This window comes from Rhizobium sp. 2MFCol3.1, assembly GCF_000377565.1.
Taxonomy (GTDB): Bacteria; Pseudomonadota; Alphaproteobacteria; order Rhizobiales; family Rhizobiaceae; genus Rhizobium.
Genome location: NZ_KB898356.1, coordinates 224,367 through 279,137, shown reverse-complemented (window position 1 = coordinate 279,137; position 54,771 = coordinate 224,367). Strand labels below are relative to the sequence as shown.

Below are 54,771 nucleotides of genomic sequence, written 5' to 3'. Positions count from 1 at the left end.
AAGAAATCGAAGTCGCCGGCAGCCTTGTTGATCGGCTGGGAATGACCATGCCGCATGCCGCCGCCGCCCAGCGCGCGCTGCATTTCGCTGAGCTTCACGAGGCTGAGCGCGGTTGCGACATCGACCATCCACTCATTGGAGATCTCGCCGGTGATCGTGTCGATGAATTCGGCGATGCCGCGCGCCTTCTGCACGGCAAGATCGATGCCCTGCAGCACCTTCATGCTCTCGGGCGCGTTCAGCAGATTTTCGCCGCCGATCTCCAGAAGCTGCGGTTCGATCCGCTCGATCAGATAGGCGACGTCGTGCAGTTCGGACACGACACGCATCAGGATATCGGGCAGAGCTTCGACCGGCGACGGCTGCTCCGCCTGTGCATTCACGTTCATTAGGACCTCGGCTCAGAAGAATTCGATACTGGTTTCAACTGGCTTCTGCGGGGCAACCGGACGCTGTTCGAGCGCGACGGTCTTCTGGGTTTCGGCACCTGTGAGCGGGTACTGTCGAGCGCGACCGGAGACCGGCCAGAACTCGAGCTTGCGCCCGTGATCGCCGCCGGTGCTGGAACCGACGATGGGGATGCCTTCATCCTTCAGAAACTGCATGGCAAAAGCGGCATTCTGTTCCCCGACATTCGAGAATGTCGAGATCGTCTTCGCTCCTCCGAAGATCTTGGCTTCCAGGCGGTCGCGACGCGCGCCCTGCTTCAAGAGACCGTTGATCAGCAGTTCCATGAGATGCACGCCATAACGCGTGGCATCTCCCCCCGTCATGGGCGTCGTGGCGTTGCCCGGCAGAAGGAAGTGGTTCATCCCCCCCACGCCGGCCACGGGATCCCGTAGGCATGCAGCCACGCACGAGCCAAGAATGGTCGTCAAGACCGCGTTCGGATCATTCAGGACCTTCCATTCGCCCTGAATGATGTGAACACGGCGGGCCGCAACCTCGATCGTCATTTCAATGCTCCAAATACGGCCTCGATGGCCGCCTTCATCTTTTCGATGGTGAAGGGCTTTGCCAGAACGTTGTTGGCGCCGAGGGCCGCCGCCTTGGTGACCAGCGCGCGGTCGCCCTGCGCGGTCAGGATGATGAAGGCTGCCTTCTTGGTGGTCGGATTGCTGCGGACGGCCTGCAAGAAGCCGAGACCGTCCATGTTCGGCATGTTGAAGTCCGAGATGACCAGGTGATGCGGCTGCTGGGCCATGATCTTCATGCCCTGCACGCCATCGCCGGCGGCGGTGATCTGCTTGAAGCCGAGCTGGGTGAGCGCGTCGCTGAGCAGCAGGCGGCTGGTGACCTGATCGTCGACGATCAGAACTTTGATTTTCTCTGCGAGTGACATTAGTCAGTTCCTTCCTTACGGGCGGTCATCTTCAAGATTTCCTCGCCAATGGCATTAAGCGGCAGCTGCTGTTCGACAGCGCCGAGTTCGAAAGCTACCCGCGGCATCCCGTAGACCACCGAGGTCTTTTCGTTCTGTCCGAGGGTACGGGCGCCTGCATGGCGCATTTTCAGGAGACCGGCGGCGCCGTCGCGACCCATTCCGGTCAGGATCACGCCGACAGCATTGCGACCCGCAAGCTCGGCGACGGAATCAAAGAGAACATCGACCGAGGGACGGTGACCATTGACCGGCTCGCGCTCGAGAAGGCGGCAGCAGGGTGCGGATGGATTGACCACCTGCAGGTGCCGCTCGCCGCCGGGGGCCAGATAGATCTTGCCGATTTCAAGCCGCGCGCCATCCGTCGCTTCCTGCACGACAGGTGCACAGAGGCGGTTCAGCCGCTCCGCGAAGCTCTTGGTGAAGGTCGACGGCATGTGCTGCGTGATCACGGTCGGCGGGCAGTTGGCCGGGAATTTCTGCAGCACGGCGATCAAAGCTTCCACGCCACCGGTCGACGAGCCGATCGCGACCACCTTGCGGCCGACGCGATAATCGGCAACCGCGGGCGGCGGCGCGACAGGCTGCGGGGCCATGACGGGACGGCGCTGCGAACGGGCGGCGGCCTTTACCTTTTCAGCGAGGTCGGCGAAGGGGCGCATATCGCCCGGCTGCGGCTTGCTCACGCAATCGAACGCGCCGATCTCCAATGCCGCGAGCGTCGCGTTGGTGCCGCGATGCGTCAGCGTCGACACCATGATGACGGGCATCGGGCGCAGACGCATGATCTTCTCGAGAAAATCGAGGCCGTTCATGTTCGGCATCTCGATATCGAGCGTCACGACATCCGGATTGAGCTTCTTGATCGCTTCGCGCGCTTCCATTGCATCGCCGGCCTGGCCGATGACATCGACGTCAGGGTCGGACTGCAGCACGGCGGTGATGAGACCGCGCATGGTGGGAGAATCGTCAACAACGAGAACACGTGCCGCCATGCTCATCCCTTCCTCCCAAAGCCCTTGGTCGTATAGCGGTACGTGGTGATACCGATATTGTCGAAGACATGCTTGGAATCACCGGACACCCGCTCGGAATGGCCGATATAGAGATGACCGCCCTCGGGCATGAGCTCGGCGAAGCGCGACCAGATCTTCATCTGGGTCGGTTCGTCGAAATAGATCACGACGTTGCGGCAGAAGATGATGTCGAACTTGCCCTTGAAAGGCCACTGGGCCATCAGGTTGAGCTCGTTATAGGTGATCAGCCGCTTGACGCGGTCATCGACCTGGAACTTGCGGCGCCCGTCGATATTGACCTCGCTGAACCACTGCTTGCGCATGGCAGGCGAAACGGTTTCGAGCGCGTTTTCGTCGTAGGCGCCGGCGCGGGCGATGGCGAGGATCTTCGGATCGATGTCGGTCGCGAGGATCTTGAAATCGTAGTCGGCGATATTCGGCATCATCGACAGCACGGTGAGTGCGATCGAATAGGGCTCCTGGCCATCCGACGACGCGGCCGACCAGATGCGGACGCGACCGCCCGACTTGGCACGCTGCAACAGCTCCGGCAGCACGTGGTCGCGCATATGCTCGAAGTGATGGTTTTCACGGAAGAAGCGCGTGAAATTGGTCGTCAGATGCGACAGCATTTCGCGGCGCGGCCCAGCACCCGCCTGCGACGACACCAGCGAACAGTATTCGCGGAAGCCGGACAGGCCGAGATTGCGAATGTGCTTGGAAAGACGCGAATAGACCAGCGATGCCTTGGTCTCGTTGAGGAAGATACCCGCATCCGAGTAGATCATCGCGGCGATTTCCGTGAGGTCGCGGCGCGTCAGCGGGTATTCGCCGCTCGCCAGAACCTCGTCGGGGCTCCCCGGTCTTACATCTTTTGCACTCAAGACACTCATGCAGCTTCGCTTTCCGCGTCAGGGAATATGGCTTCCAGTTCCAACAGGCAGATCAGACGTTTCTCGATCGCCATGATCCCGCGGGCGAACTGACGCTGCAGTTCGGACGCGATCTCGGGCGTTGGCTGTACGTTGTCTTCACTAACAGTCAGTATATCCGACACCGCATCTACAAGCAGACCAACTACTTTTCGGTGAACTTGGGCCACAATAATGACATGGCGCTGCGTCGGCTCGGTCGGCTTCATGCCGAGACGGGCCGAGAGATCGATGATCGGCAGCACGGCGCCACGCAGATTGATGACCCCCTTCATGTAGGAAGGCGAGTGCGGCATGGCCGTCGCCGGCGTCCAGCCGCGGATCTCGCGAACCGACATGACATTGACGCAAAACTCCTGATCGCCGACGCGGAACGCGATCAGCTCGCGGTGCCCTTCGCTCAGATTTTTCACGATGTAAGACATAACTTAACCCGCCGCCGCCAAGGATACTTCCTGTCTCAGCGCCTGGCCGCGGGAAGCGCCCACGACTGCATCGACATCGAGAATGAGCGCGACGCGACCGTCGCCCAGGATGGTTGCCGCGGCAATGCCCGGAACGTGGGTGTAGTTCGCCTCGAGGCTCTTGATGACGACCTGACGCTGGCCCTGGATCGCATCGACCATCAGCGCGCGCTGACCGCCGCCTTCGGATTCGACGAGCAGGGCGACACCTTCGACCGGATTGGCCTGAGTGGCGCGGAAGTTCAGGATGCGACCGACATCGACCAGCGGGCAGAAGGAGTTGCGGATCGAGATCAGGCGATGGCTGGCGCCGAAGGAGTGGATGGCCGAAGCCTCCGGCTGCAGCGTTTCGACGATCGCCGTCAACGGGACGACGAGCGTCTGGCCGGCGACCGTGACGACCATGCCGTCGAGGACGGCGAGCGTCAACGGCAGGCTCATGGTGAAGACGGAACCCTGGCCCGGCTTCGAGGTGATGCTGATGCGACCACCGAGCGCCTGGATCGAACGCTTGACGACGTCCATGCCGACGCCGCGACCGGAGATGTCCGAGATCTGGTCTGCGGTCGAGAAGCCCGGCGCGAAGATCAGGTTGTCGATCTCCTCGTCGGACAGGTTGGCGTCCGGCGAGATCAGATCATTGTCGATTGCCTTCTGCTTGACGCGTTCGCGGTTGATGCCGCCGCCGTCGTCCTGCAGTTCGATCAGGATGCGGCCCGAACGATGCTTCGCGGTGAGCTTGATCGTACCCTCGGGATCCTTACCGGCGGCAGTGCGCTTTTCAGGGCTTTCGATGCCATGGTCGACGGCATTGCGGATCATGTGCGTCAGCGGCTCGGCAATCTTGTCGATGACCGTCTTGTCGACTTCGGTGTTTTCACCTTCGGTGACGAGGCGGATCGACTTGCCGACCATGTCGGCGACTTCGCGGACGATACGCGACATGCGCTGGAAGACCGGCTTGACCGGCTGCGCGCGGATCGCCATGACCGAATCCTGGATCTCGCGGGTGAGCTGCTGAAGCTCCTCGAGGCCCATGTTGATCGAGGACGTGCCGGTCGTGTCGTTTTCGATGACGCTCTGGGAGAGCATCGCCTGGTTGATGACGAGCTCGCCGACGAGGTTGATCAGGCGGTCGACGCGATCGAGATCGACGCGGATGGTCTGGCCGGCGCTATTGGCGGCGGCATTGTTCTGGGCGGCGGCGGCAGCGGCTGCATTGGCGGCAGCAGCCGATTCCTTCTTTTCGACGCGGGCTGCGGCGGACGCGATCTGCGTCACGTTCGAAGCCGTTTCGACAGCGGCTACAGCAGCAACTGCATCGTTCTTTTCAGCGGCCGGAGCTTCCGGGCCGTCATCCAGCGCCGAGAGGTCGAAGGGCACGGGCACCATCGGCAATTCCTCGGCCGGAGCGGCTTCGGTTTCAGCGGCGACGGTCGTGATGGTCAGCTCGCAATCCCACTCGGCAAATTCGAAGACCGCACGGATCGCATCTTCGCCCTTGTCGGTCTTGAGCGTGATGTTCCAGTAGAAATAGGCGGCTTCGGGATCGAGCTCGTCGAGGCCCGGCAGCGCATCCATGTTGCAATAGATGCTCATCTCGCCGAGGCGGCTGAGGTCGCGCAGGAGGAGCGTCGCGTCGTTGCCCTTGGAATAGAGCTCGAAGCGCGGCTTGAAGGTGATCTCGAAGGTCTCGTCGTCACTGAATTCATCGAACGAGAACGGGATCGGCTCGAAGCCACTGTCGTCGGTCGGCTTGACCGGTGCTGCGGCGACCGGTGCCGGAGCGGCTGGCGCTTCGGAAGCGGCTGACGGCGATGGGAGTTCGCCGTTGGCAAGCGCTTCCAGCTCCTTGACGAGGCCGCGGCTGCGGCTTTCGTCGACGGTGCCGCCGTCACGGGCGGCATTGGTCAGGTCCGCGAGCACGTCGGCCGACTTGAGCATGACCTTCAGGACATCCTGGGTCGGCTCTAGCTTGTTGGAACGAACGCAATCAAGTGTGGTCTCGAACACATGGGCGAAGGCGACGAGATCGTCCAGACCGAAGGCGCCAGCGCCGCCCTTGATCGAGTGAACGGCGCGAAATACCGCGTTGACGGTTTCCGGATCACGATCGCCATCATTCATTTTCAGAAGACCGGATTCCAGTTCCGCGAGCTGTTCCTCGCATTCCTGGAAAAAGATCTCTTTGATTTCGTTCATATCCATAAAAGAAATTCCTGATTTTAAGCGGTTACGCGCTCAATGGCATCGATCAGCTTGGCAGGGTCGAAAGGCTTGACGATCCAGCCGGTGGCGCCGGCCTGGCGTGCGCGATTCTTCTTCTCGGCATCGCTTTCGGTCGTCAGGACCAGGATCGGAATGGCGCGGTACTTGTCGTTGCGACGAACGCCTTCGATGAAGCCGAAGCCATCGAGACGCGGCATGTTGATGTCGGTGACGATGACGTCGGGGTGGGATGTCTCCAGAACCTCGAGACCTTCGACGCCGTCTTCAGCCTGGATCGTCTCGAAGCCCGCATTGTTGAGCGTCACGAGAAGCATGTTACGGATCGTCCGTGAATCATCCACGGTCAGCACTCTTTTCTTCATTCCTAAATCTCCTTGGCGAGCAGCGGGTGAACATCCACACCGATCAGCTGCATGGTTTTCTGAAACGCGTCCGAAACCTTGGTGAAGGTGAACGCATGCTTGTCTTGATCCCAGGTCTTGGCGGCCGACATCAGCACCTGCGCGCCGAGGGCGCCGACGCGCTCGACGGCCGATGCATCGATCGACACGGCGCTGCCGCGCATCGACAGAAACTTGTCGCGCAGGGCGGCGGCTTCGTTGAGGTCAATGGTCGCCGCCAGGTTCAGCGTCTTCCCACTCTTTTTTGCTGCCATCAGACTTTCCCTATCTGCTGATTGGCGCCCAACGAATGTGAGCCGCCGTCATAAATCAGTGCTTTAGTAAGCATTTCGTCCGCCTCCGAGACTTGCGAGCGGAGGGTTGAAATCGAATGCCGCGTCGACTTCCTCGACAACCCGGCGGGCGGGCTGGACATCGACGGCGCGAACGGGGCGACGCTCGGCTGCCTCGGCGCGATTGCGGGCAATGCGAAACTCGCGAACCGTGCGGCCAAGCTCGACGATGACAGTGTGGAGATCGTCGGCGCCATCGGCTGCATGCGATGCGGCGTCGGCGCTTTCAGCCACGCGTGCGCCAAGGCCCTTGACGTCGGTGGTGACCGCGTCGAGCACGGAGGCATTGTCGCTGGTCTGGCTGGCGACCGAGGCGATGGCGGCGTTGATATCGGTGACCTGGCGCACGATGCTGCCGATCGAATCCTGCGTGCGGCCAACCATCTGCACGCCGGCATCCACCTGCGACTTGGTGGTGGTGACCAGCGTCTTGATTTCACGGGCAGCATCGGCCGAGCGCTGCGCCAGCGCGCGGACTTCCTGCGCGACGACGGCGAAGCCACGGCCGGAATCACCGGCGCGGGCGGCTTCGATGCCGGCGTTGAGCGCCAGAAGGTTGGTCTGGAAGGCGATTTCGTCGATGGCGCCGATGATCTGGCCGATGCGCTCGGCAGACTGCTCGATATCGGCCATGGCGGAGATGGCGCGGCCGACAACCTCGCCGCTTGCTTCGGCCGCCGCGCGCGTGGATGCGGCTGCTTCCTCAGCCGCACGACTGCCGGCGGCACTGCGGCGCACGTTTTCGGAGAGATCGGCGAGTGTCGCGGCCGACGCCAGAAGCTGCTCGGCGTGGCCCGACGCGTGGCCGGAGAGATTGCGGGCGGACTGGCCAAGCACCTGAACCGATGCCTCGGCCTTCAAGGTACGCTCGCTGATCGCGCCGAATTCGGTCTGCAATGCTTGGAGCGCGCCGTTCAGCGCCAGGGCGACATCATTGTGCGGACCGTCTTCCGTGACGATGGCGCGGGCGGTCAGGTCGCGGGCGGCCAGACCTTCGATGACGTCGGAGAATACGCGGGCGACCTCGGCCCTGTCGCTGTTTCGCTGGTCGGCGATCTGGCGCTGTTGCGAGGCGCGCAGGGAATTGAAACGCAGCGACACGGCGATCTCGACATCGACCATGACGAGGCGGATGAGCGCGGTCATGAGGTCGGCGATTTCGCGCTTGCGGCGCTTGACGCTTGGAAGGAAGGAGGACCCGGCAAGCTCATCGGCGAGTCCGGCAATGACATGCTCGAGGACGACGCCGTGGCCGGCGACATGCCAGCGAGGGTCCAGCCCCATCTTGCTTTCGGAATCCGACAGGACCTTGACGCGCTCGGCGTAGAGGCTATCGAAGCGCGCATCGGTCAGCACGTCCCAGTGCGACGTCTGCAGATCATGGAGCCGATCGACCTGACGCTCGCTCTCGAAATTGCGGGCGGCATCGGGAAACGACTGAAAACGCTGAAAGAGATCGCGAAGGCCTGAGGTCAGGTGCTGCTGGAGCGCCGGGCGATAGCGCCGCACCATCTCGCATTGCTCGGCATCGAGGCCGGCAAAGCGCAGGCGGTCACGCAGGCTGCCCGCCTGTGCTCCACGATCCTGATCCGATGGCATATTCTGCCCCACGCCTGTCCCCAAACCAATGCCCGGGCATATCGCCCGAAGAGAAATCAAGCCTCCTGATACCAACACGGATGCGTGCGGACCTGACGCGGGCTAACGCCGGCGGTCGGACCTGTCGCGATCAGTGCGGACTATCTTAGAGCTACTTGAGAGATCGATACCGGATTAAGCCGGTACGGCGGTTCGGCGTCATGCCTGCTAGGAACGCTAAAATTTTCCCATTCCGACGTGTATTGCAATGTTTATGGTTAATTCCTTGCCTGAAGGTTAATACCCATTTTATGAATGTGGGCTTTCGGAGCAACGCGAATAACCATCTATGAAATACTGGCGTAGCGTTGCGCGGCTGCTACAAGTTCGAAGCAAGCTTCGTGTTATATCCCCGGCAAATCACGACATGACGTCATAGGGATTGAGCAATGATTGTTCTGGGTTTGGGTGCATGTTTTCTTGCCGTGTCTGTTCTCACGGCCGTCGCACTTCTCGACCGTATTGAAGCGGGCCGCGTCGCCTTGTCTTTGCGGGTGCTTTGAATTCCCGTCATAAAACAACAGTAATGGACGTGTTTAACCACTGAGCCGGCGAAGCGTTGTGCATCGGCCAGCGGTGGTTTGTTCAGTTTACGGAAATCAGACGCATGTCCCCACGCCTCGGTATCCTCATCATTATCGGCGTGACGCTTTGGCGCATCGTCACCTTGCACTTCGACACAACGGATCTGTTCGTGGACGAGGCGCAATACTGGTTCTGGTCGCAGAATTTCGACTTCGGCTATTACTCCAAGCCGCCGATGATCGCCTGGGTGATCCGCGCGATGACCGAGCTTTCGGGATCAACCGCGATCTTCTGGATCCGGCTCTGCGGTCCTCTTGTTCACATGGCGAGCGCTTTCGTGCTGATGAAGCTCGCCAAGCGCTTCGTCAGCCCCGAGATCGAGGGCTGGACGGGGGTCACCTACATCACGCTGCCCGGCGTGGCACTGTCTTCAGTCTTCTTCTCGACCGACGTCATCCTGCTCTTCTTCCTGGCAGTCGCGCTGTTTGCCTATTTCGGCCTGACGCGCCAGCGCTCGATCGCGCTGGCGCTATTGATGGGCGTAGCGTTCGGCTGTGCGTTTCTATCGAAATACGCCATCCTGTTCGTCGTGCCCGGCGGCCTGATCGCCTTGCTGCTTCTGCCGATGGCGCGGATCAGCTGGCGCGACTTCTTCATTTCGGCCGCAACTGCGATCGTGGTGGCGGCGCCGAACCTCTGGTGGAACGCGACCCATGACGCCACGACGATCAAGCACACGACCAGCATCGCCCACTGGAGCGGGCTGAGCCTCAATGTCGGGCACGGGATCGAGTTCTTCGCCGCGCAGTTCGGCGTCGTCGGCCCGATCGTGTTCTTCGCGATCCTCTGGGCGGTGTACCGGGCTTTGAGAGGGCAAGGCGGCCCGATCGAGAAGTTGCTGATCTGGCTTTCCGTGCCTGTCGTGCTCCTGATCACCTTTCAGGCGCTGATCGCCAAGGCTTATGCCAACTGGGCGGTGACGGCCTATGTCGCCGGCACGATCCTCGCCGTCTGGCTGCTTCATCGCGTCTGGCCCAAGGGGCTGCGCGTGTCGTTTGCCATCAACGGCACGGCCAGCGTGCTCTTTCCGCTCGCCGCCATCTTCGCGCACCAGCTGGTGCTGCCGAATGGGAACGAGGTGATGAAGCGTTATCTCGGCCGCAGCGCCGTCAGCCGCGAAGCCGGCGATCTGGCGCGGCAGGCGGGTACCGCGATCATCGTTAGCGACAGCCGCGACATCCTGGCGGACATGTACCATACGCTGAGAAACGAACCCTTGAAGATCTATGCACGGCCGCCGGCGGAAGCGCCCGACAACTATTATGAGCAGACCTTCGCGCTGCCCAATACCGTCAGCGACGACGTGCTATTCGTCACCACGCAGCCCTTCGAGTGCGCGGAGCCGCCGCAGACCATCAAGTCATGGCAGCCGAGCGAAGGCTATTATCGCGGAAATATGATCTACGCCTACAAGGTGAAGGCCAGCTGCCTGGCAGCGAGCAAATAGCGTATCATTCGCTTACGGGTCGCAGGCAGATGCAGGTGCCCTTGCCTTCGACCTCGATGAAGGCAACGCCGCCGTTTTCGAAGGCCAGCCGCAGTTGCGCTTCGGTGGCGCGGTGCAGCTCGTGGTGCTTGCCTTCATAGTCGCGGATCGTGCTGCGGGAGACGGCGGCATGGTCGGCGAGGTCGACCTGCGTCCAGTCCAGCAGCCCCCTCGCAGCGCGGCACAAAGCGGGGGTGAGAATTGTTTCCTTCGCGCCTTGACCCATAGTGTCAAACCACCCATATTGGTTGATATTAGCCATATATGTCATAATTTAATTAGGATTTCCAGTCGGGGAGACCGCTTATGCCGCACGATACACCTTTGATTTCGACAATCGTCGGGGGTCTTGTGCTTGCGTTCATCCTCGGCGCCTTCGCCAACCGGCTGAAACTGCCGCCACTGGTCGGCTATCTCATCGCCGGCATTCTGGTGGGGCCGCATACGCCGGGTTACGTCGCGGACCAGAACCTCGCACCCGAACTTGCCGAGATCGGTGTCATCCTGCTGATGTTCGGCGTCGGCCTGCACTTTTCGCTGAAGGACCTTCTCTCTGTTCGCGGGATCGCGGTGCCGGGCGCCATCGTTCAGATCGGTTTCGCCACCCTGCTCGGCTGGGGATTGGGCGCGTTGATGGGGTGGCCGACGGGCGGGAGCCTCGTCTTCGGGCTCGCTCTTTCCGTCGCGTCGACCGTCGTGCTCCTGAAGGCTTTGCAGGAGCGGCGGCTCGTCGAGACGGAACGCGGCAAGATCGCGGTCGGCTGGCTGATCGTCGAGGACCTTGCCATGGTGCTGGCGCTCGTCCTCATTCCGGCGGCCGCCAGCATCGGCAGCGGCCACGGGACGATCGAGCCGCTTTCGGCGGCGGTGAACCGCATATTCGGCCTCGATATGGGCATCGGCGGCATCATCGGCATGACGCTGGTCAAGGTGGCGCTGTTCGTCGGCGTGATGCTGGTTTTCGGCCGGCGCGTCATTCCCTGGACGATGCACCGCATCGCCCACACCGGGTCTCGCGAACTCTTCCGCCTCGGCGTTCTGGCGATCGCGCTCGGCGTCGCCTTCGGCGCATCGAAGCTCTTCGGCGTCTCGCTGGCGCTCGGCGCCTTTTTCGCCGGCATGGTTCTCGCCGAAAGCGAACTCAGCCATCGGGCGGCGCAGGAAAGCCTGCCGCTTCGCGACGCTTTCGCGGTGCTGTTCTTCGTTTCCGTCGGCATGCTGTTTGATCCGAACATCCTGGTCGAAAAGCCGATCCCGCTGATCGCCACCATCTTCATCATCGTCATCGGCAAGTCGGTCGCCGCCTTCCTCATCGTGCAGCTGTTCCGCAAGCCCGTGGTAACGGCATTGACCATTTCGGCGAGCCTCGGCCAGATCGGTGAATTCTCCTTTATTCTCGCAGCGCTTGGCGTCGATCTCGGACTGCTGCCGGAAGAAGGCCGCGACCTGATCCTCGCCGGCGCCATCATATCGATCATCCTCAACCCGCTCCTCTTCTATGCCTGCGACAAACTGCGGCCACTGCTGGAGCCGAAACGCGAGGAGCCTCAACCCGAGCCGGCCGCCGAGACCACGACCGAAGTGGTGGAAGAGCCGCCGGTCGTGGCGGACGAAGTGCATGCGACCAAGCTCTCGGGCCACGCCATTCTCGTCGGCTACGGCCGGGTCGGCAGTGTTGTCGGGCAGAACCTGAAATCCTCGGGCACGCCCTTCCTCGTCATCGAGGATTCCGACCACCGGATCGCGGCGCTTCGCGACCAGGGCATCGAAGTGATCGGTGGCAACGCGGTCACGCGCGAAGCGCTCGATCTCGCCAATCTCAAGGGTGCGCGAAGCCTTGTCATCGCCATTCCCAACGCATTCGAGGCTTGCCGCGTGGCCGAACAGGGGCGCGAGGTCAATCCCGGCGTGCTGATCGTGGCGCGCGCGCATTCGGATGCAGAGGTCGAGGAACTCAGGCAATATGGTGCTGATACCGTCATCATGGGCGAGCGCGAAATCGCCATGGGCATGCTTGACCGTCTCTCTCAAGTACATCATGACAGTTCACCCTATGAAGTCGAGACCGAGGCTGGTATAAGCGCGGCCGAGGAAACGCCTTCTCCCGAGAAGCAATGAGAGAACTTTGCGCCGTTGAGCCGGTTCGAGATTGAAAATCCGCAGGACGACCAGATGAGGTTCGATACGCGCCGCATGACCGGTCGCGTTGCCGTCTCGCTGGCCGTCGCGATCTTCGCCTATCTCGGCCTGTTGTTCGGCGGCAATCTCGTGCTCGGCCCCACGCGCGGCCCCAACAACGCATTTTCTTCTTCGAGCAAGGATAGCCAGCCGCTGCAGCTGAGCGCACGCGATGTCGTGCGCGGCGTGCTGGCAGCCGACCGGAAGGTCGCGCAGAAATACGCGACCTATGCTTCCGGCGACGCGGCTACCGCTGACCAGCCTCTCGTCGAGCGCTCGTCGCTTGGCTTCATCAAGCTTTCGCAATCGGCTTCGCCTGCCTTCTACGCGGCTGACGCGAAGCCCTACGATTCGCATGGACCGCCCGCTTTCGCGGCCTGACGACACGCGCCTCGGCGCCTCTCATTGCATTTACGACACGCCTGCCTGCGCCTGAAGCGCAGGTTCAAGCGTTATCAAGGATAGACAACACAATGCGCACCTCACCATGGCTGGTGGCCACCTATACGGTGATCATTCTCCTCGGCATTCTGATCGCACTGCCGAATGCCCTGCCGCAATCCACACTGCAGCGCCTTCCCTCGTGGCTTCCGCACCAGCAAGTCTCGCTCGGCCTCGACCTTCGCGGCGGCTCGCACCTCGTTCTCGAAGTTGATGAAGCCGACCTGACGCGCGAGCGTCTGCAGTCGCTTCTGCAGGACGCACGCCGCGTGCTGCGCGAAAAGAACATCCAGCCTAAGTCGGTGGTTCGCAACCAGAACCAGATCGTCGTAACGCTGATCGACCAGGCGCAGACCGACGAAGCCGTGACGCAGCTGCGCACGCTGGGCAACACGATCGCGACCGGCATTTCCGCCGGCCAGTCGGACCTTTCGGTCACGACCAGCGGCGGCAACATCATCGTTGCCTTCTCGGCCGCCGGCATCTCCAGCAACGTCGACAGCGCCGTCCAGCAGAGCCTTGAAGTCATTCGCCAGCGCGTCGACCAGGTCGGCGTCGCCGAACCGACGATCCAGCGTATCGGCGGCAACCGCGTTCTCGTGCAGCTTCCGGGCGCGCAGGATCCGACCCGCCTTCGCCAGCTTCTCGGCTCGACCGCCAAGATGTCCTTCCACATGCTCGCGCCGAACAACGCTCCCGGCCCCGGCGTGACGATGCTGAAGGATGATGAGGGCAACACCTATCCGGTTCTCGACCGCGTCGAAATCTCTGGTGACCGTCTTTCCGACGCCCGCGTCAGCTTCGACCAGAGCCAGCAGCCCGTCGTCAGCTTCCGCTTCGACAGCGCCGGCGCGACCCGCTTCGCAGACATCACCCGCCAGAACGTCGGCAATCCCTTCGCCATCGTTCTCGACGACAAGGTGCTGAGCGCGCCCGTCATCCGCGAGCCGATCACCGGCGGTTCCGGCCAGATCTCCGGCAACTTCTCGACCGATACGGCCAACACGCTTGCCGCCATGCTGCGCGCCGGCGCCCTGCCCGCCAAGCTCACCGTCATCGAAGAACGCACGGTTGGTGCCGACCTCGGCGCCGATGCGATCCAGATGGGTATCTATTCCGGTCTCGTCGGTTTTGTCCTCGTCGCAGCCTTCATCTTCCTGCTCTACGGAACCTGGGGCATTCTCGCCAACGTCGCGCTGCTCATCCACACGATCCTGACCTTCTCGGCCCTGACGCTTGTCGGCGCCACGCTGACGCTGCCCGGCATCGCCGGCGTCGTGCTCGGCATTGGTCTCGCGGTTGACGCCAACGTTCTGATCAATGAGCGTATCCGTGAAGAAACCCGCAAGGGCAAGGGCTCGTTCGCAGCCATCGACACCGGCTTCCGCCGTGCCTACTCGACCATTATCGACGGCAACATGACGGCGCTGATCGCCGCCGCCATCCTGTTCTGGTTCGGCACCGGCCCGGTTCGCGGCTTCGCCGTCACCATGGCGCTCGGTCTGATCATCTCGATGTTCACCTCGGTCGCCTTCGTTCGCGTCTCGATGATCGAGATCACCCGTCGCTTCAAGCTGAAGACCATCAACATCAAGCCGCTGCTGCCGGTCTTCTACCCCTACGACAAGCACATCCAGTTCATGAAGGCGCGCTTCTTCGGCGTGACCGTCTCCGCGCTGCTGTCGGCCGCATCGGTCGTGCTCTTCTTCCATCCCGGCCTCAACTACGGCGTCGACTTCCGTGGCGGTATCCAGATGTCGGTGAAGACGCAGGAAGCAGCCGATCTCGCCAAGTTCCGTGAAGGCCTGAACAGCCTCGGCCTCGGCGAAGTCTCGCTGCAGTCCTATGGTGACAACAACACCATGGCCGTTCGCGCTCAGCGCCAGGACGGCGGTGAAGAGGCGCAGACGGCTGCCGTCACCAAGCTGAAGGACGAGATCGTCAAGATCGACCCGTCGGCAACCGTGACCGGCACCGATGTCATCGGCCCGAAGGTCAGCGGCGAGCTTGCATGGGCGGGTATCCTGTCCGTCGTGATCGCCAGCCTCGCGATGCTGCTCTACATCTGGTACCGCTTCGAATGGCCGTTCGCGGTCGGCGCCATCGTCACGCTCATTCTCGACGTGACCAAGTGCATCGGCTTCTTTGCTCTCACCGGGCTCGACTTCAACCTGACAGCCATCGCGGCGATCCTGACGCTGGTCGGCTACTCGGTGAACGACAAGGTCGTGGTTTACGACCGCATGCGTGAAAACATGCGCCTCTACAAGTCGATGCCGCTGCGCGAACTGATCGACAAGTCGATCAATGAGACGCTGGCCCGAAGCATCTACACCAACGTCACCGCCTTCCTCGCCCTGCTGCCGATGGCAATCTGGGGCGGCAGCGCGGTCGAGAGCTTCGCGATCCCGATGGTGTTCGGCATTGTTGTCGCCGCCGCATCGTCGGTCTTCATCGCGGCGCCGATCCTGCTCTTCCTCGGCGACTGGCGTACGCGCCACCGCGCGGCGGTTTCGAGCAACGACGACAAGGTCGACATCATTCCGCCGAGCTCGCGCAAGTCGGCAGGCTGATAAAGGATCGACCTTTTCAGGTTGCTTTCGTGAAATTGATGCGGGCGCCGGTTGCAGAACCGGCGCCCGCTTTCTATTCTCCGCCCGGGCTGAAGCTGGCGAGACGAGACATGTCACCATCGACGACAGAGACCGACGAAACGCGCATCAAGCGCTTTCTCGCCATTGCCTCGCACGACCTGCAATCGCCGCTCAGGCACATCGCGATGTATGCGGAGATCCTGATCGACGAGATCGGCGACAGGATCGATACCGAGCATCTGGAATACCTCAACACCATTCTTGCCAAGACGCAGGCCGCGCAGGAGCTGACGAAGGGGCTGATCAGCTTCGCCTCCGGCGCGCCGAGGCTTGTGATCAGCGATGTCGACACGAAGCTTCTGGTGACGCAGATCTGGGCGGAGCTGCGCTTCGAGGTCGATGCGCCGAAGGCCACGATCGAACTCGGCGACCTGCCCGGCGTCCGGACCGATGCGGGGATCCTGGGGCTGGTGCTGAAGAACGTGATGGCGAACGGGCTGATGCATCGCACGGATGCCGACGAGGCATGCCGCCTGACGGTCGAGGCGGAGGTCGATGCCACGCATTGGACGATCCATATTTCAGACAACGGCCCGGGCATCGCGCCGGAACATCAGGAGAGCGTGTTCACCGCCTTCTGGAGCCTGCTACCGGAAGGTGCCGCGAAAAGGCCGGGCCTCGGGTTGGCGGCCGCGCGCGAGCTGGTGACTGCGCTTGGCGGCACGATCTCACTCACATCACCGACTGAGACGGGAAGCAGGTTCACGATCCGGCTGCCGGTCTGATGGCACGTCAGATGTTGTAATCGTCCTTCCAGACGTCGGGCATGTCATAGCGAACATATTCGCGGATGATGTGCTGCAGCGTCTCGACGTCGATCTCGTCCTTGCCGATCCTGAAATCGACACCATAGTCCTGGAACTGCTGGAAGTAGCTGTCCGACACATCCATCGATATGACGCCGATCGGGCCGGTGTAGCTTGCGGCGCGCAGCTTCGGCACGGTCTCGCGAAAATCGGCGTTCGGCAACAGGCGATTGTCGAGCAGGATCAGATCGAACCTGTCGCTATTGAGCTTTGCCAGCGCATCGCTGACCGATTGCGCGTAGTCCATCTCGACCTTCGGCTCGGTGAGTGCCGCGACGGTCTTCTTCAGGGAGCGGAATTCGATGAATTCGTCATCGACGAACAGGATCTTGACGGCCTCGCCGCGAGCCGTCTCTGGTTTCACTTCAGCGTTTTCGGTCACGAAACAAGTCCCATGCGCAACGCCATCGCCACCATGTGCACGCGATTAACCGCGCCGAGCTTCCTGACCGACGCCGCAATGTGCGAATTGACGGTGTGTTCCGACAGGCCGAGGATGATGGCGATTTCCGCCGATGTCTTGCCTTCACTGGTCCAGCGAACCACTTCATTCTCCCGTTGGGTCAAACGGCCTGACATTTCGTTGACCAGGATTTCCTCGTAGAACTTGTCGAATATCCGCATCGTGTCGAGCAGGATATCGGCGACCTCGCCCTGGTCCGGCTGCTGTCGCTTGCCGCTGAAGGCGACACAGTAGCGGCGACCCTCGGGCGTGAAAAGCGGGATGAGCAGAAAGCCGTTTGTGTCGAACTCGTTGAGGACGAGATCGGGAGGATAGCCCTCCAGATTGTTGGCCTTGCCGCTCATGGGGGTCGCCAAAAACTGCGCGGCCTTCGATTTGATGAAGCCGAGCGCGCGGCCCATGGCGTAGACAAAGAAGCCGGTCTGGCGCTCGGCGACATTGGTGATGATGATATCGCGCGCGCCGAAGGGCTGCGACGCCTCGGAGATGCGAGCGAGCGCGAAGCTGTCAAAGGCATAGTGATGCGCGGCCGCCTTCAGAAGTCGAAAGAAATCCGTGCGGTTGATCGCCCGCCCCAATTCCGGGCCGGCGTGAAATGGAAGTGCCATCGCGCTACTCATTCCGCATTCCTGCTACTTGGCTCCTACGTGCCTGTGGTTACCGGTTGAGCGGCATCCCCGAACTCTGGAGACACGCGCCAGACTGATACAGTTAATGACCGAGTGCGGAGTTTCGAGGGAAACCGCCGCGACACGCCGATCACAAAATCGGCATGCGGCCTCCGCTTCCGCCCCCTACCCTCGGCATTCGCCTGTCCTACGCCGCCGGCAACGCGCTTCGCGCACCAGCGGGACGACAGACTTCATTCACGGATTTTGCCGGGGTTGTTTCGTCAACAAAGTCAAACGGCTCTCCCCAGCATCGTCTCACACTGCTTCATGCGTATAGTGTGAAATGTAGCCAAAGTCGTGTCAATGAGACTTGCAACCATTGCGTCATAAATACCTAAGAAAGTCGATTGTCTTTGATGGACTATTGGCCGAGACCCACGAGTGCACTGAGGTCGATCGGTTTTTCGACGTATAAATCCGCCCCGCAGGCCAAGGCCCGCTCCCGATCCGCCGTCGCGTCCGAGCCCGAACAGACAGCGATTCGCAGCGATGCGAAGCGGTGATCGGCGCGCAGGCGCGTGACGAGGCCGACGCCGCTATCGACAGGCATATAGAGATCGACGATCAGCAGAGCGGGCAGCGCGAGGCCTTCGGCCGCGGAGACGCAAAGCGCCTCAAAGGCGGCATCGGCGGACTGGAAGCAGTAAAGAGCGATGTCGGGGCGTTCTCTGCGGGAGACATACTGCGCGTAGAACAGGTCGTCGCGGCTGTCGTCCACATAAAATACCGCCGGCATTGCCACCCTCCCGTGCTCGCGCCAGCGCTCGATTCGACCGCAGGGCATAGCATCCATCTCAGGCATATTGCCGGTCGGCGCCGAAGCCGCAACTATCGCGACAGATGTATATTGAATAATTTTCAATTCTGGAAATAGTAACCGCCGGACGGGAGAGCAACGCGTGGTGAAGCCGATCATTGGTCGAAGGACGAGTGCGCCCTGGCGCCAGGAACGACACCGTTTGACCACGATCGTGCTCGGCGTACTGCTGCTCATGCTGGGCGCCGTGATTCTTCTCGCCTGGGTGCGGCAGATCGAACCTCTTCTTTTCCTGATCCCGGATTCGCCGGCGATGGCGATCAACACGGCGATCTGCTTCTGCCTTACCGGGATCGCGCTCGTGATCTCGGTCTACACCGGCGCCAATGCGCGGCTCGCGGCTTTCCTGCTGTTTTCGCTCGCCGCCGCGATGAGCGGGGTCCGGCTGATCGAGCTGACATTTGTCGGACGGCAGCCGCAGATCATGGAGCGCTTTCTGGCCGGCATTTTCGTCGATCCGGCATTCTTTGGCCGCATCGGCGGCGGCATGGCACTGAACACCGCCGTGATCATGTTCTTCTCCAACCTCTCGTTGGCGCTGACGCCCCCAGACCGGGCCGGCAAGGCGCGGCTGTTCGAGGAGCTTGTCGGCTATGTGGTGATCGGCCTCGGCATCGCTGCCCTTGCCGGATACGCGATGCATACCGAGCACATCTATCGCTGGGGATCGAATATCGGCATGGCGGTGCATACCGCCGCCGGTGTGACGCTGCTCGGCTCGGCGATGCTGGTGCGATCCTGGTGGCTGCAGCCGGACCAGCATGGCGGCATGCCCGTCTGGATGCCCGGCGCGCTGTGCTTCATCGGACTGATGATCGATCTCTACACCCCGCTCGGGGTGGTGAACGGCATGATCTATGTGCCGCTGATCCTGACCTCGCTTTGGTTCAACAGCCGCACGGCGCCGTTCAACCTGGCCTTCGTCTGCTCGATCCTGATCCTGCTCGGCTTTCTCGCAGTCGACCGGCATGGCGAAGGCTATGGCTACGAAGCGACGAACCGCGCCATCACCGTCGGCATGCTCTGGCTGGTGGCGACCTTCGTGTTCTTCTTCCAGCGCAAGAGCGACAGCCTGGATGCCGAGCGCATCCGCTTCGACACGGTGACGCGCAACACACCGAACGCGATCGTCGCCATGGACCCGCAGGGCAAGATTTCGCTGTTCAATCCGGCGGCGGAAGAGATGTTCGGCCGGACGTCGAGGGAGGCGATCGGAGAGAGCGTCCATATACTGCTGCCGGAGACCTTTCATGCGGGGCTCGACGACTATTTCCGGCGATCGCTGCTCTTGAGCGAGGAAGGTGGGACCGGGACGACGGGTACGATCTCGGGTGTCAGGCGCAACGGCGAAACATTCCCGCTCGATGTGTCGCTCAGCGCCTTCCGGACCGGGACAACGGTCACCTTCGTCGCCATTCTGCGCGACATCAGCCTGCGGGTGCAGCAGGAGGAACAACTGCGGACGATGTTCCGCCAGCTTCAGGCCTACACCGCCGATCTGGAGCGCAGCAATTCCGATCTCGACGAGTTCGCCTATATCGCCTCGCATGACCTCAAGGAACCGCTGCGCGGGATGCACAACCATTCCCGCTTTCTGCTCGAGGATTACGAGACGGTGCTCGACGAGGACGGCGTGCGCCGCATCAACCGCATCGTGCGGCTCAGCCAGCGCATGGAGAAGCTGGTCAACGACCTGCTCTACTTCTCGCGCATCGGGCGGCAGCAGCTGGCGGTGAAGCGCACCGACGTCCATGCGATCGTCAAGGACGTGGTCTCGACCATGGAGCTCTATCTGGAAGAGCGGCGGGCGAAGGTGCTGGTCGAGGGCCAGCTTCCCGATGTCGTCTGCGATTCGCTGCGGCTGACCGAGGTCTACCGCAACCTGATCACCAACGCGGTGAAATACAACGACAAGCCCGAGCCGGTCGTCACCGTCGGCCACGTCGCCGAGGTTTTGGGCGATGACGGGCGCCGGACGAGCGACGTCTATTTCGTGCGCGACAACGGCAAGGGCATTCCTCGCGAGTTTCACGAGGATATCTTCCGCATCTTCAAGCGGCTGGAAAAGACGCAAGAATCGGACGACGGCACCGGCGCCGGGCTGACCTTCGTGCGCAAGATCATCGGCCGTCACGAGGGCGACGTCTGGCTGGAGTCAGAGGTTGGCCAGGGCACAACCTTCTATTTTACACTGGGTCACAAGCGCGAGGGGCAGCATGCAGCACCGTGAATCACAGCCGATCCTGATCGTCGAAGACAGCGAGGACGATTACGAAGCAACGATCCGCGCGTTCAAGCGCGCCAAGCTCAAGAACCCGGTGCAATGGGCGCCATCGGGCCAGCAGGCGCTGGATCTGCTGGCGACGATGGAAACGCGGCCGGGCCTCATCCTGCTCGACCTCAACATGCCGGGGCTCGATGGCCGCAAGACGCTGGAGGCGATCAAGTCCAACCCGGCCTGGCGGAAAATTCCGGTGGTCATCCTGACCACATCGGACGACGAGCGCGATATCGAGGGCTGCTACGCGCTCGGCGCCAACACCTACGTCCAGAAGCCAGTCGATCTCGACGGTCTGTTCGCGGCCATCCAGAGGCTGAAGGAATATTGGTTCGAGATCGCCATATTGCCGCTGGAGGGGTGACCTCATGGCCGAGGGCAGCGCGGTACTTGTTATCGACGACAATATCGACGACCGCGAGGTTTACCGGCGGATGCTGGCGCGCGTGCCGGGCGCGAACTACGTGGTCTACGAGGCCGAGAACGGCGACGAGGGCATAGCGCTCAACGCGCAGAAGCGGCCGGATTGCGTGTTGCTCGACTACTCGCTGCCGGGCCGCGACGGCGTTGGCGTACTTGAGGAGATATTGAAGCTCGATCCCTCCGCCAACGTGATCATGCTGACGGGCCAGGGAAGCGAGACGATCGCCGTCGAGGTGATGAAGGGCGGCGCGCGGGATTATCTCACCAAGGACACGCTTTCGCCGGAGACGCTGCACCGCTGCATCCAGAGCGCCATCATGCATGGCGATCTCGCGGCCAAGCTGGAGCAGAAGCAGCAATCGCTAGAGATTTTCACCCGCGCCATGGCTCATGACCTGAAGGAGCCGCTGCGGACGATCAAGTCTTTCAGCAGGCTGCTGCAGGCATCGCCCTCGCTCGCACATGACGATCACGACCTGCTCGGCTACGTGCTCAGCGCGGCCGACCATATGGAGGAGTTGATCGTCAAGGTGTCGGGCTTCTCGAAGCTCGAGGCCTCCGGCGATCTCGAGGCCAAGCCGGTGTCGCTGTCGGCGATCGTCGATCAGGTGGAGCGCAACCTGCGCGAACAGATCAGCAGCCGCGGCGCCGAAATCGAGCGCGGCCCCTTGCCCCTCGTGATGGGCGATGGGACGCTTCTGGTGCAGATGCTGCAGAACATCATTTCCAACGCCATCAAATATTGCGAGGCCGAGGTGCCGCGCGTGCAGATCTCGGCACAAGGCGAAGGCACGCTCTGCCGGATCGCCGTCAGCGACAATGGGCCCGGCATCGCGCGCGATCATCGCGAACTGATCTTCCAGCCCTTCAGGCGGCTGGTCGGGCGCGGCATCGAGGGGACGGGGCTCGGCCTGGCGATCTGCCGGCGGATCGCGCAGTTGCATGGCGGCGCCATCTGGTGCGAGGATGCCGATGGCGGCGGCACCACCTTCATCATGGAGCTGCCGCTCGCCTTGAGTGAGACGGACAGGGCGCCCAAGGGGGCGGCAAGCCCACGGCAAGAAGAGCAGCGCACGGATAGAATCGGCAGGGTGGCCGAGGTGCTTTTGGTCGAGGACAGCCCGGCCGACGTGCAGCTTTTGAAGATCAAGCTGATGAAGCGCGAGAAGGTGACGTTCAACCTGCATCTCGCTTCGAACGGCCGCGAGGCGATGCGGCTTCTTCAAGAGCGGGCAACCGGTGCTCACGATCCTTTGATCGACCTCATCCTGCTCGACATCAACATGCCGATCATGGATGGGTTCGAGGTTCTCGAGGCACTTTCGCGTGACGCGCGGCTGAAGACTATACCGGCCTTTATCCTAAGCACATCAAGCGATGAGGACGACATGGAGCGTGCCAGAAGGCTTGGCGCGCGGGCCTACATGATCAAGCCGCCGACGCGGCAGCAGCTGGAACTTGCGCTGCGGGATGTTCAGACTTTGGATTTGCAGCCTTGCGGAGATGCCCTAATTCTTTATGGAGAGCAAACAAGGCACCAAGCAAACGCAACGATATGACTGTTATCCTCACCTTCATCTCCGCGCTCCTTCTGTACCCAATGCAATCCGGGCTCCCCTCTATGGCTTCAGGCATACACCACATCACGCTGCTGACCCGAAAGGTGCAGGCGAACGTCGACTTCTACGCCGGCTTCCTCGGCATGCGGCTGGTCAAGCAGACGGCCGGCTTCGAAGACGCGACGCAGTTGCACCTCTTCTATGGTGACGCCGAAGCCACGCCCGGCTCGCTCGTGACATTTCTTGTCTGGGAAGATGGCGCGCCTGGTCGTGCCGGCTTCGGGCAATTGAGCGAACTGGCGCTTGCGATCGACCCTTCCAGCATCGGCTACTGGCTGACGCGGGCGATGAGCTTCGGCGTGCGCACGGAAGGTCCGGCCGACGAATTCGGCGAGCCGGTGCTGCGGCTCAAGGATCCCGACAACATCATCGTCAAGCTTGCCGGCACGCCTGCGCTGAAATCGCCTGCTCCCTGGCATGGCGCTGGCATTCCGGTCGAGCACGCCGTGCAGCGCGTGCGCGGGACGACGATGCTGACCGAGGAGCCGGAAAAGAGCCGCGCCTTCGTCGAGAGCCACTTCGGATACCGCTTCCAGGAGAACCGCGGCAATATCGACCGGCTGGTTTCACAGTCCGGCGATATCGTCGACATCAGGAACGCCAAGGGGTTCTGGTCGAGCGCGCCGGGAACGGGCACCTTTGACCACGTCGCCTTCCGCGCGAAGGACGACGCAGCGCTGTCGAAGGTTCATGATGCGCTGAAGAGCGAGGGCGCGAGCGCGTCTGATATCAACGTGCACGACCGCAAGTATTTCCGCTCGCTCTATGTGCGCGAGCCGGGCGGCACGCTGATCGAGCTTGCGACCGACAAGCCGGGCATGACCGTGGACGAACCCGCTGCGACGCTGGGCGAAAAGCTGTTCGTGCCGAAGGACCCGATCACCGATCTGAAGGACCTGAAGGTGGTTCTGCCGCAGTTTTCGATGCCGGGTGAGCCCCGGATCAATTATCGCGAACTGCCCTTCGTGCACCGTTTCTATACGCCGCCCAACCCTGACGGCACCGTTTTGGTGCTGCTGCACGGCTCTGGCGGGAACGAGACGACGCTGATGCCGCTGCTGCACAAGGTGGCGCCGCGCGCGACGCTGCTCGGCGTGCGCGGACGCGCGACGGAAGAAGGCATTCCGCGCTGGTACAAGCGCATCACGCCGTTCTCCTTCGACCAGCAGGACATCAAGAACGAGGCCGAGGCCTTCGCCGCCTTCATCGACGGCGCGGTCAAATCCTATGGGCTCGATCCGAAAAAGCTCGTCTATGTCGGCTATTCCAACGGCGCCAATCTCCTGAACTCGCTTCTCTACCTGCACCCGAACCTCGTTCACAAAGCGGTTCTGCTGCGCTCCATGCCTGTGCTCAGCGAGTTTCCGCATGCGGACCTGAAGGGCACCGATCTACTTGTCATCAGCGGCAAGACGGACGCCTATGGGAAATACGCAAGCGACCTCGAAACACGGCTGAAGACCTCGGGCGCAACCGTCGATTCGACCGTCATTCCGACGGGGCACCTGCTCGGCGATGACGATGTTCCGGTCATTCAGAAGTGGCTGACGCACGAGGAGTAGCGCGTCGGCGGGTTGGCCAGCGGAGCTTCATCCACTGCCGCCAGGACACACCCGCTGGTCGTATTCTGCAATTTCTACTCGGACCCGTCGCATTCTTCTAAGTCATGCGACGGGTTTTTCTCTGGCAAAAACGTCCGATCCGGCCGGTCTTCTTGATCGATATTGATCCAGCGAGAACAGCTGTCTTTTACCTATCAGCCATTTCGCCACTGCGAAGAAGCGCAATGCGGCCATGAGAAAACGACGCAAGCAACTTTATTGCAATTCTATATATTTTTATATTCACAATGCTTAAATCTGATTTATTTTGATAATAACCAGAAGCAAACAAACAGAATTGAGACTTTGTGAATATTAAATAAACACGAATTATTACAATTACTTTTCTTCATTTCAGAAATAATATCGCATTAATATCACCCTCCTGCGATTAATAATATACCAGCAAGAAATCACCACATTGTTTTGGTTTTTCAGCAAACTGTATTGGTTTGCTGCAACGCAAAATGTTTCTTGCCGAGGTTGGGGGAGCGCCCTACCCTTCCCCCGACATCGACTGCAGAAGGGAACCCGAATGCCTCCTCAGCCCGTGGACATCAGCCTGATCATCTCATCGAGAAATCGGGCTTATGGACTGACGAACTGCCTGGATGCCGTATCGAATGCCGCGCGCCAGGCCGGCGATCTGAGCCTGGAACTCGTCTTCGTCGACAATGGTTCCACCGACAACACGTCCGAGATCGTCAGCGAATGGGCTAAGACCGCGCCGATCAGCACCAATCTCGTTTACGAAGCGAAACCTGGTCTTTCGGTTGCGCGCAATAGCGGACTGGCTGCCGCCAAGGGCCGGATCATCGCCTTCACGGATGATGATTGCGAAGTGTTTCCCGATTATTTCACGGTGATTGCAGCGCTCTTTGCCGCCGACATCGACATCGTCATGCGTGGTGGCCGCATCGAGCTTGGCGACGCACGCGATCTACCGGTCACGATCAAGCCCGAGCTTGAGCCTGCCGTGCTGACGAGCGAGCTGCATGCCGGCGGGTTCATCCATGGCGCCAACATGGCGTTTCCGCGCGCGCTGATCGAGAAGGTCGGTCTGTTTGACACGCGCTTTGGCGCCGGCTCGCCCTTCCGCTCCGGTGAGGACACAGACTACGTGCACCGCGCCTTCAACTCCGGCATCCGTGTCGAATACATTCCGGATTTCGCCGTGAAGCATTTCCATGGGCGCCGGGAACTCGGCGACGTGAAGAAGCTGCAGAGCGGCTATGCCTTCGGCAACGGCGCGCTCTACGCCAAATACCTCTTCGACCGCCGCTCCAACATGCGCGGCATGCTGCGCTGGGACATTCGCCAGGCGGTGCTGGAGGCAATGGGCCGCCGCAAGCTCAGCGATGAGCTGGGGCTGACCTATCGCAGCCAGCTCAGAGACAATTTCACCGGCATGGTCGCCTATTGGCGCGGCCAGAAGACGGGCCGGGCCGCTTGAGCGGTCCCGAGCCCCGGAAGCATTGCGCCTCAGCGCCCAATCGATTGGATACTGAATGACAGATACGGCAATTGGCCACGCCGAGCTGAAGAAGAAGACCGCGCTTTCCGTCCTCTGGTCGGTCATCCGCGTGGCGTGGAGCACGGTTGCGACCTTCGTGATCTTCGTCATTCTCGCGCGTATTCTCGGCCCCGGCGACTTCGGCACCTTCGCGCTCGCGAGCCTGTTCGTCGAGATCGGCAGGGTGCTTGCCTATGCCGGCCTCGGTGACGCGGTGACGCGCCAGCTCGACCTGGACGAGGAACTGGCCGATACCGCCTTCTGGGCGACCATTGCCTTCAGCGCCATCGTCGCCGCTGTCGTCTTCGTCTTCGCGCCCTATTACGGCGACCTCGTCCGCGACCCCAAAGTCGCCGAGATCCTGCGCTGGCTGGCGCCGCTGCTGCCGGTGTCGTCGCTTGCGGTCATCCACAATGCGCGGCTGGCACGCGAGTTCGGCCACAAGAACCTCGCCGCCCAGGCGATCGCCGCCAGCCTGCTTTCCGGCATCACCGCCGTTGCCTGCGCCTTCATGGGCTGGGGCGTGTGGGCGCTGGTCGCCCAGACCGCCGTCAACGCCGTCGTCACGGTGCTGCTCGGCTGGGTCGCCTATCCCTGGATGCCGAAGTTCCGCTTCAACGTGCCGCTGTTCCGCTCTGTCTTCCTGTTCAGCATCAGCCTTGTCGTCACGCAGCTGATGTGGATGCTGCTTGCCCGCGTGCAGGACATCTTCATTTCACGCTGGTACGGCCCGGTCGAAGTCGGCCGCTACCGTATTGCGTGGCGGCTGATCGAGCTGATCGGGCAGGCCGTGCTGGCGCCGATCGGCAGTGTCGCGCTGGTGACGCTGTCGCGACTGCAGAACGACCGCGTCGCCTTCCGCAATGCCTACAACAAGATCGTCGGCGCCGCCGCACTCGGCACCATTCCGCTGCTGCTCGGCTTCGGCGCTCTGTCCAACGACATGATCGCCATGCTGTTTGGCGACAAGTGGGGCAATGCCGGCGATATCGCCACGGTGCTCGTGCTGATGGCCGTGCCCTTCGTGATGAACTTCTTCGCCTCGTCGGCGCTCTCCGCCGTCAACCGTGCGGAATCGATCCTCTCGGTGGCTGCTCTGCAGCTTGCGGCCACGCTGGTGCTGACCTGGCTGCTGGTTCCCTACGGCGTGGTTGCCGTCGCAGCCGGCTATACGCTGCGCGCCTGGCTGACGCTGCCCTACCAGCAGTACGTGCTGGCGCGCTTCGCCAACATCGATGCGATGAGCACGCTGAAGGCCGTGGCGCTGCCGCTCTGCGGTTCGCTGCTAATGGCCGCCGGCGTCTGGCTCGCACATCCTGTTATCGTCGAGCATGTCCAGAACCGCTGGCTGTCGCTCGGCCTCAGCATCGGTCTTGGCGCGGTGATCTATCTCGCCTTCCTGCCGATCTTCGGCCGGTCGGTCATCCGCCCCTACATCGCGCTTGCAATGTCGCTCAATCCGTTTCGCAAACACGCGCAGGCCTGAGCCCGCGCATCACTTTCGGACCTCTTGTCCCTAAAACAAGGAGCCTTCAATGGAATCTAACCTGACGATCATCAACCGCCTGCAGGGCGTGATCGAGAAGAACCTGTCTGACGTTTTCGACCCGTCGGAGCGTTATGCGCTGCTCGACTTTCCGAACCACTACAATATCGGCGACAGCGCGATCTGGCTGGGCGAGCTTGCATACTTCGACAAGAAGCGCTCGCGCCCGTCCTACGTCACCGAAATCCCGACCTTCGACGAGGACCGCATGCTCGGCGCCATTGGCGACGGCCGGATCTTCCTGCATGGCGGCGGCAATTTCGGGGACATCTGGGCCGGCTACCGCCAGTTCCGCGAAAACATGCTGGAGCGGCACAAGGGACGGCCGATCGTGCAGCTGCCGCAGACCATCCATTTCAAGGATCAGGCGAACGTCGACAGCACGGCGCGCGCCATCGAGAAGCATGGCCAGTTCACGCTTCTGGTGCGCGACAAGAAGAGCCTTGCCTTTGCGCAGCGCTGGTTCCAGTGCGAGACGCGCCTGTGCCCCGACATGGCCTTCTGCATCGGCCCGGTCGCAAAGCCGGTGCCGCAGCATGAGCTGCTCTTGAACCTGCGCGAGGACCAGGAAGTCGGCACGCCACAGGACCTGACGGCGGCAACACAGCGCCCGGGCACGGTGAAGTCGGATTGGCCGGATGAGCCTGCCGACTTCCAGAAGCAGACCAAGCATGCGGCAATCCTGAAGGGGTTGCTCTCAGGCAAGATCGGCGGCCGCGCGCGGATGACGGAACTCGCCTATCGCGAGCGCGCGCAGCAGCGTTTCGACCGCGGCGTGGTGCTGCTTGGTTCGGCACGGCAGGTCATCACCGACCGCATGCACGGGCACATCATGTGCGTGCTGATCGGCGCCGACCATTGCGTGCTCGACAACAGCTACGGCAAGACCAGCAGCTTCATCGAAGCCTGGAACACCTGCAACACGGAAAAGGCGGAACTGGCGGCGACCGTCGACGAGGCGCTTGATATTCTCGACGCACGGCGCATGCAGAAACAGGCCGCCGTCGCCTAAGGCAGTTACCCTCGCCGGGCGATCATGATCCCGGCGAGGACCACGAGACCACCGATCGCCTGCATCGGGCCGATCGGCTCGCTGAGCAATATCCATGCGAGAATCGCGGCGACGACCGGCTGCAGGAGCAGCGTCAGCGACGAGAAGGCGGCCGGCAGATAGGCCAGCGCATAGGTGATCGCCACCTGCCCGCTGGCATGGCTGATGAAGGCGAGGCCGAAGACCATGGCCCAGCCATAGGCCGTGGTGGGCATGAGATGGCCTTCAACGAAGAAGCCGAACGGAAACAGGCAGACGGCGGCCGACGCTGTGCTCCAGAGCATGATACGAACCGTATCGAAGCGCGTGCGCAGCCTGCCGATGGCGAGGATGTAGAGCGCATAAGCGACTGCCGCCAGAACGGCGCCGCCATCGCCCAGCAGATCGCCCTGACCGAGTGCAGCCGGACCACCCTTGAGGATGACGACGCCGACGATCGCCAGCAGCAACCCCGCCACGAAAACGCGCGTGACGGCAGCTCCCATGAAGAGCACGCCGATGATGGTGACGAAGACCGGCGCCAGGTTGGCGAGCAGCGTCGCATTGGCGACGGAGGTGATCGTGATCGACAGGTGCCAGGTGATGAGGTCGATGGCAAGAATGACGCCGGGCAGGATGAGCATGCCGCGGTCCGCCCAGGTCTCGGGCTTAGGGCCGGTTGCGCCGCCCTTGAGCAGCGAGAAGATGTAGATCGGGAAGAAAGCCAGCGCCACGCGCCAGAAGCCGGTTGCCATTGGCCCCACTTCCGACAGCCGCACGAAGATCGGCGAGCCGCCGATCGCGGCACCGCCGAGGATCAATGCGGCAAGCGCGAAACGTTGCGAGGGAGCGGACTGTGGGAGAGCGGAGGAGACTTGCGACATGGCGTACCGTGCTTGCGGCGTCGGGTGCGATCGAGCGGCGCCATCATGCACCGCAAGTAGCAGAAGCAGCGGCCTGAGAATAGCCCGGGAACGACAGGCGCGGTCGATATCGACGCCGGCGTCGCTCGCGCGACGCCGGCGCCAGCATAGAGGGTCAGCCGGAGATGACCGTCGAGAATTCCGGATTGCCGCGGATCGTGTTGCTGACCGTGCAGATCTCGTCTTCGGCGGCGTGGGCGATCTTCTGCCGGGTTTCCTCGTCGATGTCGCCCTTGATCGAGAAGACGATGTTGAAGGTCTTCACCCGCGACAGGCCTTCGGTGGCCTTCTCGCCGGTGACGTCAGCCTTGAGCTCGGTGATGCGATCGAGAACGCCGAGCTGGCTCGCCGCCATGCGGGCGCTCAGGACCAGGCAGGCCGAGAGGGAGGAATAGAGAAGGTCCAGCGGGTTGAAACCCGGTTGCGACGGGCTGGTGACGATGTCGATCTCACCGCCGGTGGCGGAGGTGACATGCGGGAAGCCGGTGCGGCCGAGAACGGCGCTGGCGCCAACGGGACGAGTGCGAACCTTTAGGTCGGCCATGAGTTATTCCTCGGAGATGATTCGTGCCTGTAGATAGGAGCTTCGATTGGTCGGCGCAACGCGCTTTTCGCCGCTGATGCAATCGCAATCCACAAAGGCACGACCCGCTGCAACCAAGGAAGGAAATCGGCATGAAATACCGATTCGGCACACCCTGAGAGGCGAAAGGTCAAGCTGAGTTAGACATCCCCATTTCTAGGGATAGCCCGGCATCCGCCTCGCAATGCAATATGATGTCGCACTAAAACAGAAATGACTATCGGAGTGATCCATGCGAGAACTTGAGACAGTTGCTGTTGCACCCAACGTCGTCTTAGAAAGCGCGCCGTTTGGTTACGTCCGCAAGGTCTATGTCGATGACGAAGCCTGTTGGGGCCTGTTCGACCAGGACGGCGATGTGATCTTCGTCGGCGATGCGCCGATCGACTGCCATTCCTATGCAGCCAAGGAGCATATCCGCGTTCAGGTCGTTCACTGATCTACCTTCCACGGCGCCCATCCCCAAGAACGAGCGCCGCAGGGGCAAGAGAAGACTTCAGCGATAGGACGGCGTCGATGGTGTCATGGCCACCTGTTCGCCGGAGAAGATGACGAAGGCGAACAGCAGGACGCCGATGAATGTGATGATCGAGGCGATTGCCACGACGGGTTCCATCGCCATGTTGCCCAGCAACATCAGATAGAGGCTCGGGACCATCAGCGTGACGCCCGCGGTATAGATGCCATACTGAATCATCGCGATGCGACGTTCGGCCTTGCGCGGGTTGAGTGCGTAATAGCCTCCGAAGAGCGCCATCGTGACCCAACCCAAGAGATTACAGTGTGCATGAGCGCCGATCACGCTGTGATCCTGCGAGATTGCCATGTTCAGGCCCATTCCGATACCAAGGATCAGGAACAGAACGGCCGTCTTGAAATATAGATGCGAGATGCGTGGCATGTGAATCTCCCCTCTTTTCGGCAAGGGTAATATTACCACTCCAGGGGCGAGTTGAGAACGACGCCATTATCATTAGGTTGCGATATGCGCGGCGAGACAACTTTCAGCGTTTCTCAGAGAATTCAAAGTCGTCACGAATTTCCGCCCAGATTGCTCGATATCGTCATGAATACTTCGTTAAAGCCTGTGGTCTAGCATGGCGCGTGCGAATGAGTTGCGGAGAACTGAGATGCGGGAGATCTACAGGCCGTTTGTCACCAGTGACGATCCCGATCGGGATGTGCGCTGCCAGGATGCGATGCAGTTCGCGTTCGAGGATCTGACGCGCGCCTGTGTCGCTTCCGGCTGGAGCGAGCGCGAAAGCATGGAGGCGATCATCAGCCTCGCTGAAGAGCGCCTGCGCGTGCTCGGCGCCAATGACGACGCCAAACAGCTTCTCGATGTTTTGAAAAAGATGATCCAGCAGCCGGCGGCCTGAGGGCTTTCGCCACATCCCCAGTTGTAGGGCCCAGTTATCAGGCGGATTTTGCCAGTGGCACGTCGACGCTGTCGGCAAGGATCTGCGCCTGCGCGACCGACAGGTTATGCGACGCCATCAGAAGCAGGCAGAGCGCCACGGCGCGCGGCACATCCTGCTCTCCCGTCGCCCAGAGGCGGCTGGTGATCTGATCGACACCAAAGAGATTTTCCACTCCAGCAGTGGTCAATCCCAGGACCGCCAAAGCGGCTCTGTATTCCAAAGCTTTCATGTTTGCTGTTCCCGGCGCGTTTTATGCGCACTTATCTTTCGGAGTGGCCCACTTTAGTTTCGGTTTATTTTAAAGGGTCTCCGCAAGCGACATTTTCCAGTCTGAAAGCGACAGTCACAGCAGTGTCACGGCGTCAAAGTCTGCCCGGCCGGCGTCTAGTGAACCGATGGTTCGTCGGCATCATCAAGGAAAGTGCGGATGCCGTCGCGCTCGACAGTTGCCAGAAACTCGTCGAAAGCGTCGCGATCAGTCTCGAAGCTCTCTTCCCATTCGATCAGGTCGTCGTCCTGCGTCACGACTTCCATCTTCCAGTCGGCATTGGTGCCGGCCGGGCGGAAGATATCGACCAGAACGGTCACGCCATCATCGGTAAACTCGCCGGCGAGTTCGGAATGCTCGAGCTTCGGTTCTTTCGTCTTGGCCATGTCACTCTCTGCTGGTCCTGCGGGATGGACCGCTGTAGCAGCCTGATCGTTTGCCGCCAAATCAAAAAGATGGATTGCGCCGAGCGCGGCAACGATCGCCGCCGATGGATGCCGCCTCGTCGCGCTTGAGCCGTTTCTCTATCGTTGCTCGGATTTTTACATGCGCCCGGCGGGACCGGATCAATGTCAGCGGCACAAAACTGGATAAAATCCACCAGAGCCAATAGGCACTTTATTAACCAGAACAGCTATACTTTGGCACCTATAAGATGCGTAATATCACATTACACAAATCAATATAAATCTAAAGTTTCATTTCTGAGTTTCTCATGACGTCTATTGTCACGAATATATCCGCGAATAATGCGCTCCAGACGCTTCGTTCGATAAACTCCAACCTTGGCGAGACCCAGAAGCAAATCTCGACGGGCCTGCGGGTCGAAAAGGCCGCCGATAACGCCGCCTATTGGTCGATCGCCACGACGATGCGCTCGGACAACAAGTCCATTTCGGCAGTACAGGACGCGCTGGGAATGAGCGGCGCCATTCTGGACACGACCTACGAGGCAATCGCCTCCTCGATCGATGTGATGTCGGAGATGAAGGCGAAGCTGGTTACGGCTTTCGAGGCTGGCGTCGACAAGACGAAGGTCAACGAAGAGATCACGCAGCTGAAGGGTCAGTTGACCACGACGCTCGGCGCCGCATCGTTCAACGGCCAGAACTGGCTCTCCTGGAACAGCGGCGTCGATTCCGCCGACAAGCAGATCGTCACTTCCTTCATCAGAAACAACGACGGCACGGTCAAGCTTGGTACAGTGACCTACGAGATCAACACGCCGCCGCCCCAGACCGATACCGACGTCCAGTACTTCGTGGACAATGGCGGATCCGGCGAATACGGGATTCTGTCGACCGAAGCTTTCGCCATACAGGCGGGCTCGGCCAAGAACTACGTGGTCCTCAAGGGCGCCACCGCGCCGCCGACAGCGACCGAGCTCACGATCGACAACTCGACGACCTCGGCGGAACTCGATGACATGCTTTCGACGCTCGAAGGCATGACCAAGCAGATGACGAAGGTCGCCTCCGACATCGGCTCGCTCAGCCGGACCGTGGACCAGCAGAACGACTTCGCCTCGAAGCTCAGCGATTCGATCGACAGCGGCATTGGCCGCCTCGTGGACGCCGACATGGAAGAGCAATCCTCAAGGCTCTCGGCGCTGCAGACACAGCAGCAGCTGGCCATTCAATCGCTCTCGATCGCCAACTCCTCGCCACGCAACATCCTCAGCCTGTTCCAAGGCTAAAAAGCCACGCCGCAGCCCGTTTGAACTTGCAACGGCACTCGCTCACACGCGGGTGCTGTTCGACGCATTTCGCACGTCTGGTATGGGCTGAGGCAGAGACTTGATCGAGGGGAGAAAGAGTGGTGCCCAGACGCGGATTTGAACCACGGACACGCGGATTTTCAATCCGCTGCTCTACCAACTGAGCTATCTGGGCATTCCTGCTTCGGCGCATCTCTCGTTTCCGAGAGCTGCAGGGGCTTGGTTTTCCCCGGAAGCGAGCGGGGTTATAACATCTTGTTCGGCCATGGCAAGCGCCAAATGAGAGTTTTTTGACAGGCCTGTGAATTTTCCGAATTATTGAACAAATTGAACGGCTTCCCGAGCGGGAAACGCGATCAGTTCTCGTCGGGGTACTCAGCCTTCGTCTCATCTTCGGCAACGGGAATGGCGTAGGAGCCGGTCAGCCAGCGCGAAAGATCGACTTCGCGGCAACGGTTCGAGCAGAAAGGATAGTGCTCGCGCTGCGAGGGCGTGCCGCACTCCGGGCACGAATGCGCCTTGCGCAGCGGTTCGATCTTGGCGCTCTGTCTGGTTTCATCGGGCATGGTAATTCCTTCGGGTTTTCGGCCCGCCGGCTTCAAGCCTCGGGCCACCGGCTATGGACGTCGAAGCCCTCGCCGGTCAGAAGCAAAATGGTCTCGTACAGCGGCAAGCCGACGACGTTGGTGTAGGAGCCGACCATCTTCTGCACGAAGGTGCCGGCCAGCCCCTGGATGCCGTAGGCACCCGCCTTGCCGCGCCACTGGCCTGAGGCCAGATAGTTTTCGACCTCGAAACCGGACAAACGCTTGAAGCGCACCTTGGTTTCCACGATCTTCTGGCGGATCTTGCGATCGGGCGTCACCAGGCAGACGCCGGTATAGACCCAGTGGCTGCGGCCGGAGAGCAGGTAGAGCGAGGCCGAGGCCTCGTCTGCGAACTCGGCCTTGCCGAGAATGCGGCGGCCGACGGCGACGACGGTATCGGCGGCCAGGATGTAGCTGCCCTTCCAGGTCATGTCGCCCTTGATGGCGGCGAGCGCTGCTTCGGCCTTTTCGGTCGACAGGCGACGCGCCAGCGAGCGCGGATGCTCCGACTTCTTCGGCGTCTCGTCGATATCCATCGGCATCAGGCGCGAGGGCTCGATCCCTGCCTGGTTGAGCAGGTCAACGCGGCGGGGGGAACCCGAAGCCAGAATGAGCTTGTATTTGAGCGCCATGGAACCTCGACTACCGGGCAGACGGAAGCGAAAGCCCTAGGGCTTTCGGATCAAGCTTACTTGAAGCGGTAGGTGATACGGCCCTTGGTCAGGTCGTATGGCGTCATTTCCACAAGAACCTTGTCGCCGGCGAGAACGCGGATACGGTTCTTGCGCATGCGGCCGGCCGTGTGGGCGATGATCTCGTGCTCGTTTTCGAGCTTCACGCGGAACGTCGCATTCGGCAGAAGTTCGGTGACGATACCCGGGAACTCGAGGACTTCTTCTTTAGGCATATAGGTGTTTTCTTCCTGTCGGTTGAGATGGCGGCATTGGCCAAGATTGGGGCCGCCTCAAAATTTGGGCGGAAACTACACAATCAACGGGGGTTTGTGAACCAAATTGATCGCGTTTCCTTTATTTGTTTCATGCGGACTGCGCGGCGATACCACTTCGGTCTAATAGACGGTTCTGGATAAGCTCGGCGAGATGATTGCGCACCTCGCGATAGCTCTCCAGAATCTGCTCCCGCGTGCCTTGCGCAACTGTTGGATCCATGGTCGGCCAGTAGACCACCTCGACGGCGCTCGCACGTGTCAGTTCCAGCGCTGCATGGTGGGCTTGCGGCGAGAGCGTGATGATCACATCGAAATAATCGTCTTCGAGATCTTCCAGCGTGTGCGGCAGATGCCGACCAAGCGACAGGCCGATTTCATCAAGCACCACATCGACAAAGGAATCGCGTTCGCCGGCGCGAACGCCGGCAGATCTTATATAGGTATTTGATGGCAGCAAACTACGGGCAATCGCCTCGGCGATCGGCGAGCGGATGGCGTTCATGCCGCACATGAACAAGATCGCGCCCGGCCTGATGCTTGCGCTTGTCGGTTCGAGCTCGCTCATCCCGGTCATCCGCGCCAGTAGAGAACGCAGACCAGCGTGAACAGGCGACGCGCGGTGTCGAAATCCACCTCGATCTTGCCGTCCAACCGGTTCTGCAGCGTCTGCGAACCTTCGTTATGGATACCGCGCCGCCCCATGTCGATTGCCTCGATGCGGCTTGGAGAGGCGGAACGGATCGCCTCGTAATAGCTCTCGCAGATCATGAAGTAGTCCTTCACGATGCGGCGGAACGGGGTCAGCGACAGGATGTGCGTGGCGACCGCCTCGCCGCCTTCCGTCGTGATGGCAAAGACCAGCTTGGTATCAACAAGCGAGATATTCAGCCGGTACGGGCCGCCGGCGTGGCCGACGGGCGTAAATGTGTTTTCCTCGATGAGATCGAAGATGGCGACGGCGCGCTCGTGCTCGACATCGGGCGTCGATCGGCCGATGGTGTCGTCCAGGACGACGTCGCAAAGCCGGAAGTCGCCCGCAGCCATCGCTTACCGTTCCAGGTTGAGGCGGATCGCAACCGACCGCGCGTGGGCGTCGAGGCCTTCCGATACGGCAAGCGCGATAGCAGCAGGACCCAGCGTGCGCAGCTGTTCCGACCCGAGGCGCAGGATCGATGTGCGCTTGACGAAATCCAGAACCGAGAGACCGGACGAGAAGCGCGCGGAGCGGGCGGTCGGCAGCACGTGGTTGGAGCCGCCGACATAATCGCCGATCACTTCTGGCGTATGCGCACCGATGAAAATGGCGCCGGCATTGCGGATCTTGTCGACCAGCGCATCGGGATCGGCGACGGCGATTTCCAGATGTTCGGCGGCGATGCGGTTTGCGAGCGGAATGGCGTCGTTGATCTCCTTGACCAGGATGACGGCACCGAAATCGCGCCAGCTGGCTGCCGCCGTCTCCGCGCGGTTCAGCGTCTTCAGCTGGCGTTCGACGGCTGCCTCTACCGCCTTGCCGAAGGCCGCGTCGTCGGTGATCAGGATCGACTGGGCGCTGACATCATGCTCGGCCTGGGCGAGCAGATCGGCTGCGATCCAATCCGGATTGTTGTCCTTGTCGGCGATGACGAGGACTTCCGACGGACCGGCAATCATGTCGATGCCGACAGTGCCGAAGACGTGGCGCTTGGCGGCGGCGACATAGGCATTGCCGGGGCCGGTAATCTTGTCGACCGGCGCGATGGTTTCAGTGCCATAGGCGAGCGCCGCTACGGCCTGGGCGCCGCCGATCCGATAGATCTCGGTCACGCCGGCAAGCTTGGCGGCGGCGAGCACGGCGGGGTTGACCTGGCCGCCCGTTGCAGGAACGACGATGACGACGCGATCGACCCCGGCGACCTTGGCCGGAATAGCGTTCATCAGCACCGAGCTCGGATAGCTCGCCGTGCCGCCCGGAACATAAAGGCCGACTGCCTCGATCGCCGTCCAGCGCGAGCCGAGCGTCACGCCCATGGCGTCTTCGTAGATATCGTCCTTGGGGAGCTGGCGGGCGTGGTGGGATTCGATGCGGACGGCGGCGACTTTGAGCGCGCCCAGCACTTCGGCGGGAACGGCCTCGACGGCCGCGTCGATTTCCGCTTCGGTGACGCGCATCGGCGTCTCTGCGAAATCGATGCCCTCGAACTTCCGCGAATATTCCGCCAGAGCCGCATCACCGCGGGCGCGGACATCATCGATGATGGCGCGAACGGTGGTGTTCACGTCCTCGGACATTTCGCGCTTGGTCGTCAGAAACGCCGCGAAACGCTGCCCGAAATCGTCCGATGCCTGATCCAACCAGATTGCCACGCGTCAATTCCTCTCGGTATGCTTCGATAAATGCGTATTCAGGCGCCGGGATGGCGCGGCTTGGAAGCGGTTTCCCATGCGCCGCCAATATCCGCAAGCTGAACCTCGATGCATTCGACATCGAGCGCGATGGTGGCGCCAGCGGCCAGATCGATCTGCACGGTGCCCTCAGGCCCCTCGCCTTTCTGCTCGAAGCGGATGGCGAGCAACGACAGGACGTCCTCGCGGTTCTTCTGGTTGATGCCGACGGAGCGGACGGCCAGCACGCGCTTGAAGACGATGGCCGCGCGGCGGCGCTCGAAGCCCTTGCGCTTGGCGCCGGCTTCTTCCCAGACGAAACGATTGGCGGCAATGGAAAACTGCTGATCGCGCGGCGACCAGGAAAGATCGGCGACCTTGAAGACGCTATCCTGCGTATGCGCGGAGACGACGGCAAGGTCTTCGCTATCCAGCGCAACAAGCTTCAGGTCGGTCATTCAGGCAGCACCCCATTGTTCCTGATATCACCGGGATGGCGATACCCGGCGCCGCGGAATGGCGGTGCCGTAGGACAAGGGACATAAGGCGCTATGGCCCATTGCGCAACGGGGACAAAGGGCGAATGACCGCCCTTTGTCTCGTTACGTCTACAGTTGCGCTTATTCGCTGACGCGTTCGACGATCGCACCGCAGCGCGTGAGCTTTTCTTCCAGGCGCTCGAAGCCGCGATCGAGGTGATAGACGCGCGACACCATGGTCTCGCCTTCAGCCGCAAGACCGGCGATGACGAGGGACACGGAAGCGCGCAGATCGGTCGCCATGACAGGCGCACCCTTCAGGCGCGGCACGCCTTCGATCTTCGCCGTCTGGCCCGACAGCGAGATCTTGGCGCCGAGGCGGGCAAGTTCCTGCACGTGCATGAAGCGGTTTTCGAAGATGGTCTCGGTGACATGCGACACGCCGGTCGAGCGGGTCATCAGCGCCATGAACTGCGCCTGCAGGTCGGTCGGGAAGCCCGGGAACGGATCGGTGACGATATCGACCGGGCGGATGCCGGCGCCATTGCGGCGGATGCGCATGCCGTTGTTGGTGGCGGAGATCTCAGCGCCGGCGCGGCGCAGCGTCTCGAGCGCGGTGTCGAGCAGCGCCACATCGGTGTTTTCAAGCACGACATCGCCGCCTGCCATGGCAACCGCCATGGCGTAGGTGCCGGTCTCGATACGATCCGGCAGAACGCGGTGGCGGGCGCCCGACAGCGAGGTGACGCCTTCGATGGTGATGGTCGAGGTGCCGGCGCCAGTGATCTTGGCGCCCATGGCGATCAGGCAGTTGGCGAGGTCGACGACCTCAGGTTCGCGGGCGGCGTTACCGATGACGGTGGTGCCGCGGGCAAGCGTGGCCGCCATCATCATGACGTGGGTCGCGCCGACGGAGACCTTCGGGAAGGTGTACTTGGCACCGATCAGGCCACCCTTGGGGGCGGTGGCGTTGACATAGCCGCTGTCGATATCGAGCGTCGCGCCGAGCGCCGTCAGGCCGTCGAGGAAGAGATCGACCGGGCGCGTGCCGATGGCGCAACCGCCGGGCAGCGAAACACGGCACTGGCCTTCACGCGCCAGAAGCGGGCCGATGACCCAGAAGGAGGCGCGCATCTTCGAGACCAGCTCGTAAGGCGCGGTCGTGTCAACGATGGTGCGGCAGGTGAAGTGGATCGTGCGCGAGTAGCTGTCTTCCTGGCGCTCGCGGCGGCCATTGACCGAAACGTCGACGCCGTGGTTGCCGAGGATGCGCAGCAGCTGCTCGACATCGGCCAGGTGCGGCACGTTTTCGAGCGTCAGCGTATCGCTGGTCAAAAGCGAGGCGATCATCAGCGGCAGGGCGGCATTCTTGGCGCCGGAAATGGGAATGATGCCGTTAAGCTCATTACCGCCGACAATTCTGATACGATCCATAAGCGCTTACGGGCCACGCCCGCCTTTCTGAAACTCTGTCTTTTAAAAGGATGCGGGTCTTTAGACGAAATCCGCGAAGGCTTCAATTCGAAGCGGACGGAACATTACGATTCGTCCATTTTTGCGGCAGGCAGTCCATTTGTCTCGTCGGCCTGGCCGGAACGGCGCGCACGCGTCTGCTGTTTGCGGCGGGAAAGATTTTCCCGCAATTTTTCCGCGGCCCGATCGCGGCGCAATTTCGCCTGCTGTTCGATCGCGTCTTTGCGGCCCTTGCGGGCATTTTCAGTGTCTTCGGTCATGTTTCATGGCTTACCCGAATTCGCGGCAATCCAAAAGTGGCGACGTGAAACTGACATAAGTTTGAAATTGCGTCTTGCGCTCGTCCCGAAGCTGTGGCAATAGCCGCCCCGTTCACGCAACGCAGCCGCTTCGGTTGCCAGCGTCTGGTCCTCGCTGCCGTAGCTCAGTGGTAGAGCACACCCTTGGTAAGGGTGAGGTCGGTGGTTCAATCCCACTCGGCAGCACCAGTTTTCTTAAATAAAATCAAACAGAAAACTGCGGATCGCAAGACAGCATCGCTGCGAGAAACCGCTTCAAACACCAGAACATACCGCGAATTGCACAGATAATCCGTGCAGTACATCCTCTTATCGTTCCTTAGATCTCTGGGAGTTGACGAACGGAAGTGAAGTTCTGCACTCGGAAGACAGAGCTTAGCCCCGGGATGAGTATCAACTCAAGGCGACAAGGTGGCGACCGCAGTCGATGCGTGGCTCGTTGAGCACGCTGTCGACGTGAGAAATGTGATAATAGTCGCTCTATCATTTCAATTTGATCTGGCGGTTCATGACTACGAACGAAATCATCACCTTATGTCTTTCGGGCGCGTCCTTTATCGTATCAGCATTTGTTGCTGGATGGGCCGTATACCGCGATGTGATTCAGAAGCCAAAGTTTCGCGTTTATATTTCGGTAAAAAACATCTTCATGCCAGACGGGAAAACAATCATCGGGCCCGACATTTTCGTTGAGGCAACTAACCTCGGACCCATTCCCAACCGGGTAATAGGCACCTATGCACGACCCGGCTGGTTTGCCCGGAAGCGTGGAAAGCTGTCCGCGTACATCCACCCCGACTATGCACATCTCGCCCACAATGTGCCCAAAGATCGCATTGAGGTCGGAAACGGAGCAACGTTTGTCTTCCCACTCACGTCGACGTTCCTTGATGGGGACTTCAGACAAGTCGGCGTATCGGATGGATTTGGGCGCACTCACTGGGCCAGTCGTAAGATCCTGGCCGAAGCTGCAAAGCAGGTGAAGGAATCTAGATCCAAGAGGGAGGTTGAGTAACGATCGCCTACAGGGTAGCGGCGTCTTCGTTAAAACAGATCGGCATCGTACGTTTGACTAACGCATGCTTACGTGTGCTCAGCAAAAAGGGCCGAACAAGCCGGCCCCTTTTTGATTGCGGATGTTTATCCACCTTAGTTGTCGTACTCGCGGCAGGCATCGCTGATCGAGGCGCCGCTTTCGCCGCCGCGGGTGTCTACGCCCGAGTTGGCGCGGGGCATGGATGGGCAGTCGAGCGTCTTCGGCTGAGCCGTGATCGACTGGGTGGTCGTCGGGTCGACGGGCGTGACTGTTACGGGATGGGTGCCGTTGTCGCTGCTCGTGTAATCGCTGGAAAATGTTCCGGCGCTTGAGCCGGTCGAGCCGCCATTGGTGGGGCCGATCGAATCGGGGTTGGATTGCGCGAAGGCCGATGTGGCCAGGCCCGCGGCAAAAATGGCCGCCGTGATGACAGACGTTCGCATGGGAATTTCCTCTTCCTCGTCGGTTTTCACTATCGGGTTACGTGTGGACAACCCGGCCACAACGGGTTTGTTCCGCGATTTGCCGCAATCGTGAATTGTGGCCACGCTTTCCGCTGCGACATTCGGCATCAGATATCCCGGTTTGCGAAAAAGCGGCCGACTGGTTAAGACGTGGCGCTAACGGCTTCGCCGGCCGAGACCACCAGTGAGCCGGGCGACCCGCAGGAGACGACCATGAGCACCGACGACAACGAACAGCAGAACGGCAAGGGCACGAAGGCGATCATTTTGATCGCCATGGTTCTGGCTGCCATCACCGCCGTTTTCGGTGCGCTCGCCGTCTATAAAGCCGTGTTCGTCTACACCATCGCACCATAAGGCTCGGCCCTCCTCCGGGATGACCCGGACATGAACACGCCTCTCAGCTCACATTCATGCTGCGCTTATTATTCGTATTGAACAAATTCTCGATACGAACGTTTCGTCAACGCTGTTATGAATGGAGACTAGCATGAAGAAGCTTATTATCGCTGCCGCCGTGGCCATCGCATCGCTCAGCGCAACCGCAATGCCATCCTTTGCCGATAGCGTGACGGTGAGAATCGGTCAGCCCGGCTATCACGGGTATCACGATCGCTACCAGCCCCGCCCCTATTACGGCCATTCCAACCGCCATCATCCGGTGCGCTACAATTGCCGCATGAAGACCGTGAAGTATCACAGCCACGGCCGGATCGTGACCAAGACCACCCGCGTCTGCAGCTAAACGCCCACGTTTGCTGATTGTTTCAAGCACTCGGTCACATGGCCGGGTGCTTGTCTTTCATACGTCTTTGGTTCGTTACGCCGAACGCGTATGTCTTTTCCCATTTGCGGGTTTGTGAATTATCGCTAAAATGCTTCCGCACACTGCTTTGCGGGAGGAGCAGGCAGAACGCTGCAGAGTACCTGGCGTGAGCAATGGAGGAGTGCGCAAATGGCAAGCGAAAAGTGGAATGATCCTATCCAGGTCGGCTTCGAAACCACCGGTGCGCGGACGATATCCGGCCCGTTCGACGCGCTGACATGCCTGACCGAACTCTGGCCCAATGTTCGCGGCCTGCGCTACCTGAAGGCACGCAGCACGTGCCGAGCCGCCCTTGACGGCCGCAAGAGCGTGGAAGAAGCGCGCGCGGAGTTCGTCGCAGCGGCCGAAGAAGCAAGGCTTCACGTCCACTAGAAGCACCTGGCGGGCCAGAACGGTCCACAAGTGGCTCGAAATAAAGCAGAGTTGATTTTTGCTTAACCCTTGCCGGAGCTTGTCGGGGGTAGCCGGACGAAGCTGGTTGTCTTGTGCGCGCAACGCTTACTAGAACACTTTCAGCCATCATGATGATGGTCAGAGGCTCGTCACCCTCTGTGTGAAAAGCGCAGGCGGGCCTCGTATATTCCTCTCAAAACAATCAGTTACACAAAGCGGCCGAGCGCCGCCGTGACACGATCGTTAAAGACCGCGTATCAACGCGGCGCGCCTACGGCAGGCTGGTTAATTGAGCATTACCTGATATCAGCACCCGGTATCAGCGCTTGCCACTTCCACATAGCCCACACCGATGATCGTGCCGTCATTGGCGCGAATGAAAGACGGGACGTAGTGCGCGGCGGCGGGAACACAGGCGGTCGCATCGCCATACTGGGCGAGCACGACATCATCGCGCTGCAGCGCCGAATAGTTACTGTCGATCTCGAGCGAAGCGGCGGCCGGCAAGGCAAAGGCGCCAGTCATCAGCGCTAAGGCGGGCATCCCAAGTCGAAGAAAGCGCGTCATGCCATTCTCCCATGTTTGATTATCCCAGTAACGGAACAGCCGTTAGTTTAGTTCCGTGAAACCGCCGCCACTTTCAAATGCGTTAACGTTTTTCTACTTCCATCTTACAGTATTGACCGAAACAGCGCAGCGGCGACAAAAGGAGAGCATCATCGGCGCAGCATTCGGCTCTGCACGTTGCCTTGTCCCACGACGTCCTCGGCGATCATCATGGCGCAAACGATGTCGCCGGCACTGTGCGCAAAGCCCTCGAGCACAGCGTATTGGCCAATCATGGTGACCGTGATCTCGGTGCAATCGAGGTCCGGATCGGCGCTCAGCGCGCTTTCGATCGCGGCCCGCATCGACGACTGGCTGTGGCCTCGTTCGCACTGATCCTCGTGCCCCGTCAAAATCTGGAACAGCTGTACCATCTTCGCCTCCAAGCGAATTGTTCTGCTGCTTAACGCTGCAGCGCCGCATTTCGTTGCAGTGCGGGCGCTATCGTTGGAGTATTTTCGAGAAGAAAATCCAAATACCTCTTGGCGCTTCAAGCGAAGCGAGCCATATCAACAGCATAGACATGTGGGGTGATCGCGATGAAACGCGTGATATCGGCCGTTGCGGCAACATTCGTTATGGCTGGTCTTCTGGCTGGCTGCACCACCAGCGAGACGGCGGAGGTGAAGCCCGTCCCCGGGAGCATCACCTATGGCGGACAGCCGCGCACGAAGCTGACCAAGTCTCCACCGGGCAGCGTCGTCCACAATACGTTCTACGATTCAACCGGAACGAAGCAGCTGGAAACCTATATTCTGCAGCCCGACAGGACGTTGAAGCTCACCCGGCGCGAAGCCATTCCTGATTTCCCGATGTAAGCGTCCTTACAGCGCAAGCGGCGGATCCGCCGGACGCAGAAAACGGTCGATCGCGGCGGGCTCGACCGCTTCGATCGTGGCCGGTGTCCATTTCGGCTTGCGATCCTTGTCGATGACGGCGGCGCGGATACCCTCGTAGAAATCGGGGCTTTGCAGGATGCCCAGACAGGCGCTGAATTCGCGGCGCAGGCACTCGGCCAAGCTGCGGCTCTGCTTGCCCTCATGCAGCAGGCGCAGCGTCAGCGCCAGGCTGGTTGGCGAGCGCAGTTGGATGGCACGCAGCGTTTCCGCCGCGAAATCCGATGGCTCCGCTTTCAACGCCGCGATGATGTCGCCGACCGTGCCGAAGCGGAAGGTGCGTTCGATCAGGCTGCTATTGAGCCGCAGCGGCCCTTTGCCCGGATCGGTTGACAGGTTCTTCAGGACGACATCGACATCGCGCGAGCTTGCGCCACGCGACAGGCCGGCCAATGTATCGACAAGCTCGGGCAACTGGAACGAGGCGACCTGGACATCGGCGAGCCCGGCATGGATCACGTCGGCCGCTCCGACCTCAAGGCCTGTCAGCCCCATCCAGATACCGACCTCGCCGAGGGCGTGCGGCAACAGCCATGTGGCGCCGACATCGGGGAAATAGCCGATCCCCGTTTCGGGCATGGCAAAGCGGGTGCGTTCGGTGACCACGCGGTGGCGGCCATGCGAGGAAAGACCGACGCCGCCCCCCATGGTGATGCCGTCCATCAGCGCCACATAGGGCTTGGGATAGGCGGCAATGCGGTGATTGAGGTGGAACTCCTGGCGCCAGAAATCTTCCGCCAGCGCCGTGCCGGCACGGCCGCTTTCGTGCAGCGCGCGGATATCGCCCCCGGCGCAGAAGCCACGCTCGCCCTCGCCCATGATGATAACCGTCGCCACATCGGCATCGGCCGCGAATTCGGAGAGCGCCGCGTCGATCGAACGGACCATGTCGAGGGTCAGGCTGTTCAGCGCTCTCGGCCTGTTGAGGCGGATGATGCCGGCGGAACCCTGTCGCTCGGCAATAACCTCGCGCTGATCGACTTTGTCGTGCATCCGGGCCTCCTTGCGGCGTAAGCCGCGATCGATGCGGCCGCGCCAAATTGCGATTCCAAGTTCATGCCGTCAGCGAATTGCGCTGCTTGTACACAAACTTATCGCGCTCGGCCGGATAGTCGATGGCTATGATATCAGGAAGATGCTGACGAGCGTTGGCGGTCGCAAGACTGCAACAGTTTTGGCGCTTAGAAGGAGGCGGCGGCGAGCGCGCGGTGCAGGCCCTGCAGATCCTCGACGTTGCGGTTCATAAGAGACAGTTCCCAATCGAGCGCGCTACGCACGATCGTCTCGAGCGAATCGTATCGCGGGGTCCAGCCGAGCACGCGGTTCGCGAGCGTGGCGTCGGCGACGACACTGGCGGAATCGCCCGGGCGACGTGGGGCCATGTGGATCTTGAAGGCGTGGCCGTGCAGGCGCGTCACCATGTTCAGCACGTCGAGCACCGAGTAGCCGGCGCCATAGCCGCAATTGGCAACGAGTGAACCGCGCTCGCCGCGCAGGTGCTGCAGGGCTCTGAGGTGCGCCTCGGCCAGATCGCTCACGTGGATGTAGTCGCGAACGCCGGTGCCGTCATGCGTCGGATAATCGAGGCCGTAGACGCTGACGCTGTCACGGCGGCCAAGGGCTGCCTCGCAGGCAACCTTGATCAGATGCGTCGCGCCCGAGGTCGACTGCCCGGCGCGGCCGAGCGGGTCGGCGCCGGCGACGTTGAAATAGCGCAGGGCCACATAGTTGAAGTCATAAGCGGCGGCGGCATCGCGCAGCATGAACTCGGTCATCAGCTTCGACTGGCCGTAAGGATTTTCCGGGTTCAGCGATGCGTCTTCCTTGACCGGGTCCGACGTCTTCTGCGGACCGTAGACGGCGGCGGTGGAGGAGAAGACGAAATGGCGGATGCCGGCGCTGACCGCAGCGCTCATCAGCGCGCGGGTCTTGCCGGAATTGTTGTCGTAATAGGAGAGCGGATCGGCAACCGAGGCCGGGACGACAGCGGAGCCGGCGAAATGAATGATCGCCTCGATGTCGTTTTCGATGAAGATGGTCTTGAGCAATTCGGCATCGGCGACATCGCCGAGATAGAAGCGCGCTTCCGGCGCCACGGCCCAACGAAAGCCCGTGGAGAGGCGATCGAGCACGACGACCTGCTCGCCCGCATCCAGCAATGTCCAGACCATATGACTGCCGATATAGCCAGCGCCACCCGTCACCAGAATTGCCATGTCCCGCACTCCCGTTTCATCTCACGGGGGCATCTGACCCGGCTTTCCTTTCCGAAATTCGAATAAGCGGCCCCACTGGGGCATCCGCCGGGGCGAAGTTTACCGGTGTGGTTAGGGGCTGATTTGCAGGTTCGCTAGAATTTTATCGATGTGGCCGTTTCGGCCGCATCGAGAGTTCAAACACCCGGTTTGAATCCGGCCCGGGGAGCCAGGAAGCCCTGTTCGACGGCGAGCGCGATCAGCCGTTCGGTAAGGTCTCCGAGCGTGCCCGAAGCGATGGCTATCGGCTCCATGCGCCTGACGACGTCTGGCTCGGTGACGCCGGCCGTATGCCAGGTGCCACCGCCGGTGAAGAAATTGTGGAGCAGCGGCTGGAAGCGGTCCATGGCGTTGGCGAAGCGCGCATCGCTGGTGCGCTTCTCCTCGAACTCATCCCAGAGCGCGCGGAACTCGACAGCCTGATCGGCGGGAAGCAGAGCGAAGATGCGGTCTGCGGCGCGCAGTTCGCGCTCGGCCTGGCTGGTGCGGGCAACCGCGTCATAGGCGAAGGTGTCGCCGGCATCGATTTCGACGATGTCGTGGATCAGCAGCATCTTCAAGACGCGCAGCAGATCGATCGGCTCGCTCGAATGTTCTGCAAGCACCGCCGCCATCAGCGCAATCTGCCAGGTGTGCTCGGCGTCGGTCTCGACGCGCGAGCGATCGAGCAGCGACGTGCGGCGCAGGATCGTCTTCAGCTTCTCGACCTCGAGAATGAAGGCCAGCTGCTCCATAAGGCGTCGATTGCCGAGAAAGCCTTCCAGATGGTCAGCGGTGATCTTTTCGGACATGCGGATGCTCCCGGTTCAGAGCTTCAGGATATAGTCGCAGAGCCTGTCGGCCGCGGTCTGGATCTGGGCGGGATCGCGCAGGAAGCAGGCGCGCATGAAGAGCTCGCCGCCGGGGCCGAAGGCGGTTCCGGGCGCCAGGCCGACGCCGGTCTTGTCGACGATATCGATCGCCGCCTTGCGGCTGTCGGTGACGCCGTCGATCTTCAGGAAGGCATAGAGCGCGCCATCGGGCTTCAGCGTCTGCACCCGGTTGGTCGCAATCAGCGCGTCGCAGAGGATATCGCGCGAGCGCCTTGCCTTGTCGATATTGGCTTGAACGAAGGCATCGCCTTCGTTCAAGGCGGCGACGGCGCCCCGCTGCATGAACTGGGCAACGCCAGAGGTCGAATACTGGATCAGGTTCTCAAGCACCTGCCCCGTCTCCGGCGGCGCCACGACCCAGCCGACGCGCCAGCCGGTCATCGACCAGTTCTTCGAGAAGGAATTGACGAACATGACCTTGTCGCCCGCTTCCATCACATCGAGGAACGAGGCTGCGCGGTCGCCGGGGAAATAGTAGCGGGCGTAGATTTCGTCCGCCATGATCCAGAGACCATGCTTGCGGGCAAGGCCGAGGATGGCGGCGAGATCTTCCCGCGTCGCGGTCCAGCCGGTCGGGTTGGAGGGCGTGTTGATGAAGAGCGCCTTGGTCTTCGGCGTGATCGCGGCGGCGATGCGGTCGAGGTCGACGGCCCATTTGCCGCCTTCGAAGTCGAGCTGCACGCCGACGGAACGGGCGCCGGCGATTTCGAGCGCGGCGGCGATGTTCGGCCAAGCAGGCGTCAAATAGACCAGCTCGTCGCCGGGCGAGGTCATCGCCTGCACCGCGATCTGGATCGCCTGCATGCCGGAGCCGGTGACGAAGAAATGCTCGACGGGAAGGTTTATGCCGAAGTGGCGAGCGTAATAATCGGAGAGCGCCTGGCGCAGTTCGGGGATGCCGCGCTGGTAAGTGTAGAAGGTCTCGCCGGCCGAAAGCGCCGTCATGGCCGCCTGATTGACGAAATCGGGGGTCGGAAGATCGCCTTCGCCAACCCAAAGCGGCAAGAGGCCATCGCGGCCACGGGCATAATTTACGACTTCGACGATCCCGCTTTCAGGCGCCTGGATGGCGCGCGGGCTGAGGCTATTGACGATCGACATGCATCACTCCGGTTTTCGCCTACATAAAACAAATGCGCGGGCGAATCCCATGACAATCGGTGATGGCCGATCGATTTCCGTGATGGGTGAGCCCTGCCTCATCCGGCAGGGCTCTTAAGACATCAGACCGTGGGGCGCTTGGCCAGCAGGTCGCGGATTTCGGTGAGAAGGGCGACGTCGGCCGGCGGCGGCGGTGCATCTTCCGGAGCAACCTTCTTCTGGCGCTCGACCTGCTTCTGCAGCGTGTTCACGCCCTTGACCATCAGGAAGATGATCCAGGCAAGAATCAGGAAGTTGATGAGAACGGTGATGAAGCTGCCGTAAGCGAGAACGGCGCCCTGCGCGCGGGCAGCGGCCAGCGTCGGCGCGTTGACGTTGGACGAGAGGCCAATGAAGTAGTTGGAGAAATCGAAGCCACCGAAGATGGCGCCGACGATCGGCATGATGACGTCGTCGACCAACGATTTGACGATGCCGCCGAACGCACCACCGATGATGACACCGACGGCAAGGTCCATGACGTTGCCGCGAGCAATAAACGCTTTGAACTCGTTGAGCATGCGATCTGTCTCCCTCTGATGCAGTTTGATGGCAGGCTGTTGTTTTTATTAGCTACATCTTCGTTGCGATTATTCAATTACAAATTACGAATTATTCAATTGCTCCACCCGTCTTTGACTTAAGACCTAGACGGCGGGAATTTTCAAAGGCCCCGATTTGCCGTAGGCTTCGAGCTCCGGGAGGACCGGCGCATGGGACGCCGGCGGAGGAGAAATGCTGCCAGGCTGGGTCATACTCGCATCGGCGTTCGGCTACCTGTTCTTGCTGTTTGCCGTGGCAAGCCATGGCGACCGGCAGCGCAGGCGCTTCGGCGCGCCGGACAGCGGACGGCCGGTCGTCTATGCGCTGAGCCTCGCGATCTACTGCACCTCCTGGACCTATTTCGGCGGCGTCGGCCTTGCCTCGCAGCGCGGGCTGGAATTCACCGGCATCTATATCGGCCCGATCCTGGTCTTCACGCTTGGCATGCCGGTGCTGCGGCGGATCATCGATCTCGCCAAGACGGAGAAGCTTACCTCCGTCGCCGACTTCATCTCGGCGCGCTATGGCAAGAACTCGGCGGTGGGGACGATCGTGGCGCTGATCTCGCTTGTTGGCGCCATCCCCTATATCGCGCTGCAGCTGAAATCGGTGTCAAGCACCATGACGGCGATGCTCAATCCGTCGGATTACGGCATCGGCAGCGGCAATCTCTATTTCCTCGACCTGCCGCTCTTGGTGACGCTGGTGCTCGCCTGCTTCGCCATCATGTTCGGCACCCGCCACACGGATGCGACCGAGCATCAGGATGGGTTGATCCTCGCGGTCGCGATGGAATCGGTGGTGAAGCTGTTTGCGTTTCTGACGGCAGGCGTCTGCGTCGTCTGGTTCCTGTTCGACGGGCCGGCCGACCTCTGGCGGAAGGCGGCGGAGAACGAGCTGGTGCTGTCGGCGCTGCATTATCAGACGCCGATCAGCCGCTGGCTGACGCTGACCGTGCTTTCCGCCTTCGCGATCGTCATGCTGCCGCGGCAGTTTCATGTGACCGTGGTCGAGAACCGGACGGCAAAGGAGTTGCGGCTGGCCGGGTTCCTGTTCCCGCTCTACCTCATCGCCATCAATCTCTTCGTATTGCCGATGGCGATCGCGGGCCTGCTGACCTTTGGCGGCAACGGCAATGCCGATCTCTACATGCTGTCGCTGCCGATCGTCGGGCAGATGCCCGTGATGTCGCTGATCACCTTCATCGGCGGTTTTTCGGCGGCGACGGCGATGGTGATCGTCGCCTCGGTGGCGCTGTCGATCATGGTTTCCAACGATATCGTCATGCCGATCTTCCTGCGCCGACGGCTTGCCGGGCGCGGCGGCCAGCGCGACGATTTCGCCAAGACGCTGCTCAACATCCGCCGCAGCGCCATTTTCGCCGTGCTGCTGCTCGGCTATGCCTATTACCGCTCGACTGATAGTACGACGGGCCTAGCCTCGATCGGCCTGCTATCGTTTGCCGCCATCGCGCAGATGGCGCCGTCGCTGCTCGGCGGGCTGATCTGGCGGCGGGCGAATGCGCGCGGCGCGATCCTCGGCCTCTCCTCCGGCTTCGTGATCTGGATCTACCTGCTGTTCCTGCCCTCGCTTGGCGGGCCGGATTATTCGGCGGTGGCCAGCGCCGTGCTGGGCTTCGTCTTTCCCGGCGTCACCGCATTCACCGACAATGCCGACCCGCTCGTGAATGCGACGGTGATGAGCCTGCTCGTCAACACCGGCTTCTTCGTGATCGGCTCGATGACTCGCAATGCCCGGCCGCTCGAGCGCATCCAGGCGGGCATCTTCGTGAAGCGGCAATCGCGCTCGCAATTTGCCACGCGCGGCTGGAAAACGCGGATCAGCGTCGGCGACCTGAAGGCGACGATCTCGCGCTATCTCGGCGAAGAGCGGATGGAGCGGTCGTTCCAGACCTACCAGCAGAACTCCGGCCGCAAGCTGGAAGACGACCAACCGGCCGACATGGCGCTCATCCATTTCACCGAGCAGCTGCTTGGCAGCGCCATCGGCTCGTCTTCGGCGCGGCTGGTGCTGTCGCTCATCCTGCAGAAGGTGGAGGATGCCTCGGCCGACACCGCCTGGCTGCTCGACCAGGCGAGCGAGGCGCTGCAATATAACCAGGACATGCTGCAGACGGCGCTGTCGCAGATGGACCAGGGCATCGCCGTGTTCGACAGCTCGAACCACCTGACGATTTGGAACCGGCGCTTCCGGCAGCTGCTGGATCTGCCGGAGACATCGGGACAGGTCGGGTTTCCGCTTGCCGATATCGTCGCCATCCTCAGCCAGCGCGGCGATATCCCGGTCTCCGAGGTCAGCCAGACGGTCCGGCATTTCCTGACGCTCGACAAGCCCTTCGCGCTGGTGCTCGGGCGCGGGGAACGCATCATCGAAGTGCGCTCCAACGCCATGCCCGACAAGGGGATCGTCGCGACCTTCACCGACATCACCCAGCGCGTGGCCGCCGACCAGGCGCTGAAGCAAGCGAACGAAACGCTGGAGCAGCGCGTGGCCGAGCGTACGGCGGAGCTTACCCGCGTCAACCACGAACTTGGCGAAGCGCGCGCCTCGGCCGACGAGGCGAACCTTGGCAAGACGCGCTTCTTCGCCGCCGCCGGGCACGACATCCTGCAGCCGCTCAACGCGGCCAGGCTCTATTCCTCGGCGCTGGTCGAGCGGATGGGGCAATCGGAGAGCAGCGCCATCGTGCGCAATATCGATTCGGCGCTGGAATCGGTGGAGAGCATTCTGGGCGCCGTGCTCGACATTTCCAGGCTCGATACCGGAGCGATGCGCCCTCGCCTTGCCTCCGTTCCGCTTGCGGATCTATTGGAGCGTATCCAGACCGACTTCGCGCCGATTGCCCGCGAGAAGAGCTTGAAGCTGGTGGTGATGCCGACGTCTCTGCGCGTACGGTCCGACCCCAATCTGCTGCGGCGGCTGGTGCAGAACCTGGTGTCGAACGCGATCAAATATACGCTGACAGGCAAGGTGCTGGTGGGTGCGCGCCGGCGTGGCAACCAGGTTGTCATCCAGGTGATGGATTCGGGCATCGGCATTCCGCCCTCGAAATTCCGCACGGTGTTCAAGGAGTTCGCGCGGCTGGACGAAGGCGCGAAGACCGCATCGGGCCTCGGGCTCGGGCTATCGATCGTCGATCGCATCGCGCGCGTGCTCAGCCACCCGGTGGAGCTGCATTCGACGCATGGCAAGGGCACCGATTTCCGCATCGTCATGCCGCGCGATATCTCGCCGGTCGCCGAAGCGCCGATTACGACCGCGCCCGCCGATCGCTCGGCGCAAAACCTCAAGGGGCTGAAGGTGCTCTGCATCGACAATGAGCCGCATATCCTCGAGGGCATGCAATTGCTGCTGAGCGGCTGGGGTTGCGCTGTGCAATCAGCGGATTCGCTGTCCGGTGTCGCGGCGCTCGACGCGCGAGATGGGGCGCCCGATCTCGTCATCGCCGATTACCATCTCGGCGACGGAACCGGCGTGGCCGCGATCCTCTCCGTGCGCGAGCGCTTCGCAACCTATGTTCCCGGCCTCTGCATCACCGCCGACCGGACGTTGGAGGTGCGCGCCGACGCGGAGCGGCACGGGATCGGCATCCAACACAAGCCGGTGCGCCCGGCCGCGCTGCGCGCCTATATCACCCAGATATCGGCGCAGAAGCGGGCTGCGGCTGCCGAGTAGGCATGGCTGCGAAGACGCCGGTCATGAGGTCGCGTACGCGCTCGATCGAGGGCTGGTCGCCGAAGAGGATGCGGTAGATGATGGGGGCGACGACGCCATCCATGACGGCATCGATATCGGGAAACGCCTCGCCACGGGCATGTGCGCGCTCAGCAATCAACGCGATCTGTTCGCGGGTGAAGGCATCGCACTTGCAGGCGTTGGCGTTGTCCTGGGCCGCCAGCACGTCGCGCATCATGTCGCGGCCGATGCCAGAGGACATTTCCTCGCAATATTGCTCCGTCCATACCTCCAGATCGCCTCGTGCGCTGCCGGTGTCGATCGGCAGCATGTCCGGGCGAAGGCGCTCGACGGCGACATCGGCCAACAATTCCTGCAGTTCACCCCAGCGGCGGTAGATCGTCGATGGCGTGACGCCGGCTTCAGCCGCGATCAGCGGGATGGTGACGTCGGCGCGGTCCATGTTTTTCAGAAGCGCTCGGACGGCGTTGTGGACGGAGGCCTGAACGCGGGCGCTGCGCCCGCCGGGGCGGAGATTTTCTTTTGCTGGCATTGGTTATCCGACCTTTGGCCTCCCGAGCGCGCCATGGTTCAAAAACTTTGAGCGATCCATTAACGCAAATTATTTGCTTTTAGCGCACCCCTGCCCTACATCGGACTAACGCAACGACTTAGCTTTAAGGAGCTTATATATGGCCGTGCCCGGCAAATCCATAGAGACGAAGTCAAACCCCATTCGTTTTCACGCGGTGACGCTCGCAACCTTCTTCGGAGCCTCGGCCGCGCCGACGCCGCTTTACCGAATCTACCAGGAGAACTTCGCCGTCTCTCCCGTGCTGATCACGGTGATCTTCGCGGTCTATGCCTTCGCGCTGCTGCTTGCGCTATTGATCGCTGGCTCGATCTCCGACCATCTCGGCCGCAAGCCGGTGATCTTTTCGGCGCTGGTGCTCGAGATCGTCGCCATGGCGCTGTTTGCCGCCGCCAGCGGGCCGGCGTGGCTGATCGCGGCGCGCATCATGCAGGGGCTGGCGACCGGGATCGCCGGCGCCTCGATCGGCGCCGCCCTCGTCGATGTCGACAAGGCCAAGGGGCAGCTGGTGAACTCGATCGCTCCGCTATCCGGCATGGCGATCGGCGCTTTCGGAACCAGCGCACTGATCCAGTATGGGCCTTTTCCGCTGCATCTCGTCTACGCGATCCTGCTCGTCGCCTTCGTCATCCAGGCCGGCGCGATCTGGGCAACCGGCGAGACCGCATCCACCCGCCCGGGTGTCTGGGCGTCGCTGAAGCCGCGCGTCGCCATCCCGCCGCAGGTGCGGCGGCCGCTGGCGCTCGTCACGCCGATCAACATCGCCAACTGGACGCTCGGCGGCTTCTATCTCTCGCTCGTGCCGTCTCTGGTGGTGAGCACGACCGGCAGCCATGCGCCGCTGACGGGCGGATCGGTGGTGACGGCGCTGATGGCCTCTGGGGCGGTCGCCGTCTATCTGAGGCGCGCCAAATCGGCCAACGGCAACCTCGCCTTCGGGACAATGGCGACCACGCTCGGCGTGCTCACGGTGGTTGCGGGCGTGCACCTTGCCAGCGTGCCGCTGCTGCTTCTAGGCACACTGCTGACCGGCGTCGGCTTCGGCACGAATTTCCTGGGCGCGATGGGCACGATCATGCCGCTTGCCAAGCCGGACGAGCGCGCCGAACTGCTGTCGGCCTTCTATATCCAGAGCTATCTGGCCTTCAGCCTGCCGGCCATTCTCGCCGGGTTCCTGGCGAAGTCGCTCGGCTACCAGCTGACGACGGATATCTATGCGACGGCGATCATTCTCGTCACCTGGATCGGCTTTCTCGGCCTGCGGGCTGATCGCGCCAAGGCCGACCGGATCGCCGCCTGAACCCGAGAAGCGGGCAACAAAAAAGGCCGGGCGAACCCGGCCTTTCGTTCGTCCCGGCGAACCGGAGACGATATATTCGAAACTTAAGCAGCCTGCAGACGGTCTGCGGACATCTTGCCCGAACGCTTGTCGGCAACGAGCTCGTAAGACAGCTTCTGGCCGTCCTTGAGTTCGCGCATGCCGGCGCGCTCAACAGCAGAGATGTGAACGAAAACGTCGGCAGAACCGTCGTCCGGCTGAATGAAGCCGTAGCCCTTGGTTGCGTTGAACCACTTAACAGTACCTGTGCTCATGACGATATCCTTTTATAAATCGTACATAGATGGTGCACACCGAACAAAGCCAGCATGCGATGGAAACCGATTTTGGAGGAAGTTCGCGAGCAACAGCACGAGCGGCCGTAACAAAGTTCATCTAGCAAGATCGATGCGAGGCTTTTACGTGGTAATTGTGTCTCTGGCAAGGCAACTTTAGCGACCGAAGATGCCCGGATCGATGAATTCATCGATGAATTCTGGGGGCGACCGGGCGGGCTTAAAAGCCAGCCCGATCATAAGCATGGAAAGGCCGGTCAGGCCGCGGCCT

At 61.5% G+C, this 54,771-nt stretch carries 61 protein-coding genes and 2 tRNA genes (2 of these 63 running past the window's edge); 23 read left to right on the top strand and 40 right to left on the bottom strand.

Going from position 1 to position 54,771, the window contains the following annotated elements; genetic code table 11:
- The 10 genes from D460_RS0110050 to D460_RS0110005 form a co-directional block, all read right to left on the bottom strand.
- A protein-coding gene (locus D460_RS0110050; protein WP_018898414.1) for a hypothetical protein crosses the window boundary here: on the bottom strand, positions 1 to 389 show its 5' portion. The gene continues 4 nt to the left of window position 1, outside the view; only the first 389 of its 393 coding nucleotides appear in the window; it begins with the start codon at positions 387 to 389; the stop codon falls past the left edge of the window.
- A gap of 12 nt (positions 390 to 401) precedes the next feature.
- Positions 402 to 956, bottom strand: a complete 555-nt coding sequence (cheD, locus tag D460_RS0110045) for a chemoreceptor glutamine deamidase CheD (protein WP_018898413.1) — start codon at positions 954 to 956, stop codon at positions 402 to 404.
- A complete protein-coding gene (locus tag D460_RS0110040) occupies positions 953 to 1,342 on the bottom strand; it encodes a response regulator (RefSeq protein ID WP_018898412.1) in 390 nt (129 codons plus the stop codon). Before D460_RS0110040 ends, cheD begins: the two co-directional genes overlap by 4 nt.
- The gene (gene cheB / locus D460_RS0110035; RefSeq protein ID WP_018898411.1) at positions 1,342 to 2,382 is read right to left on the bottom strand and encodes a protein-glutamate O-methylesterase CheB; all 1,041 of its coding nucleotides are present in this window, start codon (positions 2,380 to 2,382) and stop codon (positions 1,342 to 1,344) included. The genes D460_RS0110040 and cheB overlap by 1 nt, the downstream gene beginning before the upstream one ends.
- Positions 2,379 to 3,290 carry a protein-glutamate O-methyltransferase CheR gene (gene cheR, locus D460_RS0110030; protein ID WP_018898410.1) on the bottom strand — a complete coding sequence of 304 codons (912 nt, stop codon included), beginning with the start codon at positions 3,288 to 3,290 and terminating at the stop codon, positions 2,379 to 2,381. Before cheR ends, cheB begins: the two co-directional genes overlap by 4 nt.
- The gene (locus D460_RS0110025; protein WP_018898409.1) at positions 3,287 to 3,754 is read right to left on the bottom strand and encodes a chemotaxis protein CheW; all 468 of its coding nucleotides are present in this window, start codon (positions 3,752 to 3,754) and stop codon (positions 3,287 to 3,289) included. The genes cheR and D460_RS0110025 overlap by 4 nt, the downstream gene beginning before the upstream one ends.
- Before the next feature lie 3 nt (positions 3,755 to 3,757).
- On the bottom strand, positions 3,758 to 6,001 hold the full coding sequence (locus tag D460_RS0110020) for a chemotaxis protein CheA (protein WP_018898408.1): 2,244 nt from the start codon (positions 5,999 to 6,001) through the stop codon (positions 3,758 to 3,760).
- Positions 6,002 to 6,018: 17 nt separating this feature from the next.
- Entirely contained in the window at positions 6,019 to 6,384 is a 366-nt protein-coding gene (cheY1, locus tag D460_RS0110015; RefSeq protein ID WP_018898407.1) for a chemotaxis response regulator CheY1, read from the bottom strand.
- A gap of 2 nt (positions 6,385 to 6,386) precedes the next feature.
- Complete coding sequence (locus tag D460_RS0110010; RefSeq protein WP_018898406.1) at positions 6,387 to 6,677, bottom strand: STAS domain-containing protein; 291 nt, start codon at positions 6,675 to 6,677, stop codon at positions 6,387 to 6,389.
- 63 nt (positions 6,678 to 6,740) lie between these two features.
- Positions 6,741 to 8,354, bottom strand: a complete 1,614-nt coding sequence (locus tag D460_RS0110005; RefSeq protein WP_018898405.1) for a globin-coupled sensor protein — start codon at positions 8,352 to 8,354, stop codon at positions 6,741 to 6,743.
- Positions 8,355 to 9,000: 646 nt separating this feature from the next.
- Between D460_RS0110005 and D460_RS0110000 the strand changes: the two genes are divergently transcribed.
- Complete coding sequence (locus tag D460_RS0110000) at positions 9,001 to 10,425, top strand: glycosyltransferase family 39 protein (protein ID WP_018898404.1); 1,425 nt, start codon at positions 9,001 to 9,003, stop codon at positions 10,423 to 10,425.
- 4 nt (positions 10,426 to 10,429) lie between these two features.
- Here the strand turns inward: D460_RS0110000 and D460_RS0109995 are convergent, their stop codons facing one another.
- Positions 10,430 to 10,735, bottom strand: a complete 306-nt coding sequence (locus tag D460_RS0109995) for a transcriptional regulator (RefSeq protein ID WP_026282988.1) — start codon at positions 10,733 to 10,735, stop codon at positions 10,430 to 10,432.
- Positions 10,736 to 10,770: 35 nt separating this feature from the next.
- Between D460_RS0109995 and ybaL the strand changes: the two genes are divergently transcribed.
- From ybaL to D460_RS0109975, 4 genes are all read left to right on the top strand, one after another.
- A complete protein-coding gene (ybaL, locus tag D460_RS0109990) occupies positions 10,771 to 12,582 on the top strand; it encodes a YbaL family putative K(+) efflux transporter (RefSeq protein WP_018898402.1) in 1,812 nt (603 codons plus the stop codon).
- A 54-nt stretch (positions 12,583 to 12,636) separates the two neighbouring features.
- Entirely contained in the window at positions 12,637 to 13,023 is a 387-nt protein-coding gene (locus D460_RS0109985; protein WP_037111163.1) for a hypothetical protein, read from the top strand.
- A 92-nt stretch (positions 13,024 to 13,115) separates the two neighbouring features.
- The gene (secD, locus tag D460_RS0109980; RefSeq protein WP_018898400.1) at positions 13,116 to 15,656 is read left to right on the top strand and encodes a protein translocase subunit SecD; all 2,541 of its coding nucleotides are present in this window, start codon (positions 13,116 to 13,118) and stop codon (positions 15,654 to 15,656) included.
- A 110-nt stretch (positions 15,657 to 15,766) separates the two neighbouring features.
- Positions 15,767 to 16,462: an ATP-binding protein gene (locus D460_RS0109975; RefSeq protein WP_018898399.1), complete on the top strand. Its 696-nt coding sequence runs from the start codon at positions 15,767 to 15,769 to the stop codon at positions 16,460 to 16,462.
- A 7-nt stretch (positions 16,463 to 16,469) separates the two neighbouring features.
- On the opposite strand, the gene D460_RS0109970 is transcribed toward D460_RS0109975, so the two are convergent.
- The 3 genes from D460_RS0109970 to D460_RS0109960 all read right to left on the bottom strand — a co-directional run bounded on the left by D460_RS0109970 (position 16,470) and on the right by D460_RS0109960 (position 18,413).
- The gene (locus D460_RS0109970) at positions 16,470 to 16,907 is read right to left on the bottom strand and encodes a response regulator (protein ID WP_026282987.1); all 438 of its coding nucleotides are present in this window, start codon (positions 16,905 to 16,907) and stop codon (positions 16,470 to 16,472) included.
- 14 nt (positions 16,908 to 16,921) lie between these two features.
- Positions 16,922 to 17,626: a helix-turn-helix transcriptional regulator gene (locus tag D460_RS0109965; protein WP_026282986.1), complete on the bottom strand. Its 705-nt coding sequence runs from the start codon at positions 17,624 to 17,626 to the stop codon at positions 16,922 to 16,924.
- Between the two features lie 412 nt (positions 17,627 to 18,038).
- Positions 18,039 to 18,413 carry a response regulator gene (locus tag D460_RS0109960; protein ID WP_018898396.1) on the bottom strand — a complete coding sequence of 125 codons (375 nt, stop codon included), beginning with the start codon at positions 18,411 to 18,413 and terminating at the stop codon, positions 18,039 to 18,041.
- Between the two features lie 223 nt (positions 18,414 to 18,636).
- Between D460_RS0109960 and D460_RS0109955 the strand changes: the two genes are divergently transcribed.
- From D460_RS0109955 to D460_RS0109925, 7 genes are all read left to right on the top strand, one after another.
- Complete coding sequence (locus tag D460_RS0109955) at positions 18,637 to 20,724, top strand: ATP-binding protein (RefSeq protein ID WP_018898395.1); 2,088 nt, start codon at positions 18,637 to 18,639, stop codon at positions 20,722 to 20,724.
- On the top strand, positions 20,711 to 21,136 hold the full coding sequence (locus D460_RS0109950) for a response regulator (protein WP_018898394.1): 426 nt from the start codon (positions 20,711 to 20,713) through the stop codon (positions 21,134 to 21,136). The genes D460_RS0109955 and D460_RS0109950 overlap by 14 nt, the downstream gene beginning before the upstream one ends.
- Before the next feature lie 4 nt (positions 21,137 to 21,140).
- Positions 21,141 to 22,754, top strand: a complete 1,614-nt coding sequence (locus D460_RS0109945; protein WP_018898393.1) for a response regulator — start codon at positions 21,141 to 21,143, stop codon at positions 22,752 to 22,754.
- A 62-nt stretch (positions 22,755 to 22,816) separates the two neighbouring features.
- Complete coding sequence (locus tag D460_RS0109940) at positions 22,817 to 24,376, top strand: VOC family protein (protein WP_018898392.1); 1,560 nt, start codon at positions 22,817 to 22,819, stop codon at positions 24,374 to 24,376.
- 574 nt (positions 24,377 to 24,950) lie between these two features.
- Complete coding sequence (locus D460_RS0109935) at positions 24,951 to 25,868, top strand: glycosyltransferase (RefSeq protein ID WP_018898391.1); 918 nt, start codon at positions 24,951 to 24,953, stop codon at positions 25,866 to 25,868.
- Between the two features lie 55 nt (positions 25,869 to 25,923).
- Positions 25,924 to 27,414, top strand: coding sequence for a lipopolysaccharide biosynthesis protein (locus D460_RS0109930; protein ID WP_018898390.1), 1,491 nt, complete (start codon positions 25,924 to 25,926; stop codon positions 27,412 to 27,414).
- A 49-nt stretch (positions 27,415 to 27,463) separates the two neighbouring features.
- Entirely contained in the window at positions 27,464 to 28,486 is a 1,023-nt protein-coding gene (locus D460_RS0109925) for a polysaccharide pyruvyl transferase family protein (protein WP_018898389.1), read from the top strand.
- 5 nt (positions 28,487 to 28,491) lie between these two features.
- On the opposite strand, the gene D460_RS0109920 is transcribed toward D460_RS0109925, so the two are convergent.
- Positions 28,492 to 29,388 carry a DMT family transporter gene (locus tag D460_RS0109920; RefSeq protein WP_026282983.1) on the bottom strand — a complete coding sequence of 299 codons (897 nt, stop codon included), beginning with the start codon at positions 29,386 to 29,388 and terminating at the stop codon, positions 28,492 to 28,494.
- Between the two features lie 154 nt (positions 29,389 to 29,542).
- Positions 29,543 to 29,971: an OsmC family protein gene (locus D460_RS0109915; protein ID WP_018898387.1), complete on the bottom strand. Its 429-nt coding sequence runs from the start codon at positions 29,969 to 29,971 to the stop codon at positions 29,543 to 29,545.
- Between the two features lie 271 nt (positions 29,972 to 30,242).
- Here D460_RS0109915 and D460_RS0109910 point away from each other — a divergent pair, with 271 nt between their 5' ends.
- Positions 30,243 to 30,449, top strand: a complete 207-nt coding sequence (locus D460_RS0109910) for a hypothetical protein (protein ID WP_018898386.1) — start codon at positions 30,243 to 30,245, stop codon at positions 30,447 to 30,449.
- A gap of 57 nt (positions 30,450 to 30,506) precedes the next feature.
- Here D460_RS0109910 and D460_RS0109905 read toward each other — a convergent pair whose 3' ends face one another.
- Positions 30,507 to 30,911 (bottom strand): hypothetical protein, encoded by a 405-nt coding sequence (locus tag D460_RS0109905; protein WP_018898385.1) that lies wholly within the window; start codon positions 30,909 to 30,911, stop codon positions 30,507 to 30,509.
- 229 nt (positions 30,912 to 31,140) lie between these two features.
- On the opposite strand from D460_RS0109905, the gene D460_RS0109900 reads away from it, so the two are divergent.
- Positions 31,141 to 31,389 carry a hypothetical protein gene (locus D460_RS0109900; protein WP_018898384.1) on the top strand — a complete coding sequence of 83 codons (249 nt, stop codon included), beginning with the start codon at positions 31,141 to 31,143 and terminating at the stop codon, positions 31,387 to 31,389.
- A 37-nt stretch (positions 31,390 to 31,426) separates the two neighbouring features.
- On the opposite strand, the gene D460_RS0109895 is transcribed toward D460_RS0109900, so the two are convergent.
- The gene (locus D460_RS0109895) at positions 31,427 to 31,618 is read right to left on the bottom strand and encodes a hypothetical protein (RefSeq protein ID WP_245267731.1); all 192 of its coding nucleotides are present in this window, start codon (positions 31,616 to 31,618) and stop codon (positions 31,427 to 31,429) included.
- A 197-nt stretch (positions 31,619 to 31,815) separates the two neighbouring features.
- Positions 31,816 to 32,085: a hypothetical protein gene (locus tag D460_RS0109890; RefSeq protein WP_018898382.1), complete on the bottom strand. Its 270-nt coding sequence runs from the start codon at positions 32,083 to 32,085 to the stop codon at positions 31,816 to 31,818.
- Between the two features lie 329 nt (positions 32,086 to 32,414).
- On the opposite strand from D460_RS0109890, the gene D460_RS0109885 reads away from it, so the two are divergent.
- Entirely contained in the window at positions 32,415 to 33,395 is a 981-nt protein-coding gene (locus D460_RS0109885; RefSeq protein WP_018898381.1) for a flagellin, read from the top strand.
- Positions 33,396 to 33,515: 120 nt separating this feature from the next.
- On the opposite strand, the gene D460_RS0109880 is transcribed toward D460_RS0109885, so the two are convergent.
- From D460_RS0109880 to D460_RS0109835, 10 genes are all read right to left on the bottom strand, one after another.
- Positions 33,516 to 33,591, bottom strand: a tRNA-Phe gene (locus D460_RS0109880).
- A gap of 181 nt (positions 33,592 to 33,772) precedes the next feature.
- Positions 33,773 to 33,982, bottom strand: a complete 210-nt coding sequence (yacG, locus tag D460_RS0109875) for a DNA gyrase inhibitor YacG (protein WP_018898380.1) — start codon at positions 33,980 to 33,982, stop codon at positions 33,773 to 33,775.
- Between the two features lie 32 nt (positions 33,983 to 34,014).
- A complete protein-coding gene (locus D460_RS0109870; RefSeq protein WP_018898379.1) occupies positions 34,015 to 34,635 on the bottom strand; it encodes a Maf-like protein in 621 nt (206 codons plus the stop codon).
- Between the two features lie 56 nt (positions 34,636 to 34,691).
- Positions 34,692 to 34,910 carry a translation initiation factor IF-1 gene (gene infA / locus D460_RS0109865; protein WP_003545338.1) on the bottom strand — a complete coding sequence of 73 codons (219 nt, stop codon included), beginning with the start codon at positions 34,908 to 34,910 and terminating at the stop codon, positions 34,692 to 34,694.
- Positions 34,911 to 35,040: 130 nt separating this feature from the next.
- Positions 35,041 to 35,517: a low molecular weight phosphatase family protein gene (locus tag D460_RS0109860; protein ID WP_018898378.1), complete on the bottom strand. Its 477-nt coding sequence runs from the start codon at positions 35,515 to 35,517 to the stop codon at positions 35,041 to 35,043.
- Positions 35,518 to 35,522: 5 nt separating this feature from the next.
- Positions 35,523 to 35,996 carry a UPF0262 family protein gene (locus D460_RS0109855; RefSeq protein ID WP_018898377.1) on the bottom strand — a complete coding sequence of 158 codons (474 nt, stop codon included), beginning with the start codon at positions 35,994 to 35,996 and terminating at the stop codon, positions 35,523 to 35,525.
- A 3-nt stretch (positions 35,997 to 35,999) separates the two neighbouring features.
- Positions 36,000 to 37,298 carry a histidinol dehydrogenase gene (gene hisD, locus D460_RS0109850; protein WP_018898376.1) on the bottom strand — a complete coding sequence of 433 codons (1,299 nt, stop codon included), beginning with the start codon at positions 37,296 to 37,298 and terminating at the stop codon, positions 36,000 to 36,002.
- Between the two features lie 38 nt (positions 37,299 to 37,336).
- Entirely contained in the window at positions 37,337 to 37,774 is a 438-nt protein-coding gene (locus D460_RS0109845; RefSeq protein WP_018898375.1) for a DUF2948 family protein, read from the bottom strand.
- A 162-nt stretch (positions 37,775 to 37,936) separates the two neighbouring features.
- Positions 37,937 to 39,229 (bottom strand): UDP-N-acetylglucosamine 1-carboxyvinyltransferase, encoded by a 1,293-nt coding sequence (gene murA, locus D460_RS0109840; RefSeq protein ID WP_018898374.1) that lies wholly within the window; start codon positions 39,227 to 39,229, stop codon positions 37,937 to 37,939.
- A gap of 104 nt (positions 39,230 to 39,333) precedes the next feature.
- Positions 39,334 to 39,528, bottom strand: coding sequence for a hypothetical protein (locus D460_RS0109835; protein ID WP_018898373.1), 195 nt, complete (start codon positions 39,526 to 39,528; stop codon positions 39,334 to 39,336).
- Positions 39,529 to 39,681: 153 nt separating this feature from the next.
- On the opposite strand from D460_RS0109835, the gene D460_RS0109830 reads away from it, so the two are divergent.
- Positions 39,682 to 39,756 (top strand) — tRNA-Thr (locus D460_RS0109830).
- Positions 39,757 to 40,075: 319 nt separating this feature from the next.
- Entirely contained in the window at positions 40,076 to 40,582 is a 507-nt protein-coding gene (locus tag D460_RS0109825; RefSeq protein WP_026282981.1) for a hypothetical protein, read from the top strand.
- A gap of 134 nt (positions 40,583 to 40,716) precedes the next feature.
- Here the strand turns inward: D460_RS0109825 and D460_RS0109820 are convergent, their stop codons facing one another.
- Positions 40,717 to 41,046 carry a hypothetical protein gene (locus D460_RS0109820; protein ID WP_018898371.1) on the bottom strand — a complete coding sequence of 110 codons (330 nt, stop codon included), beginning with the start codon at positions 41,044 to 41,046 and terminating at the stop codon, positions 40,717 to 40,719.
- 234 nt (positions 41,047 to 41,280) lie between these two features.
- On the opposite strand from D460_RS0109820, the gene D460_RS35900 reads away from it, so the two are divergent.
- From D460_RS35900 to D460_RS0109805, 3 genes are all read left to right on the top strand, one after another.
- Entirely contained in the window at positions 41,281 to 41,424 is a 144-nt protein-coding gene (locus D460_RS35900) for a hypothetical protein (protein ID WP_018898370.1), read from the top strand.
- A gap of 133 nt (positions 41,425 to 41,557) precedes the next feature.
- Positions 41,558 to 41,812, top strand: a complete 255-nt coding sequence (locus D460_RS0109810) for a hypothetical protein (RefSeq protein ID WP_018898369.1) — start codon at positions 41,558 to 41,560, stop codon at positions 41,810 to 41,812.
- A gap of 210 nt (positions 41,813 to 42,022) precedes the next feature.
- Positions 42,023 to 42,265, top strand: a complete 243-nt coding sequence (locus tag D460_RS0109805; RefSeq protein WP_018898368.1) for a DUF982 domain-containing protein — start codon at positions 42,023 to 42,025, stop codon at positions 42,263 to 42,265.
- A gap of 327 nt (positions 42,266 to 42,592) precedes the next feature.
- Here D460_RS0109805 and D460_RS0109800 read toward each other — a convergent pair whose 3' ends face one another.
- Both D460_RS0109800 and D460_RS0109795 read right to left on the bottom strand, forming a co-directional pair.
- Positions 42,593 to 42,853, bottom strand: coding sequence for a hypothetical protein (locus D460_RS0109800; protein ID WP_018898367.1), 261 nt, complete (start codon positions 42,851 to 42,853; stop codon positions 42,593 to 42,595).
- 149 nt (positions 42,854 to 43,002) lie between these two features.
- Entirely contained in the window at positions 43,003 to 43,266 is a 264-nt protein-coding gene (locus tag D460_RS0109795; RefSeq protein ID WP_018898366.1) for a hypothetical protein, read from the bottom strand.
- 165 nt (positions 43,267 to 43,431) lie between these two features.
- On the opposite strand from D460_RS0109795, the gene D460_RS0109790 reads away from it, so the two are divergent.
- The gene (locus D460_RS0109790; protein WP_196809328.1) at positions 43,432 to 43,710 is read left to right on the top strand and encodes a hypothetical protein; all 279 of its coding nucleotides are present in this window, start codon (positions 43,432 to 43,434) and stop codon (positions 43,708 to 43,710) included.
- A 6-nt stretch (positions 43,711 to 43,716) separates the two neighbouring features.
- On the opposite strand, the gene D460_RS0109785 is transcribed toward D460_RS0109790, so the two are convergent.
- From D460_RS0109785 to mscL, 5 genes are all read right to left on the bottom strand, one after another.
- Positions 43,717 to 44,781, bottom strand: coding sequence for an enoyl-CoA hydratase/isomerase family protein (locus D460_RS0109785; protein ID WP_018898364.1), 1,065 nt, complete (start codon positions 44,779 to 44,781; stop codon positions 43,717 to 43,719).
- A gap of 188 nt (positions 44,782 to 44,969) precedes the next feature.
- The gene (gene galE, locus D460_RS0109780) at positions 44,970 to 46,004 is read right to left on the bottom strand and encodes a UDP-glucose 4-epimerase GalE (RefSeq protein ID WP_018898363.1); all 1,035 of its coding nucleotides are present in this window, start codon (positions 46,002 to 46,004) and stop codon (positions 44,970 to 44,972) included.
- Between the two features lie 176 nt (positions 46,005 to 46,180).
- The gene (locus D460_RS0109775; RefSeq protein ID WP_018898362.1) at positions 46,181 to 46,834 is read right to left on the bottom strand and encodes an HD domain-containing protein; all 654 of its coding nucleotides are present in this window, start codon (positions 46,832 to 46,834) and stop codon (positions 46,181 to 46,183) included.
- A gap of 15 nt (positions 46,835 to 46,849) precedes the next feature.
- A complete protein-coding gene (locus tag D460_RS0109770) occupies positions 46,850 to 48,016 on the bottom strand; it encodes a pyridoxal phosphate-dependent aminotransferase (RefSeq protein WP_018898361.1) in 1,167 nt (388 codons plus the stop codon).
- Between the two features lie 122 nt (positions 48,017 to 48,138).
- Complete coding sequence (mscL, locus tag D460_RS0109765; protein ID WP_018898360.1) at positions 48,139 to 48,576, bottom strand: large conductance mechanosensitive channel protein MscL; 438 nt, start codon at positions 48,574 to 48,576, stop codon at positions 48,139 to 48,141.
- Between the two features lie 214 nt (positions 48,577 to 48,790).
- On the opposite strand from mscL, the gene D460_RS0109760 reads away from it, so the two are divergent.
- A complete protein-coding gene (locus D460_RS0109760; protein ID WP_018898359.1) occupies positions 48,791 to 52,294 on the top strand; it encodes a PAS domain-containing hybrid sensor histidine kinase/response regulator in 3,504 nt (1,167 codons plus the stop codon).
- Here the strand turns inward: D460_RS0109760 and D460_RS0109755 are convergent.
- Positions 52,251 to 52,847, bottom strand: coding sequence for a TetR/AcrR family transcriptional regulator (locus D460_RS0109755; protein WP_018898358.1), 597 nt, complete (start codon positions 52,845 to 52,847; stop codon positions 52,251 to 52,253). The two genes, D460_RS0109760 and D460_RS0109755, sit on opposite strands and share 44 nt — an antisense overlap.
- A 139-nt stretch (positions 52,848 to 52,986) precedes the next feature.
- On the opposite strand from D460_RS0109755, the gene D460_RS0109750 reads away from it, so the two are divergent.
- Positions 52,987 to 54,186, top strand: coding sequence for an MFS transporter (locus D460_RS0109750; protein ID WP_018898357.1), 1,200 nt, complete (start codon positions 52,987 to 52,989; stop codon positions 54,184 to 54,186).
- 83 nt (positions 54,187 to 54,269) lie between these two features.
- Here D460_RS0109750 and D460_RS0109745 read toward each other — a convergent pair whose 3' ends face one another.
- Complete coding sequence (locus D460_RS0109745; RefSeq protein ID WP_018898356.1) at positions 54,270 to 54,479, bottom strand: cold-shock protein; 210 nt, start codon at positions 54,477 to 54,479, stop codon at positions 54,270 to 54,272.
- A 278-nt stretch (positions 54,480 to 54,757) separates the two neighbouring features.
- Positions 54,758 to 54,771, bottom strand: the 3' end of a protein-coding gene (locus tag D460_RS0109735; RefSeq protein ID WP_018898355.1) for a 3-hydroxyacyl-CoA dehydrogenase NAD-binding domain-containing protein. 2,203 nt of this gene lie beyond the right edge of the window; 14 of the gene's 2,217 nt are visible here — the last part of the coding sequence; the start codon falls outside the window, past its right edge; its stop codon occupies positions 54,758 to 54,760.

Bases quoted from the DNA above. Each gene is read 5' to 3' on its own strand.
- D460_RS0109760 (WP_018898359.1), top strand. From the start codon at position 48,791: ATGCTGCCAGGCTGGGTCATACTCGCATCGGCGTTCGGCTACCTGTTC.
- D460_RS0110020 (WP_018898408.1), bottom strand. From the start codon at position 6,001: ATGGATATGAACGAAATCAAAGAGATCTTTTTCCAGGAATGCGAGGAA.
- D460_RS0109950 (WP_018898394.1), top strand. From the start codon at position 20,711: ATGCAGCACCGTGAATCACAGCCGATCCTGATCGTCGAAGACAGCGAG.
- D460_RS0109785 (WP_018898364.1), bottom strand. From the start codon at position 44,781: ATGCACGACAAAGTCGATCAGCGCGAGGTTATTGCCGAGCGACAGGGT.
- D460_RS0109890 (WP_018898382.1), bottom strand. From the start codon at position 32,085: ATGGCCAAGACGAAAGAACCGAAGCTCGAGCATTCCGAACTCGCCGGC.
- murA (WP_018898374.1), bottom strand. From the start codon at position 39,229: ATGGATCGTATCAGAATTGTCGGCGGTAATGAGCTTAACGGCATCATT.
- D460_RS0109940 (WP_018898392.1), top strand. From the start codon at position 22,817: ATGGCTTCAGGCATACACCACATCACGCTGCTGACCCGAAAGGTGCAG.
- D460_RS0110040 (WP_018898412.1), bottom strand. From the start codon at position 1,342: ATGTCACTCGCAGAGAAAATCAAAGTTCTGATCGTCGACGATCAGGTC.
- D460_RS0109870 (WP_018898379.1), bottom strand. From the start codon at position 34,635: ATGGCGCTCAAATACAAGCTCATTCTGGCTTCGGGTTCCCCCCGCCGC.
- D460_RS0109900 (WP_018898384.1), top strand. From the start codon at position 31,141: ATGCGGGAGATCTACAGGCCGTTTGTCACCAGTGACGATCCCGATCGG.
- galE (WP_018898363.1), bottom strand. From the start codon at position 46,004: ATGGCAATTCTGGTGACGGGTGGCGCTGGCTATATCGGCAGTCATATG.
- ybaL (WP_018898402.1), top strand. From the start codon at position 10,771: ATGCCGCACGATACACCTTTGATTTCGACAATCGTCGGGGGTCTTGTG.
- D460_RS0109775 (WP_018898362.1), bottom strand. From the start codon at position 46,834: ATGTCCGAAAAGATCACCGCTGACCATCTGGAAGGCTTTCTCGGCAAT.
- D460_RS0109935 (WP_018898391.1), top strand. From the start codon at position 24,951: ATGCCTCCTCAGCCCGTGGACATCAGCCTGATCATCTCATCGAGAAAT.
- D460_RS0109750 (WP_018898357.1), top strand. From the start codon at position 52,987: ATGGCCGTGCCCGGCAAATCCATAGAGACGAAGTCAAACCCCATTCGT.
- D460_RS0109910 (WP_018898386.1), top strand. From the start codon at position 30,243: ATGCGAGAACTTGAGACAGTTGCTGTTGCACCCAACGTCGTCTTAGAA.
- D460_RS0109945 (WP_018898393.1), top strand. From the start codon at position 21,141: ATGGCCGAGGGCAGCGCGGTACTTGTTATCGACGACAATATCGACGAC.
- yacG (WP_018898380.1), bottom strand. From the start codon at position 33,982: ATGCCCGATGAAACCAGACAGAGCGCCAAGATCGAACCGCTGCGCAAG.
- D460_RS0109800 (WP_018898367.1), bottom strand. From the start codon at position 42,853: ATGACGCGCTTTCTTCGACTTGGGATGCCCGCCTTAGCGCTGATGACT.
- D460_RS0109795 (WP_018898366.1), bottom strand. From the start codon at position 43,266: ATGGTACAGCTGTTCCAGATTTTGACGGGGCACGAGGATCAGTGCGAA.
- D460_RS0110000 (WP_018898404.1), top strand. From the start codon at position 9,001: ATGTCCCCACGCCTCGGTATCCTCATCATTATCGGCGTGACGCTTTGG.
- D460_RS0109855 (WP_018898377.1), bottom strand. From the start codon at position 35,996: ATGGCTGCGGGCGACTTCCGGCTTTGCGACGTCGTCCTGGACGACACC.
- D460_RS0109905 (WP_018898385.1), bottom strand. From the start codon at position 30,911: ATGCCACGCATCTCGCATCTATATTTCAAGACGGCCGTTCTGTTCCTG.
- D460_RS0109810 (WP_018898369.1), top strand. From the start codon at position 41,558: ATGAAGAAGCTTATTATCGCTGCCGCCGTGGCCATCGCATCGCTCAGC.
- D460_RS0109960 (WP_018898396.1), bottom strand. From the start codon at position 18,413: ATGCCGGCGGTATTTTATGTGGACGACAGCCGCGACGACCTGTTCTAC.
- D460_RS0109920 (WP_026282983.1), bottom strand. From the start codon at position 29,388: ATGTCGCAAGTCTCCTCCGCTCTCCCACAGTCCGCTCCCTCGCAACGT.
- D460_RS0109820 (WP_018898371.1), bottom strand. From the start codon at position 41,046: ATGCGAACGTCTGTCATCACGGCGGCCATTTTTGCCGCGGGCCTGGCC.
- D460_RS0109930 (WP_018898390.1), top strand. From the start codon at position 25,924: ATGACAGATACGGCAATTGGCCACGCCGAGCTGAAGAAGAAGACCGCG.
- D460_RS0109770 (WP_018898361.1), bottom strand. From the start codon at position 48,016: ATGTCGATCGTCAATAGCCTCAGCCCGCGCGCCATCCAGGCGCCTGAA.
- D460_RS0109805 (WP_018898368.1), top strand. From the start codon at position 42,023: ATGGCAAGCGAAAAGTGGAATGATCCTATCCAGGTCGGCTTCGAAACC.
- D460_RS0109860 (WP_018898378.1), bottom strand. From the start codon at position 35,517: ATGAGCGAGCTCGAACCGACAAGCGCAAGCATCAGGCCGGGCGCGATC.
- D460_RS0109790 (WP_196809328.1), top strand. From the start codon at position 43,432: ATGAAACGCGTGATATCGGCCGTTGCGGCAACATTCGTTATGGCTGGT.
- D460_RS0109745 (WP_018898356.1), bottom strand. From the start codon at position 54,479: ATGAGCACAGGTACTGTTAAGTGGTTCAACGCAACCAAGGGCTACGGC.
- cheB (WP_018898411.1), bottom strand. From the start codon at position 2,382: ATGAGCATGGCGGCACGTGTTCTCGTTGTTGACGATTCTCCCACCATG.
- D460_RS0110025 (WP_018898409.1), bottom strand. From the start codon at position 3,754: ATGTCTTACATCGTGAAAAATCTGAGCGAAGGGCACCGCGAGCTGATC.
- D460_RS0109975 (WP_018898399.1), top strand. From the start codon at position 15,767: ATGTCACCATCGACGACAGAGACCGACGAAACGCGCATCAAGCGCTTT.
- D460_RS0109985 (WP_037111163.1), top strand. From the start codon at position 12,637: ATGAGGTTCGATACGCGCCGCATGACCGGTCGCGTTGCCGTCTCGCTG.
- D460_RS0109915 (WP_018898387.1), bottom strand. From the start codon at position 29,971: ATGGCCGACCTAAAGGTTCGCACTCGTCCCGTTGGCGCCAGCGCCGTT.
- D460_RS0109755 (WP_018898358.1), bottom strand. From the start codon at position 52,847: ATGCCAGCAAAAGAAAATCTCCGCCCCGGCGGGCGCAGCGCCCGCGTT.
- D460_RS35900 (WP_018898370.1), top strand. From the start codon at position 41,281: ATGAGCACCGACGACAACGAACAGCAGAACGGCAAGGGCACGAAGGCG.
- mscL (WP_018898360.1), bottom strand. From the start codon at position 48,576: ATGCTCAACGAGTTCAAAGCGTTTATTGCTCGCGGCAACGTCATGGAC.
- D460_RS0109925 (WP_018898389.1), top strand. From the start codon at position 27,464: ATGGAATCTAACCTGACGATCATCAACCGCCTGCAGGGCGTGATCGAG.
- cheY1 (WP_018898407.1), bottom strand. From the start codon at position 6,384: ATGAAGAAAAGAGTGCTGACCGTGGATGATTCACGGACGATCCGTAAC.
- D460_RS0109965 (WP_026282986.1), bottom strand. From the start codon at position 17,626: ATGAGTAGCGCGATGGCACTTCCATTTCACGCCGGCCCGGAATTGGGG.
- D460_RS0109885 (WP_018898381.1), top strand. From the start codon at position 32,415: ATGACGTCTATTGTCACGAATATATCCGCGAATAATGCGCTCCAGACG.
- D460_RS0109995 (WP_026282988.1), bottom strand. From the start codon at position 10,735: ATGACATATATGGCTAATATCAACCAATATGGGTGGTTTGACACTATG.
- D460_RS0109825 (WP_026282981.1), top strand. From the start codon at position 40,076: ATGACTACGAACGAAATCATCACCTTATGTCTTTCGGGCGCGTCCTTT.
- D460_RS0110010 (WP_018898406.1), bottom strand. From the start codon at position 6,677: ATGGCAGCAAAAAAGAGTGGGAAGACGCTGAACCTGGCGGCGACCATT.
- cheD (WP_018898413.1), bottom strand. From the start codon at position 956: ATGACGATCGAGGTTGCGGCCCGCCGTGTTCACATCATTCAGGGCGAA.
- D460_RS0109835 (WP_018898373.1), bottom strand. From the start codon at position 39,528: ATGACCGAAGACACTGAAAATGCCCGCAAGGGCCGCAAAGACGCGATC.
- D460_RS0109845 (WP_018898375.1), bottom strand. From the start codon at position 37,774: ATGACCGACCTGAAGCTTGTTGCGCTGGATAGCGAAGACCTTGCCGTC.
- secD (WP_018898400.1), top strand. From the start codon at position 13,116: ATGCGCACCTCACCATGGCTGGTGGCCACCTATACGGTGATCATTCTC.
- D460_RS0110005 (WP_018898405.1), bottom strand. From the start codon at position 8,354: ATGCCATCGGATCAGGATCGTGGAGCACAGGCGGGCAGCCTGCGTGAC.
- infA (WP_003545338.1), bottom strand. From the start codon at position 34,910: ATGCCTAAAGAAGAAGTCCTCGAGTTCCCGGGTATCGTCACCGAACTT.
- cheR (WP_018898410.1), bottom strand. From the start codon at position 3,290: ATGAGTGTCTTGAGTGCAAAAGATGTAAGACCGGGGAGCCCCGACGAG.